The organism is Shewanella sp. N2AIL, assembly GCF_022690845.1.
GTDB lineage: Bacteria > Pseudomonadota > Gammaproteobacteria > Enterobacterales > Shewanellaceae > Shewanella > Shewanella baltica.
Window position 1 is genome coordinate 1 of record NZ_JALBYT010000002.1, and the last position, 57,671, is coordinate 57,671.

The window sequence follows — 57,671 nt, forward strand, 5'->3', positions numbered from 1 at the left end:
TACATCACTGGATATTACAGTGAGACCAGACCCCATCAATATAATGGTGGGTTAACGCCAAATGAGTCAGAACGTTTATATTGGAATGACTCTAAAACCGTGGCCAATTTTACTTGACCACTACACTGCGAAGTTGTCGAAATACGGAGATAAAAATGCCGTGGCGACATCATGGATGATGGCGCAGGCTCGGGGGCACATGGATGTGCCATCTGAGCCGTTAGGCGATTTTTGTTGGAGTATGAGACCTTGCTGTTATTAATGAATGAGCAATGCATGTAGCTTCGCTAGGGTGAGTGCTGCGTAGCAGCGTTTCGAACGAGAGCTAGGGATGGCGAACTGGCAGTTAGACATGGAGGTTGTTCGTCATGGAGCATCCAAGGAGGATAGGACGAGCAGTCCTCCTTGGTCGATTCTCTAATAAAAAATCAGGGGGTGAAGCCCCACAACGTTGATTTTGATTTCGATTCGAAAATCCAAACGAAGTTTGGAAATGGGGTATGCGTGAGCCATCAATTATAATCAATGGCTCTTTTGAGAGGTTACTCTTCTGGAACAGTAAATGCGGCTTCTACTTTCTCTAACTCTTGCTCGGTTTTAAGCTGAAACGCTTGCTGCTTTTTAAGTTTGGCTTCTTCTTCAAGTGCGGCTTCTCTTTGTTTAAATTCGTGTCTCTCTGGTTTAGTCAGAAACTTAAACGCGAGCTTGTTGCCTAGCACGTAGGCGACCACGTCTTCACCTTTTGTGCGGCGTTCATCGACGCGTTGTGAAAAACGGGCGTTATCGCGGGCTTTACGTTCTTCGGCATTTAACTTACTCATAATCTTTTCTCCTCATTTAGTTAATCACGGTAGTGTTCCACTACGCTCAGTTAAACAAATGAGTTGTGTTGCACATTCATAAAGCTGATTAGGCGGGATTCTACCATAAGCGCTCACGAAAGCTGTGGGATTAAAATCTACCATCCCATCACCTGCGTTAACTTTGCGCACATAAGAAAGATGCGGCTGGAGTCTCTTTTAAGATACACCACGAACACAGAAGCGACCGGAATTAGCCTATTCCTGCGAACTGGCCGTTAGATATGGACCTTGTCGGCAAGGGAGAGCCAAGAGGGGATTGCAGTTGAGCCCCTCTTGGTCGACTCTTGATTTAACATCAGGGGGTGAAGCCCCACGACTTTGATGTCGATTTTGATTTGATCTTGGATTTAGAAATTCAAACGAAGTTTAAAACTTAGGCTTGCTTAGCGGCGTAACGCAAATGCCGTAGCAGTATTGTTGCAAACCGTACCGTGGTAAAGAGTACCGTCGCAAACTGTACCAAGGCTTGCGTAAAAGCCGAAACAACATTGGTATTCACCGCCAACTCTCAGTAAACTTTCGCTCCCATGTTTTGATCCGGTGTTGTGATGACCTTTCCTGAGCTTTCTTCTTCCCCTGAGTTGTTAACTTTTGCTGAGCTTGGCTTAAATTCGGCGTTACTTAAGGCTTTGCCTGCAAGTCTTAAACATCCGACAAAGGTGCAGCAACTGGCGATTCCGGCCATTCTAGCGGGACGGGATTTGTTAGCCTTAGCACAAACCGGTAGCGGGAAAACCTTAGCTTTTGGTTTGCCACTTCTACAACAACTTTTATTGCAACAGCAAACAGAGTTACAGGGTGCTAAGTCTGTGCCGGCCCAAAATGCACTGGCGTTAGTGCTGGTGCCTACGCGGGAATTAGCGCTGCAAGTGACTGAGGCGCTGCAAACAGTGGCGAGTCAGTTATCGACTTCGTTGAACATTCAGCTTCTGTGTGGCGGGGTCGCATTGGAAGATCAATTAGTAGAACTCACTGCCAAGCCGCAGGTGTTAGTGGCAACCCCCGGGCGTTTACTGGATTTATGCAAACAGTCCCACATCAGCCTCTATTCGATAAAACATCTTGTGCTGGATGAAGCCGACCGCCTGCTGGAAATGGGGTTTTGGCCCGATGTGCAAAAGCTGATGGCGTTCATGCCTAAACTTAAGCAAACCTCGTTGTTTTCTGCCACTTTGCCCGAGGCGTTGGATACATTGGCGGGCAAGCTGCTGGTGAATGAGCCGCTACGGGTTGAAGCCCACAAGATGAATTCAGTGGCAGGTGAAATCGAAGAACAACTCTATTTAGTCAACAAGGGCAGTAAAGCGCAGGTATTGATTGCGCTGTTAAAACAATATCAATGGCCACAGGTGCTGGTGTTTATCAGCGCCCGTGATGATGCTGATGCCGTCGCTAAACGACTCGCTAAAGCGGGGATGAAAGTCGCCGCGCTGCACGGTGAAAAAGAGCAAACCGTTCGCAGCCAAACCTTGGCCGACTTTAAAGCCAATCGGATCCAAGTATTAGTGGCGACAGATTTGATGGCGCGCGGCATTCATGTTGATGCCTTGCCTGTCGTCATCAATTTGGATTTGCCCATGAGCGCGCCTGTGTACGTGCACCGCATTGGCCGCACCGCCCGCGCTGGCGAAAAAGGGCTGGCGATTTCCCTCGTGTGCCACGGTGAAATGGCAACTTTAACGGCGATCCGCAGTTTAACCGCGCGGGAGTTACCGCTGGCATTATTGGCTGACTTTCCAGTAACCGATAAGCCGAGTGAAAATACCCGTGATGGCGCCACAGAGAGTAAAGTTGAGCGTAAGCGACCACCGCGGGATAAACAGGCGAATCGCCGTAGCATCAATAAGCATAGCGCCAAAGAGTTTAAAGGTAAGCGCTGAGATTGATGCTATTCATAGTGAAGCTAGAGTGATGCCATCCTCAATCAAAGAGTGAAGCGATTCATAGCATCCAAGCTTGGCGCGCAGCTATCACTAAACCGATAACAGAATAAAGCGCATTGGCTGCTGTTAACGCTTTCGCTCTGGGTGTAACTTAGTGACTTATTTACATTAAGGGAGCTAAGTTATGGCATCGACATTGGCGTTAAGCAAAGCACTTCATAAAGTGGTGAATAACGGTTTAACGACTGAGCACTTTGTACTTAGGCCATTCCAGCGAGCGGATCTTGAGGCTTTTACCGCCTATCGAGCCGACCCTAAGGTCGCCCAATATCAAAGCTGGACGGATTACCTCTATAGCGATGCAGTCGCGCTGTTCGACAATATGGATTACGCACAATTTGGTGCGGCGGATACGTGGTTTCAACTTGCGATTGTCACTGCCGCGTCGGGAGCAACACCGACCGCGCTCGTTGGCGATCTGGCGCTGCACTTTATTGATGAGCTGCAGGTGGAAATCGGCTTTACGATTGCGCCTGAGCATCAAGGTAAACATGTCGCTTTTGAGGCCGTCAGCGCATTGCTGGATTACCTCTTCATTGAATTACATAAGCATCGCGTTATTGCGATCACAGACGCACAAAATCTTGCCAGCTGTCGCTTACTCGAAAAACTCCATTTTAGGCGTGAAGCCCATTATGTGAAAAACATCTTCTTTAAGGGCGCGTGGGGCGATGAGTATCTCTACGCTTTGTTAAAAGAAGAGTATTAATTCCCTTTAGGTGCAAAGTATCGCTAACGCGCGCCGCCAGTGTTTCTCTATTTGGCTTATATTGTCTATCTCAGTAAAATCTTTCCATTAGTTGAGCCAGTTTGGCTCAAGGATCTTCACGCCCGTCATGGGATTTAAGGAGTGCCACATGAAATCAATGCGTTTAGGCTTAGTGGGTTTGGCAGTCGTGCTCGGATTATCGGCCTGCGCGACCACGCAATCGCCAACGGGGCGGGGGCAGACCTTGCTCTTTTCAGCGGCGCAGATGCAGCAGATGGGTGATGCTTCTTTTGAAGAGATGAAAAAGCAGCAAAAGGTGAGTAGCGATAAGAAGCTGACGCAATACGTGAATTGTGTCGCTAATCGGGTGACTGCAGTGCTGCCGGATCAAACCCAGCGCTGGGATGTCGTCTTGTTTGACTCTGAACAAGTTAACGCCTTTGCACTGCCGGGTGGCCATATTGGTGTGTATAGCGGTTTACTTAAGGTTGCCGATGGTCCTGATCAGCTTGCTACTGTGCTCGGTCATGAAGTGGCGCATGTGTTGGCGCAACATGGTAACGAGCAGGTTTCTCGCGGACAGTTAACGGGCGTCGGGATGCAAATAGCCGATGCGGCGTTGGGGGCGAGTGGTGTGTCGAATCGCGACTTATATATGTCGGCGTTAGGACTCGGTGCTCAGGTTGGGGTGATTCTGCCCTTTGGCCGCGCTCAAGAGAGCGAGGCCGATGTGATGGGCTTAGAGCTGATGGCGAGAGCCGGTTTCGATCCGGCGCAAAGTGTGACCTTATGGCAGAACATGTCGAAGGTGGGCGGCAGTCAAGGGCCGGAATTATTATCAACCCATCCATCGAACAGTAATCGCATCGCTCAGTTGCAACAACTGCAAGGGCAGATGCAGCCACTCTATGCCAGTGCGAAAACCCAAGTGAAGAATCAATGTGTGGCGCCGAAATAAGCTGCACGCTGCATAGCGAAGTGCCACTTAGCTGAGTGTTAGCGGTTGTTTTCTGGCCGATATGCGTCCTTAGCCTATTTACGCTTTTGGATAAATACGCAATAAGTGTGTAAAAAAGCCGCCTTAGTTAAATAAGCAGTCAGTTTATCAGCATAGGTCGCGGAACTATGGTAAACTGGCGCGCAAAATTCCACTGATAAATTGAGAGTCGTTAATTATGTCTGATAAATTCAGTACTGTTGAACAGCAAGCAAGCTACGGTGTAGGCCGTCAAATGGGTGAGCAACTGGCCGCCAATTCTTTTGATGGTGTGGATATTCCAGCCGTTCAAGCGGGTTTAGCCGATGCGTTTGCCGGTTTAGAAAGTGCTGTGTCTATGCAAGATCTGCAAGTTGCGTTCACTGAAATTAGCGGTCGTATTCAAGCTGCTCAAGAGCAAGCTGCTGCAGCTGCGTCTGCTGAAGGCGATGCGTTCTTAGCTGAAAATGCTAAGCGTGATGGCGTGACTGTGACTGACTCTGGTCTGCAGTTCGAAGTATTAGTCCAAGGTGACGGTGCTACTCCAACTTACGAAGATACAGTGCGTACTCACTACCATGGTTCTTTCATCAATGGTGATGTGTTCGATAGCTCTGTAGTTCGTGGCCAACCAGCTGAGTTCCCAGTATCTGGCGTTATCGCTGGCTGGACTGAAGCACTGCAACTGATGCCAGTAGGCACTAAGTTGAAATTATTTGTTCCACATCACCTAGCTTACGGTGAGCGTGGCGCGGGGGCATCGATTCCTCCTTATTCAACTTTGGTATTCGAAGTTGAATTATTAGATATCATCTAATATTGATAAAACGCCTAAGCCTGTCTTAGGCGTTTTCTTATGGAAGACAAAGAAAGATTGAGGAGATTGAAATGAGTGGACAAGTGAGAGTGGCAATCGTCGGTGCCGGTGGTCGTATGGGACGCACTCTTATTGAAGCGGCTTACAATCACGACCATATATTGCTGGGTGCCGCTATTGAGCGCGCTGGCTCTAGTTTAGTGGGCGTGGATGCAGGTGAGCTAGCTGGTGTGGGTAAATTAAAAGTCATGATCATGGATTCGCTGGATTACGCGACCGATGATTTTGATGTCTTGATTGATTTCACTGCGCCAGACGCCAGTATTGTCCATTTAGATTGGTGTGTGCGCCATAAGAAAGCCATGGTGATCGGCACAACCGGTTTCAATCATGCTCAAAAAGAACAGATCAATGCTTTTGCCGAGCAAACGCCGGTAGTGATGGCGCCGAATATGTCTGTGGGTGTCAACCTGATGTGGAAATTGCTCGAACTGGCTGCCGAAGTTATGGGTGATTACACGGATATCGAAATTATCGAAGGTCACCACAGACACAAAAAAGATGCGCCGTCGGGTACAGCCCTGAAAATGGGTGAAGTGATTGCTAAGACCTTAGGTCGCGATCTTGAGAAATGTGCCGTGTATGGCCGCGAAGGGATCACGGGTGAACGCGATCGTGAAACCATAGGTTTTGCGACTATTCGTGCTGGTGACTTAGTCGGTGAACATACGGCCATGTTTGCCGATATCGGTGAGCGTTTAGAGATCACCCATAAAGCCTCGAGTCGTATGACCTTTGCTAACGGCGCTATGCGTGCCGCCCACTGGCTCGTGGAGCAAAAACCGGGCTTGTATGATATGCAGCAGGTTTTAGGTTTGCATTAATATTAAAAACGCCGATATGGCGTTTTTTTTTGCACCCAGATACCAATGGGTGGACGGTTTCGCGTTTTTCCTGTAAACTCGCTGGAATTTGTCAAAATTTCGTAAATTAGCGGAAATTGGTATCTTAACATAACATAAAAACATTATATTTCAGTGGCTTGGCTCTTTATGGAGGTCGCGTTGACAAAGTCTGCCTTACTCGTACTCGAAGATGGAACTGTATTCTCTGGCACAGCAATTGGTGCCGATGGTCTCTCTGTTGGTGAAGTTGTTTTTAACACTTCCATGACAGGTTACCAAGAAATTTTAACTGATCCATCCTACTCACGCCAGATTGTAACATTAACCTACCCACACATAGGCAACACTGGTACCAATGATGAAGATGTTGAATCCGATGGGGTTCACGCTTGTGGTCTTATCATTCGTGATCTTCCGCTCATCGCAAGTAGTTTCCGTAATCAACAAAGCTTAAGTGATTATCTCAAAGCGAACAATGTCGTTGGCATAGCAGATATCGATACCCGCAAGTTAACTCGTATTCTCCGTGAAAAAGGTGCACAAGCCGGTTGTATTATGGCAGGTGCAGACTTAGACGAAGCAAAAGCGCTCGCCGCTGCCAAAGCCTTCCCCGGTTTAAAAGGTATGGATCTCGCTAAAGAAGTCACAACTAAAGCTGCCTATACATGGCGCAAAGGTAGTTGGCGTTTAGTGGGCGGTTTACCTGCAGATACGCCAGAAAATGAGCTTAAATACAAAGTAGTAGCCTACGACTACGGCGTTAAGCAAAACATTCTGCGTATGTTAGTGGACCGCGGTTGCGACGTCACGGTTGTGCCAGCTAAAACCTCTGCCGCCGACGTGCTGGCGATGAATCCTGATGGTGTGTTCCTTTCGAACGGCCCTGGCGATCCAGAGCCATGCGATTACGCAATTGAAGCAATTCAACAGATCCTGAAAACCGACACACCGATTTTCGGTATCTGTTTAGGTCATCAGTTGTTAGCTCTGGCCTCAGGTGCAAAAACCTTAAAGATGAAGTTTGGTCACCACGGTGCAAACCACCCAGTGAGCAACATCGAGAAAGGTAACGTGATGATCACCAGTCAAAACCACGGTTTTGCTGCCGATGAAACCACGCTACCCGCCAACATTAAGGTGACGCATAAGTCGCTGTTTGATGGTTCACTGCAAGGTATCCATCTTACGGACAAACCTGCGTTCAGCTTCCAAGGTCACCCTGAAGCGAGCCCGGGCCCGAACGATGCCGCACCTCTGTTCGATCACTTTATCGAGCTTATTGAACAATACCGTCAGAACGCCAAGTAGTACGCTAGCTAGGAGAAGAGAGAAGCAATGCCAAAACGTACAGATATAAAGAGTATTCTTATCCTAGGCGCCGGCCCAATCGTGATTGGTCAGGCATGTGAATTTGACTATTCTGGCGCACAGGCGTGTAAAGCGCTGCGTGAAGAAGGCTACCGTGTCATTCTGGTGAACTCTAACCCTGCCACCATTATGACTGACCCAGAAATGGCCGATGCTACTTATATCGAGCCGATTCACTGGGAAGTGGTCCGTAACATTATTGCTAAAGAACGCCCAGATGCGATTCTGCCAACCATGGGTGGCCAAACCGCACTGAACTGCGCATTAGAACTCGAAGCTAAAGGCGTACTGAAAGAATTTAACGTCGAGATGATTGGCGCGACCGCCGATGCCATCGATAAAGCTGAAGACCGTAGCCGCTTTGATAAAGCGATGAAAAGTATCGGTCTTGACTGCCCACGTGCGGGCATTGCCCACAACATGGAAGAAGCTTACGGCGTACTCGAACAAGTGGGTTTCCCTTGTATTATCCGTCCATCCTTTACTATGGGTGGCTCGGGCGGCGGTATCGCCTACAACAAGGAAGAGTTCGAAGAGATCTGTTCACAGGGCTTAGAGTTATCGCCAACGAGTGAACTGCTGATCGACGAATCACTGATCGGTTGGAAAGAATACGAGATGGAAGTGGTCCGTGACCGCAACGATAACTGCATTATCGTCTGCGCCATCGAAAACTTCGATCCTATGGGTGTACATACTGGCGACTCTATTACCGTTGCGCCAGCACAAACCCTGACAGACAAAGAATACCAAATCATGCGTAACGCCTCTATGGCCGTACTGCGTGAGATTGGTGTTGAGACAGGCGGTTCGAACGTACAGTTTGGTATCAACCCGAAAGATGGCCGTATGGTTATCATCGAGATGAACCCACGTGTATCGCGCTCTTCAGCATTGGCATCAAAGGCAACGGGTTTCCCGATTGCGAAAATCGCCGCTAAGTTAGCGGTTGGTTTCACCCTTGATGAGCTGATGAACGACATCACTGGCGGTCTTACGCCAGCGTCATTCGAGCCTGCTATCGATTACGTTGTGACTAAAGTGCCACGCTTTAACTTTGAAAAGTTTGCTGGCGCCAATGATCGCTTAACCACACAGATGAAATCTGTGGGTGAAGTGATGGCGATTGGCCGTACTTTCCAAGAGTCACTGCAAAAAGCCTTACGTGGTTTAGAAGTTAACCGTAACGGTTTAGACCCTATCACTGACATGTCTAAGCCTGAGGCGATGGCGCGTATTCGCCTTGAGCTGAAAGAGCCTGGTTGCGACCGTATTTGGTACATAGCCGATGCGATGCGTGCGGGTTTGAGCTTAGATGAAATCTTTAAGCTGACCAATATCGACCCTTGGTTCCTCGTGCAAATCGAAGAGCTGGTTCAGCTTGAAGGTGTTGTTGCTGACGCGGGTCTTGCGGGTCTGGATATCGACTTACTGCGTAAACTGAAACGTAAAGGTTTTGCTGATGCGCGTCTGGCCGATGTATTAGGCGTGAACGAAGCCGAAGTGCGTAAGCTGCGTGACAAGTTTGACCTGCACCCAGTCTACAAGCGTGTGGATACCTGTGCGGCTGAGTTTGCAACAGACACAGCTTACATGTACTCAACGTACGAAGAAGAATGTGAAGCTAACCCATCGACCCGTGACAAAATCATGGTGTTAGGTGGCGGGCCAAACCGTATCGGTCAAGGTATCGAGTTCGATTATTGCTGTGTACACGCGGCGTTAGCGCTACGTGAAGACGGTTATGAAACCATCATGGTGAACTGTAACCCTGAAACCGTTTCAACCGACTACGACACTTCAGACCGTCTGTACTTCGAACCTGTCACACTGGAAGATGTACTAGAAATCGTCCGCATCGAGAAGCCAAAAGGCGTTATCGTACAGTACGGTGGTCAAACACCATTGAAATTGGCCCGTGCCTTAGAAGCCGCTGGCGTACCTGTCATTGGTACTAGCCCAGATGCAATCGACCGCGCCGAAGACCGTGAGCGTTTCCAGCAAGCGATTCAACGCTTAGAGATGAAGCAGCCTGAAAACGATACCGTGACTACGGTTGAAGGTGCTGTGATTGCCGCTGAGCGTATCGGTTATCCGTTAGTTGTGCGTCCATCCTATGTACTGGGCGGCCGCGCGATGGAAATCGTCTACGACAAGCAAGATTTGCTGCGTTACTTCAACGAAGCCGTCAGCGTATCGAATGCGTCGCCAGTACTGCTCGATCGCTTCTTAGATGATGCGATTGAAGTGGATATTGATGCAGTATGTGACGGTGAAATCGTGGTAATTGGCGCGATTATGGAGCATATCGAACAAGCGGGTGTTCACTCAGGTGACTCAGGTTGTTCGCTTCCACCGTACACGCTAAGCCAAGAAATCCAAGATCGCATGCGCGTTCAAGTCGGCAAGTTGGCGATGGAACTCGGTGTTGTCGGCCTGATGAACGTACAGTTTGCCGTGAAAGATAACGAAATCTATATGATTGAAGTTAACCCACGTGCTGCCCGTACTGTGCCATTTGTGTCTAAAGCAACAGGTGTGCCTTTAGCTAAGATTGCCGCGCGTGTGATGGCGGGTCAAAGCTTAACGTCGCAAAACTTCACTAAAGAAGTGATCCCACCTTTCTACTCAGTGAAAGAAGTGGTGTTGCCATTTAACAAGTTCCCGGGTGTTGACCCACTGTTAGGCCCAGAAATGCGCTCTACCGGTGAAGTCATGGGCGTGGGCGATACGTTCGCCGAAGCCTATGCCAAGGCGCAGTTAGGTGCCACTTCTGAAGTGCCTAAGTCGGGTCGTGCATTATTGTCTGTGCGTAACAGCGATAAGAAACGCGTTGCCGATTTAGCGGCTAAGTTAATCGAGCTCGGTTACCAAATCGATGCCACTCACGGTACTGCGATTATCCTTGGCGAAGCGGGTATCAACCCACGTCTAGTGAACAAGGTACACGAAGGTCGTCCACACATTCTCGATCGCATCAAGAATGGTGAATACACTTATATCGTGAACACTACCGAAGGTCGCCAAGCGATTGAAGATTCTCGTCAATTGCGCCGCGGTGCACTGCGTTACAAAGTTAACTACACGACGACCATGAACGCTGCATTCGCCACGTGTATGGCCCATGCCGCTGATGACCGTACTAACGTGACGTCAGTACAAGAACTGCATTTACGCGTACTGGCTAAATAAGCCACAGCGTTAATGCCGTGAATTAGAGGGCCGCATAACTTAGGTTATGCGGCCTTATTATTTAGGCCCGTGTCTGTTTTTCTAAGTTAATGAGTCTGTTTTATCGAATTATTGGGTCTATTTTATTTAGCCTGTTTTATTGAGTTGTGCAGTTTGTTTTGAGTATGACTTCACTCATTTTATTGCCCATTTAGGTTGCCTGAAAACTATGTCTGCTCCTGCCGATAGCCCTGCCAAAGTTGATACTTTTATTGCGCCGCCTTGCCTCGGGCAAATACGCGTGCTTTATCAAGATAGCGACATTCTGCTGATTGATAAGCCGAGCGGATTATTGAGTCTGTCGGGGAAGAATCCGCTCAATCTCGACTCAGTGCATTATCGTTTAGTGCAGGATTTTCCGACGGCCACTTTGTTGCACAGACTCGATTTTGGCACTTCGGGCATTATGCTGGTGGCACTGAATAAAAGCGTGAATGGCTTGCTGACCAAGCAGTTTCAGGCACGCACGATCGAGAAGTGTTATACAGCCTTGCTGCACGGACATATTGCCGCTGACAGCGGGATGATTAATCTGCCGATCGCTAAAGATAGTGACCATTTCCCACTACAAAAGATTTGCCACAGTACAGGTAAACCTGCGATCAGCGAATATCGGGTGCTCGAGCGGTTAACCGAGCCTTTCGCCACGCGGGTCGAGTTTACCCCGGTTTCTGGCCGAACCCATCAACTGCGGATCCACAGTCAGCAATTTGGTCACTCGATTCTGGGGTGCGATCTCTATGGTGGTGTGGGTGAGAGTGTGGCTGATAAGGCCGATAACGCTGATGCACCTGAACCAGACATCACTAAGATGACGAGTAACAGTAGATTAATGCTGCATGCGACCCGCTTAGCGTTTGATCATCCATTGACGGGTGAGCGTATCGACTGGATTTGCGAGTGTCCTTTCTAAGAGTTTGCTAAAGAGTGATAGAGTTTTGCACTTAGCACTTAGAAATCAAAACTTAGCACTTAAAACGTAGAACAATCGATTTAGTTGCCCAGTCCGATACGTTCGGTCTGCATTGGCGGCGCATCGTTGGGGAGCCAAGTATGGTAAATCGTTGCGAAGGTGCCATCCGCTTTTATCGCTTCTAGGGCGCTTTTCCACTGCTCGATCACTTCATTGGGGGTGCCTTGTGAGAAGGCAATGTAGAGATGATTAGCGCTAATCGTGAAGAGGGACTCTACATCATCAATACTCGCGCCCGCATCCGACAAAATACTTGGCGCAGTGAGATTGGCATTACACCAAAGGTCGATACGGTGCTTCATCAGTTGTTTTGCACTCAATAAGGGCGCGGATGAGGCGGCGACATTGGTAAATCCCAGTTCGAGCAATAGGCGCTCTTCCACTGAGGCACGATAGACACCAATTGCCTTCGCCGTTTTAGCATCTTCTATTGAGGTAATTTTTATACCGCTATTTTTTAAGGCATAAAAATTGGTTGTGCCGACAGCAACAGGTCCAATCATAGTAAACATCTGTTCTCTTTCTGCGGTGCGCGTCATAGTGAATAACACAGTATTGGGCTGCTCGGTCAACATTTTCCAGCCGCGAGCCCAAGGTACGACTTTAATTGGGTCTGGACTCTTGATGCGTTTTTGAATTTCTTCTACGACTTGTACTGCTAAACCTGCAGGTTTGCCATCAACAGAGAAACTGATCGGCGACCATTCTTCCGTATAGATGTTTAGCGGCTGTGCGCTCAGGGAGAAAGCGCTGCAGAGGATAAGTGATAGCAAAAAGTTTGTGACTAATTTCATTAATAACCCTAAAGATTAGAACGTTATAATTGAGTCTCACTGCTTGCTCTTAAAACGATTAAAGATGAACGCTGTGTTCAAATCAAGTATAGCTAGGGGTTGATTTTCTAAGATGAAATTTACTATATCGTTTTTAACGATAAAAAAGAGCGCGAATATGGCGCTCTTAGGTAGGTTTTATCAATGCGACTGCAGCCTGTTAGAAAACATCAGGCGCGATAGACGTCACGCATCAGATTATCAATACAGTGCACAACGCGCATACTGGCGTCCTCCATTGAGTGCAGTTGTTTGACCATCTCAGGTAAATTACCTTTTTGTCTGGCATTGAGTGCGGCTTTACCCGCTTCGTGCACCGCTTTATGTGGTGCATCTAAGGCTTTGAAGTTACTCAAATGCTGATAATTCTCAGCCCCAAACCCTTTGAAATACCATTGTCCGAGACGGCACTCAGTGTGCGAGTTTACACTGTGATTATGCTGTGGTTTTTCAATTAATTGATAAACACTGCTTTTCCAAACCGCGTGGTCGAGCTTAGTGGTATTTAAGAATGACGCGGTAGCAGCGTTATGGATAACCTGCTGCATTTGCTTTGAACGATTCAGTACATCCTCGACCACTTGGCCGATTTGGGTAGAAGAGCTGGCCACGTCAATGGCGCTACTTTGATTGTTATGGACAATTTCTTTAATTTCAGCAGCTTGGATAACGATTTGTTTTACGAGTTTTTCAATATGGCTACTGGCTTCGTGGGCTTTACTGGCAAGCTGGCGTACTTCATCGGCAACCACAGCAAAGCCGCGTCCCGCTTCGCCTGCGCGAGCGGCTTCAATGGCGGCATTCAATGCCAGCAAGTTTGTTTGTTCTGAGATGCCTTGAATCGCGGCGACAAATTGGTTGATTGAAGAGGTCGTCGCATCTAGTTCAGTAACGGCTTTCATACTGCTCGACGCTTGCTCATTAATATAAGTCGCCCTAGTGCCTAAACTTGCCACGGCGATGCGGGTTTGATCAAAAATCTTATCGAGCTCTGACAGTGAATCTTGTTCAGCGGTAAGTAATTCGGCGCTGTTGGCTAAGCCTTCGCGCACCGCATTGAGCATGTCTCCACCTTGGTTTTGGCAGGCAATGACCTCAGTGTAGTGATCCGCATTTTGCCGTGATTGCTGCTGTATAGTCTCATTTTCACGGATCATGCCACGCAGTTCATCTATTTCATTTTGGTGTTGGCGTTCTAGTTGGATGAGTCGCTCTTTTAGCGCCTGGTTTTCAGCTTTGAGCTGGGAATTAAACCACATATAAAACCTCTCAAGTCGCTAGGACTATCACTATTGCTTATCGACTTACTGTGACTGGGCTCAGCGGTAAATATTGCAATGTTAATAAAAAGTAAAACCATTTGGGTGTTGAAATATTAACTGATCCTTGCGCTTTATTCTTAATTTTTTTAGGGTTTTTGTCGCTTTAATGCGTTGGCGCAAATTAACCCTATTTTTTGAATGAAAAGTGAACCAAGCTAACACTGAAAACTGGGTCAAGTCAGCTGGTTCACTTTGAGGTTTTATCGCTATTGATTAGCGCTATGAAGGCTTTATTGCATGCCTATGGCATGGGTAAGTCGAGCACCATAGTCGCAATGCTGAAATAAACCAGCACGCCTATGATATCGGCGATGGAGGTGATGAGTGGCGCACTCGCCGCCGCAGGATCCATCTTCAATTTGCTCAGTAAGAAGGGCAGAGACATACCAATCAAGCTGCCAATAATCACCACGATTTGCATAGTGAGCGCGACAACCAGTGCGATTTCAGGCCCGCCACGCCAAAATCCTAATAAGGACACTGCCGCCGCCATGCTGGCACCTAATAATCCGGCGACAAATAACTCACGGCCTAACATAGATAGCCAGTCCTTGAGTACCACTTCTCCCGTGGCTAACCCGCGTACCATTAAGGTCGCCGATTGTGATCCCGCATTACCGCCGCTATCGATCAGTAGCGGCAGGAAGAAGACCAAGGAAACATAACTGGCAATCGTGTCTTCGAAGAAGGCGATACCGGCTCCTGAGAAGATATTGCCAAACACCAAAATCACCAGCCAAACCACGCGCTTGCGGTAGAGTAAGCCTATGCTGGCGGTCTTGAGGTTATGGTCAATATTGCCGATGGCCGCGGTTTTCGTGAACTCAAGATCCGCCTGTGAGCTGGCAATATCCATAGCATCATCATAGGTGACAATACCGACAAGCTGGCCTTTGCCATTGACTACAGGCAGCGCCATCAAGTCGTAATGGGCGATCATCTGCACCGCTTCTTCGCGAAACGCATTGGCATCGAGCGCGACGGGGTCGGGCTTCATAAAATCGACCACTCGCTCGTGCGGCTGCGCCAGCAATAACTGTCTTAAAGACACAGTACCAATCAAGCGACCTAACATGTCTACCACATAGGTTTGATAAATGGTTTCCTTATCGGCGGCCTCTGTGCGTAGGGTATCAATGGCTTCTGCCGCAGTATGGCGGCTATTGAGCAAGGTGTAATCCGATGTCATGACCGCGCCGACCTTCGCTTTGTCATAGGCGGCGAGGGTGCGCATATCTTCCCGTTTGGCCAATGCGAGCGCAGGTAAAATGGCCGCTTGCTGGGTTTCATCGAGCAGATTGTAAAGGTCGGCACGTTCATCGGCCGCCATGTGCACTAGCAGCGCTGAAAGCGTGGTTTTGTCTAGCTGCTGAACTAAGCTCGCCTGCAATTCGTCGGTCAGGTAGCGAAACAAATTGGCGCAAACCTTAGGTGAGGCCAGTTGCAACAATAGGACTTGTTGCTCTTGATTAAAGACGTTAAATACTGCTGCAATATCGGCAGGGTGGCGCTTTCCGGCTAATTCAGCCATAGCGCTGGCACTGCGTTGCTCGATAATCATTTGCAGGTTATGGATGATTTTTTTAGTGTTGTTTGTGCTGTTATTCATGTTCATAGTTCATTCTCTCAACGATCTAGTGACCAAAGTAAAAGGTGATGTCTGCGCCAAGTTGCAGCGCGTTGCCACGAAGGGCATTGCCTAAGCTCAATTCCAGCTGTAGCTGCCGTTGCGGAGTGTGTTGATAGGCGAACTGATAGGCCGCCTCACTCAACTCTTTTTGATAAAGCTCGGCTATCACGCGATGCTGACTAGTGAGTTCATAGGCCGCCGCGATGCCCGCAAGTAATTGGGTCGATTCATTAAACTCATGTGTAAAACCTAAGTTGGCATACAGGCTGACATCGGAATCGCCTAAGGTTTTACCAATAATGCCGAAGGCTTCGGTGGAAAATCCGTTGCCGATATCGAGGTTTTTCTGCAAGTTGATCACCACTGCGCTGTGCCAATCATTCTGTTGCCGATCTGAATCGGAGTGAGAGCTTAAGTTGAGTGGTAGCTTGATACCGACTTCAGCCTGCTCCTCACGATTATCGTCATTGGCATTGGATGCTAATCCTAAATGCCATTCCCATTGATTGCGGCTGCAAGTCGTGGTTGCGTTAAATTGTGGGCGTGCATGATCCGACCTAGGTTGTTGCCAGCCCATTTCTAATTCACAGCGATCCGCGAGGGCGGGATCATCCACTTCGAGGTGCGATGCCGCCGCACTCATGCTGTAGTACAAGCTGATACTTGCACAGGATAGAGACCGCAAAATTGCTGTGTTGTTTATGTAAGCCATATTTAGGCTCCTCAGATGTAAACCCTTAGGTGTTAATCCATAGGGAAAACGAAGTCCACTGAGGCAAAAAACGTGCTTTGAGATGCAAAAAATACCCATAACTGAACCCCAGCGAATATGCTGGAATGGCGAAAGCGCGGCCATAGGCTCAGGCTTTATGGTTTGTATTTGATATTTGGGGGAGGCGGAGTGAAGAATAGTTCACGCTACTACCCTGCTTAGCAGGTAGCAGCAAAAAAATTGCGGGCTAGTGCTAGGCGTTAAATCCTGTCTTTTGGACAGGGCGTCTACTGTCGCTTATGTGTGTGCCCACAGTGGGTCTCCGCAATGATTAAAAGTCGCCATCATTCTAATGGGCCAAAAGTGAAAGTCAACCGCACAAGTCGTTACCTATGTTTTTGTTTAAATTTAGATTTTAATCAGATGTAAATATTATGGTATTGCTTGAGTTTGTGTATGGTTATTGGGCTGGTTGATGGATTTATGTGCAGCGGCTTGTTGTTGATTTGTTTGTTTTATGGGCGTTGGCTGTGATGCTGACTCTATGAGGTGTCTAATCTTTATTATCGGTTATCGGGCATTGGGTATTGATGTCTCGGGATCGGATATTGATGCGTCGATTGAGTTTGGCTAACACCTTATCTCAAATGGATTATTTGGCATTGATGCGCATCGGGTATACCCTTGTTGTGTCTGTTCCTGTGAGTCAAACTGATCTCTCTGACAAATTAAGACAGGTCGCCGTATTCAGATTTGGAGGTATTAAGCCGTGGCATACAATATCGATGTGGATGGGTTGGACTCCATGGCTGCGGCTGTTGAACATAATGACATCGAACAGATGAGAGTCGCCAATATCAAAATCGCCAGTATCAATCTGTTTAACTTTATTGAGCCGCCTTTGGCTTACTACGACTTTGAAAATATCTATAGCCATGGTCAGTGGCAGAAAAAGTGCCAATGGCTGAGTGAGTTTCTCACCCATCGCCAGCCCGATATTGTCGGATTTCAAGAAGTGTTTAGTCCTGAACCGCTCAAACGAATCGCCAGCGAGCAAGGGCTAGTGCATTTTGCTGTCATTGATGCGCCAACTCTTATTAGTGATTACATTTATCGTAGCCCAGTGGTCGCGCTTGCCTCCCGTTATCCCATTGTGGAAATCAGCAGTGTCGAACCTGATGCGCGCTTAGTGGCGGCTATGGGATTATCGAGTGAATTTGCTTTTAGCCGTAAGGTGCTGCGCGCAACCGTTGAGGTGCCACATATCGGTAAGTGTGATTTTTATGTGGTGCACTTTAAGTCAAAACGCGCTGGATTAGCGCTCGAGCCTAAGCTAATTGAACCTAAGCGATTTGAAAATCAGCCCCTAGGATTCGATAACTCGGCGCCAGCAGCGAGCATGAAACTGCATTCAGAAACCCAATTACTCACCGAGCAAGCTTTAGGCCGCTGGGCATCAACCATGCAGCGCGGCGCGGAAGCTGCGTTATTATTCAATGGCATATTAGTACGCAGACAAGAATCTAAACATCCCGTCATCGTGATGGGAGATTTTAACGACAGCCTGACGATGGGCGCCTTAGATGCATTAACGATTCAGGGCGAGAGCCTTCACAGTAATGATATTAAAGCCGCTGGCCTTGGGCATTTATCGGATGCGGCGTTAGCGGCGGTGTTTGCTCAGTATCAACTTAAAGATGCCTATGAGTTATTTATTGAAGCGAACTTGAGGGACAGTTTGACGGGGAATACCGCTTACCATAGGGAACACAGAGCGGCGACCCATTACTACGGCCCCAAAGGTTCTGTGCTGGATTATATTTTGCTTTCGAGCGAGTTTGATGCGAGCCATGGCCGCAGTTTAGCGCAAGTAGTGGATTATCAAACCTGCGACAGGCACTTAGTCAGACCCGAATATGAGCGCGATGCCTACAGTACAGATCATGCGCCAGTGATTGTTGAGTTGGCGCTGCGGAGTTAATTACTCATTCAGTTAAGCTCGCTAAATCAAGCCAAATAAAACAACTTAAACTCACTCAAGTTAATTCACTTTAAATCTGGCTAACACTCAATCTCCAAACCGATTAGAGCATCAGGCGATGTCGCGGATAAGCCCCATTTGAAACCAAGCTTGCAGTGCCTGCAGCACTTGCATCGGCGCCTGCGCGTCGCTAAAAAATGCCAACATCATTTCGCATTGTTCGGCAAAGGTGGCACCGCTGATAAATCCCAGCAGCAGGGCGAGTTGATATTCTGACAGGGAAATAAACTCAGTTAATCGGCTTTCGCCACGCCAAAGTAACCAAGCTCGTTTGCCTTGATCATCGGGACTAGGCGGTGATTCTTGCTGTTTTAATGCTTGCCAAGTTTCAACTGCATTACTGTTGCATTGGAATAGCTGCACGCTGGGGTGAAAACGCAGTTGGCAACCAGGCCATTGCTCGGCAGGCAGTGCTTGCAGGCGCGCAAAAGTGGCGCGATCGGTATCAAAAGCATCGAAGGCATTCAATAAACGCCGCTCGAAGCGAGCAATATCGGCAATAATCGGATACTGACTGAAAAACGCATCTTGGGTTAAGTAGTCGGGCAGGGCATCGGCAAAACTGCGCAGTGAAGTAAACGCCGATGGCTGACTGGCAATATAACCTTTGGCCATACGTTCAAAGAGTTCAGCACCCAGATAGATGCCCAGCATTTCGTGGTCGGTTTCGAGGGTTTCGGTTAAACGAATGCGATAGGCATTGGCATAAATCTGCATCCGAATATCGGCATTAATGCCGCCTTGCTCAGCAATCTTATCTTTGAAGGTTTGCGTGGTTTGCTCAAGTGTGGGCGGTGTATCAACCGCAGCACTCGCCAGCAGATAATTCATAAATGCGTGTTGTAGCTGCTGAAGTTGGCTCATGCGATAACCTTTCCTTCATGCATGTTCTTCCTACTTTTGGCGGCGTTGAGTGGATGTACCTCACCTAAGGTATCGCGGGCGATATTTCTGGCAATTGTGAGTTCGGCTTCGAGGGCGGAAAACTCGGGGATATTGGCGTCGCGCTCTATCATAGTGCTGATGCCGCCAAAACGTTTCAGTGCCGCGCGGTAGAGGTCCCACACGCTGCTTGGTACATCATGGTCGTGCGTGTCTATCACATAGTCGCCATAGTCGCTGTGTCCGGCGAGGTGGAATTGCTGCACTCGCTTGGGATTAATTTTATTCAAGTAGTCCAACGGGTTGAAATTGTGATTGCGGGCACTGACGTAAATATTATTGATGTCTAACAAGATTAAACAGTCTGTGGTCTCGGCAACGGCATTAACGAATTCCCATTCGTCCATGCTGGAATCTTGATAGGACAAATAGCTAGAAACGTTCTCCATCAGAATGCGGCGGCCTAAAAAATCTTGGACGATTTTAATCCGCTGCGCCACATGCTTAACGGTTTCTTCGGTATAGGGCAGTGGCAGGAGATCATGGCTGTTCACCCCGTGAATTGAGGTCCAGCAGATATGATCGGAAATCCATTGGGGTTGCACATCGTTGGCGAGCTGCTTTAAGGCTTTAAGGTAATCCATATTGAGCGGATCGGTACTGCCAATCGACAGAGAAACACCGTGCATCACCAGGGGATAGCGCTCGCCAATTTCCTTGAGGTAATAGCGGGGTTTGCCGCCAGCGACCATGTAGTTTTCCGAGAGCACTTCAAACCAATCGATATCGGGTTCGGTATTGAGCACGGCATCAAAATGCTGCGTCCTAAGACCTAAGCCAAAACCTAACGGTGCTTGCGTGATGACATCTTGCGCCACATTGACTCCTTATCCTTAAGTCTTCTGCTGAATGCGTGGTAAACAGGGGGATAAACGTGACCAGCACAAACTGGTCACGATTTTTAATCAGTATATTGGCGTTTAGGCGCCTGCTTTGCCGCCGATATCACCGCAGGATTTTGCAGGTGCTGCGACAAAACCACTGCCTTTACAGCTGGCGTGGCCCGCACAGGCATTGTCGGCAGTTTTACAATCGTTATGGCCTTTACAGGTGTTAACGCCATAGCAGTGAACGAGTTCGGCGTTGGCAATTTTGCCTACCCAATCATCAGCGACTTTACCGCCGACATCACCACAGCTTTTTGATGGCATAGCTACAAAACCACTGCCTTTGCAGCTGGCGTGTCCAGCACAGGCGTTATCAGCGGTTTTGCAATCGTTATGACCTTTACAGGCATTCACGCCATAACAATGTACGAGATCGGTACTGTCAGCGCCAGCCATAGGTTCGGCGGCATTGGCGTAACCCGCCATGCTTGCCATTGCCATTGCCATCGCTAATGCGGCGCCCGTCAGTGCAGTTTGTGTTTTCTTATTCATGGTTCTAATCCTTTTGAGTGTGACTGCTAATGAGTAATCTTAATTTGGTTGCTTTGATAACGACTGCTGTAAATCGACGACTTATAAAGCATTGACTAATAAACACAGGAGTAAGCCTAGTTGTTATCGAGCGATTCGTTTGAATATCTTGTGCGCGGGCTAAACGAGCCTTTCGAATGCTCAGAGCTTTTTCCTGTTGCGTTAATGAGACCCGCACTCAGACCAATATCTTTCAACTTAAGTTAAAATGATGTTGTGAAAATCGAGATCAGCGCGATCGAGAGAGCAGAGAAATTGCCCAATTTATGGAAAAAATGGCGTTTCTTGCGCAGGTTTAGTGGCGCAAAATAAGGTATGATCGGCAACCCGTGGATGATGGCAAATAAGCGCTGCGGCGCGTTCGGTACTCGCACTCAGGTGACATTGGGTATATCATCCGTTTCCCATTTTTTAGACAGCAGCCCTTTTTTAGTGGCGGCACTATTTATAAGGCAACTATGGCTATCAGAATCAAACTTAAACCCGGCCGCGAGAAGTCGCTCGAGCGTCGCCATCCTTGGGTATTTTCCAATGCTATTCATAACATTAAGGGAAAACCTGAAGCGGGTGAGACAGTCGATGTGGTCGCTCATGATGGTCATTGGTTAGGTCGTGGTGCTTGGTCGCCTGAGTCGCAAATCCAAGTGCGGATTTGGACTTTTGATCGCGAAGAAGAAATTGATCGCGAGTTTTTTGCCAGACGTTTACAGCGGGCACAAATTGGCCGTAACGATTTAATTCGTGAGCAAGGCTTAACGGGTTATCGTTTAGTGGCCGCCGAGTCCGATGGTTTACCTGGGATCACCATCGATAGATATGCCAATGTGTTGGTGTGCCAGTTACTGAGCACAGGTGCTGATTTATGGCGCGATACCTTAGTTGAGTTATTGGCCGAGCAATATCCTGATTGCGCTATCTATGAGCGCTCCGATGTGGATTCCCGTAAGAAAGAAGGCCTGCTGCCAGTTACCGGTTTACTGCACGGTACGCTGCCAGAAATGCCGGTGATTATCGAAGAAAACGGTATCAAGATTGCCGTTGATGTGATTAAAGGTCATAAGACAGGTTTCTATCTCGATCAACGTGATAACCGCGCCATTGCCGCCCGTTTTGTGAAAGATAAATCAGTATTGAACTGTTTCTGCTACACAGGCACCTTTGGTTTGTACGCCGCGAAAGCAGGCGCTGCCAGCATAGAAAACGTCGATGTGTCTTCTTTAGCATTAGCGACGGCGCGCCTCAATATGCAAGTGAACGGTTTGAGTGATGACAAAGTACATTACAACGAAGCCGATGTGTTTAAGTTGCTGCGCCAATACCGTGATGAAGGCAAGACCTTCGATGTTATCGTACTCGACCCACCTAAGTTTGCCGATAATAAGGCGCAGTTAAATGGCGCCTGCCGTGGTTATAAAGATATCAATATGATTGCATTGCAGTTGTTGAATCCGGGCGGGGTGTTATTGACCTTCTCTTGCTCAGGATTAATGCCTGCGGATCTGTTCCAAAAAATCGTGGCCGATGCGGCGTTGGACGCAAAACGCGAAATCCAGTTTATCGAACGCTTAAGCCAAGCGAGCGATCACCCTATCGGTAGCGCCTTCCCAGAGGGATTCTACTTAAAAGGCTTAGTCGCCAGAGCTTGGTAAGAGCGGCAAGAGCCGCCAGAGCTTAAGCCAAGCGCTTGATATAAGCTGCCTGCGATGTGGGTTTAGTTAGAGAATAGGCATTAGTTAGAGAATAGGCGGCCTAACCAGAGAGTAGATGGCTTAGTCAGATAGCATTTAACCCTAAAAAGAACCATAAAAAATGCCAGCCCTTGAATAAAGTGGCTGGCATTTTTATCGCGTATTTTTACCGTGTTGTTTACATCTGCAGCCGTGTGACTGGGATGTAAGTGTTAACGCTTAACTTATTCGGCGGTAAAGGTTTTTACGCCATCAGGGGTGCCGACTAACAACACATCTGCGCCGCGTTTAGCGAACAGACCGTTAGTGACTACACCGACTATCTCATTGATCTGACTTTCCAATTCTTTTGGATTAAGGATCTTAAGATTGTACACATCGAGGATCACGTTGCCGTTATCGGTCACAACGCCTTCACGGTACACTGGATCGCCGCCTAGCTTAACTAACTGACGTGCCACATAAGAGCGCGCCATAGGAATGACTTCAACTGGTAGTGGGAATTCACCTAGGATGTCGACTTGCTTAGTGTTATCCACGATACAGATAAACTTTTCAGCCACAGCCGCAACAATTTTCTCGCGAGTTAACGCCGCGCCGCCGCCTTTGATCATATCCATACGGTCGTTGATTTCATCGGCACCGTCCACATAGACAGATAAACGATCAACGCTGTTTAAGTCATAAACGGGAATACCCAGCGCTTTCATTTTCTGAGTTGATGCCTCAGAACTAGAGACTGCGCCTTCGATATCAGCTTTCATGGTTGCCAGTGCATCAATAAAGTGATTCACAGTCGAACCAGTACCAACACCAACAATACTGTCTCTTTCAACGTACTTGAGTGCGGCCCAACCGGCAGCTTTTTTCATTTCATCTTGAGTCATGTTGACATCCTGTAACGGCAAATGAGTAAAAAATTCTGCGCTTAGTATACTCTTTTCCGATAAATAATGTGGCGCAATTCAGCCTTAGGTGTGATCTAGATTGCAGGCTTGTCGACATGAGTCAGTGATCCCAATAACCTAAGTAACTGAAGCAGTTAAGTTAGAAAGCATTTCGCTATACGCCACTAATCTAACTAAGCTACTATGGCAAAAGCAGAATGGTTTATAGATGATTGGTAGAGGGATTTAGCATGGCTGGCGCAAGTTTATTAACCTTACTTGACGATATCGCATCGATTTTGGATGACGTAGCGGTAATGAGTAAAGTGGCGGCAAAGAAAACCGCGGGTGTACTGGGGGATGATTTAGCCCTCAATGCCCAGCAAGTGACTGGCGTAAGCGCCGATCGTGAATTGCCCGTTGTTTGGGCGGTAGCTAAGGGATCGTTTCGTAATAAATGCATTTTAGTGCCTGCGGCTCTGTTAATCAGCGCCTTTATTCCTTGGGCGGTAACGCCGTTATTGATGTTTGGTGGTCTGTTTTTATGTTACGAAGGATTTGAAAAACTGCATCACAGCTATAGCCACAGAAAAGGCCAGCCACACAGCGAAACGCAAGAGGAACGTGAGCTACCAGACATCAAAGATTTAGCCGCTTACGAGGCCGAAAAAGTCAAAGGTGCGATTCGCACCGACTTTGTGTTATCGGCGGAGATTATCGCGATTACCTTAGGCATAGTGGCGGACAAATCCCTGTCGACGCAGTTTTTCACCTTATCCGTTATCGGGATCATCATGACCATAGGTGTGTATGGTTTAGTGGCCGCGATTGTGAAAATGGACGATGCGGGTTTGTACTTGAGTCAGCGTGAAGGCGAGTCGGCCTTAACGCAAATGAACCGTAAACTGGGTTTTGGTTTATTGAGCGCCGCCCCTGTGCTGATGAAAAGTTTAACCATTATCGGCACTGCGGCCATGTTTATGGTGGGCGGCGGGATTTTAACCCATGGCTTACACATGATTGGCGAGCAAATCCAGCATGCTGAGCAAGCCGTCGCAGCGATGAGTTTTGTCGGACCTGTGCTTGCCGTGCTGACGCCAAGTGTGCTCAATGGCCTATTTGGCGTCGTTGCTGGCGCAGTCGCACTCGCTGTGATGACAGGGATACAGAAACTGCGTGGCGAGTGAGGTGCGCGCATCGACAATCGAGGATTAACTCAACAAGGAAGGGCGAAGATGAAGTTAATGAAATACTGTATCTCCCCGAGTAAGTTGGCTTGGTTACGCAAAGAATTTGGTAAAGATGCCAACGGCTTGATTGCGGCAATGGATGCTGCGGGCACTGCTTATCTCGATAAGCTCAATGCATCGACCGAGGTGTTAGAGGGAGAGCAGTTAGAAGGTGAGGTGGCGGCCGAGACTGACACGCCCACCAATTCTAAGACTCAGACTCAGCGGCAAGCGCAGCGTCATTTGGCGTATTTGTGGTTGCAGCAGCGTATTGCCTTAGCGACTCGTATCGATGATGCTGATATGGCGGCACTAGCTGCCTTTGAATTTCAACAGATCCACATTGAAGTGGTTCAACCATCGGAGTTCGATGCGGTTGTCACGCGATTACAGGCTGAGCAAGTCTTAGGTTTTGATACTGAAACCCGTGCGAGTTTTGAGCGCGGCGTACAACATCCCCTGAGCCTTATCCAAATCGCGACAGCGGACGCTTGTTATCTATTTCAACATGCCATTTTAGGTGAGCAATTCACCCAGTTAAAAACCGTATTAGAAGATGAAAATATACTCAAAGTCGGCGTCGGTTTACGCAGCGATGCGCAGGCCCTCAAGCGGCAATGGGGCATCAATGTCACTTCAAAGTTAGATTTAAACTGGGCACTGGCGCAACTTGGGGCGGAGAAAGAAATGGGGACGCGCCAGTTGGTGGCGACTCTGCTGGGCACTCGTATCGATAAACCGAAAAAAATCACCCTATCAAATTGGCAGCATGTGCCATTATCTGGCGCGCAAATCAATTATGCCGCCGCCGATGCCTTGGCGGCACTCATGTGTTTCAATGCGTTAATCACTCAGCTGACGCCTTTTTATCATGCATCGAGTGCCACAAAAGCCGCGCCGTTAATCCCCTTGAGTCTAGCGGCGCCATTGGCGAAATATTTTAAGGATGTTGAATGAAGCGCAAAACCCAAGATGCCGCAAAGGAAAACATCAGGCCATCACACTCGGATATGAGCTCGCAGGGCACCAGTACCTTAGGTTTGATTTACCGCGTGCTGGGCATGTTGATCCTGTTAGCGATGATTACCCTTGGGGTAAATGCCTAGGCTTAGTGATTTTGTGATCATCAGTGCCAACAGATAAAAATAAAGGAGAACGCTATGTTAGATGCCATTTGTGAACTCGAAACAGAGGATCATTTAACAGCGAGAACCACTTACAGTGTTTTTAAGTTTCAACAATTATCCGATGACGATATTGAGCGTTTGCGGCAATGGTTAATCTGCCCCGCGTGCGGCGGTAAAGCGTATTTTCGTAAAGCTTCAAAGGATGGCAAAGCCGCCTGTTTCGGCTCGCGTTATCACCAAGCCGATTGCATTGAATTTAAACCCTCAGCGCAAAAATCCCGCGAGGAGCAAGATGCCATCGAAGTGCATCAGCAGCTGGTGGACGCCGATGCGTTAATGATCGATTTCAGTCGCAAGCCCCGCCGCCATTCTCCCGCAAACAAAGCGCCAACCGTGCCATCCGAAAGTAAAACAGCGCCAACGGCTAAGTCGTCTTCTATATCTGAGTCATCTGCTATATCTGAGTCGCCACCAGTACCTGTTGCATCGTTAATGGATGCTCAAGTGCAAGAGTCGAAAACAGACTACCAAGTTAACACTGCGGCGTGCACAACCGAGAAGCGGGTACCAAGCCAAGGGCTCGAAAAGTTACTGCACAGTTTATTGCGCGGTACTGATCTGGCGAAGTCTGATCTCTGGGTATACACAGACAGTGAGCGTAAATACCGTTGGCGGGCGAAGAACCTGTTCGTCAACTTTGCCGATGCCGACCCGCTCGACAACAAACCCCACATGTATTGGGGCACGATATCCCACACTGACCCGACGATGAGCTGGCTTAATCCGGCCGACAGTAAAGATATCGGCATTCCTATCGATGGGATAAAACAGCCATTATTAGCGCAATTTGAGATAGAAGATAAACGCTGCTTTGAAGGTGCGGGTTTGATTATATTTGGCAAATGTTTTTGGAATAAAGAAAAGACCCGCAAAATTATTCAGCTGTGGAATAACGATTTGCAGCGGATTTTTATCTCAAAGCTAGAGGATTAGCTGTGGGGGAAGAAACTAAAATGGAGCAGAAAAGGGGCTATTCCCGACGCACAAAAACGTCTTAGTAAAAGTCCCTATCTATTTTTCGCTGATTAAGGCGTTTACTTGCCGCAGCACTTCTTGAATTTTTGACCGCTACCACAAGCACAAGGCTCGTTACGATTTGGTTTCTTCTCGAACGTTGTGGTCTTAGGTTTATTCAATAAACCTTCTAATTCAAGGATATCTTCAGCAACATCAGCATTGACTTCGATATTGGCGAACAGCTGGTGTTCGGCAACAATCGCGGCAACTTCGAGTTTACGCGCTTCATCGGCAACAATTAATTGCAGAGGGAAAGCTTCTGTACCCGGTTTAGCAATACGCTTAGTGTTGTAGCCAAAGCTCTCATGCTTAGGTTTAGGCGTTCTACGGCCTTTAAAGAAAAATTTGTCTGACATTTTGGTTCCGTCGAGCTGTGTATGAAATTGACGATGCTTATACTATAAAACGCCGATTTTATAAATCGAACTCAGATCTTTTTTCGATAAATGCGTGGCTTTTACCCTTAAGCGGCCCAAAACTTGCCGAAACAGCCATATCCGTCGACTTTATCGCAGTGATTTGCCTTGGAGCATTTGGGCGCTAACTCTCTTGCTAATGTATCCATTAAAACATTAAGCCCAATATACGGCGGCTTTTTAATCTCTGTGGCACTTAATTCAACAGTAACTGGCTAACTTGTTTGAAAAACCTTCAGTTAATGAGTTTTGTCATAAAAAGTACTTTACCTTTGGAAGTGCTTTTAGCATAATGCCCCACGTCAACAGGGGTGTAGTTCCAATTGGTAGAACAGCGGTCTCCAAAACCGATGGTTGCGGGTTCGAGTCCTGCCACCCCTGCCAAATAAAACAACGGCTTGCATAGAAATATGCGAGCCGTTTTATTTTGTCTGCCATTTAGCCTCAATATATTCAGCGCCCTCTCTATTCATTCGCGGTTATCGCCATTTCTCACAAATACTGTTTCTCACAAAACTGTCGTATACCTCTTGTAACATTTAAGCCCTGCGGCTTAGGTAAATCGGTTTGCAACTTTAGTTGTGCTTAACATACAATCGCCTGCCAAATTATTTGAGGAAGTATGGTTTGAATAGTGTGATGCAAACAAGACGCACCCTAGCGATATGGCTTGCTGCCATGTTGGTGCTATTGTCTGTGGCCATTGCTGTTCACAGTATTTCCCATGCTAATGAAGACCCTAAGTCCCATTGTTCGCTGTGCTTACATCAGCACCAGTTGCAACATGCGATAACCAGTACGCCCTTTCATTTTCAATTGGCTCAGCAGAGTTATATTTCGGTTGAGTTCCAAGCCATTTCCTTTAAGCGACCTTTTAGTCGTTTCTTCAATAGTCGTGCTCCGCCGTTAACAGCATAAGTTACTGTTTATTCAATTTATCTTAATTAACTTTGAGCGCCTTGGCTTAGCTAAGGCGCCGATGCTGTTTATTTTCGGAGTGAAAATGACCTCTTTTTATATTCCCAAGCGCGCTGCGCTGTTGCTGGGCGCCTTGTTTGTACTCAATCCTATTTCAATGTTGTTGGCTGCGGAGGATGCTCAATCTGGTAATGCTATTTTAGAGACTGACATTGAGCGTTTAAGTATCCACTATCGCCAAGCTTACCGTGGCAATGTGTCTGCAACTGAACTTCCGCAAGCGATCAGTGTGTTAGACGAGCAATTGATAAAAGATGCGGGACTGACGCGGTTTCAAGATGTACTGGATTATTCCGCCAGTGTGGCGCGGCAAAACAATGGCGGCGGTTTGTGGGATAGCTTTTCCCTGCGCGGCTTTCCGGGCAACGAAAACATGCCATCGGGCTATTTAATCAATGGCTTTAATGGTGGTCGAGGTTTTAGTGGTCATCGAGATTTATCGAATGTGGCCTATGTTGAGATTTTAAAAGGCCCAGGTTCGGCGCTTTATGGCCGCTCTGAGCCCGGCGGTACAGTCAATATTGTGACTAAGAAACCTCAGTATCAAACCAGTGGTTATTTAAAGGCATCGGCAGGGAGTTTCGACCAATATCGATTAGAGGGAGATGTGACTTCCGGCTTGACCGACAATGTGGCATTTCGAATTAACGGCGCGTGGCAGGAACACGATAGTTTTCGCGATTATGTGTTCAGCGATAAAAAAATCGTCACGCCGTCAGTGCGTTGGCAGATTTCCGATAAAGCCTCGCTACTCTATGAAATGGAATACCTCAAGCAGGAACAGTTATTCGATCGCGGCATTATTGTGCTCAACAACGATATCAATACTGTGCCACGCTCGCGTTATTTAGGTGAGCCTAATGATGGCGCAACTGTGGTCAATGCCACTGGGCACCAGCTGACCTATGACTATGAATTAAATGATGATTGGTCACTCACTGCGGGCTATAACTATCGTGATTCGAGTTTGAAGGGCTATTCGTCCGATGCCGAGTTGGCAAAGGGTCGACAATCGCTATTTGATGATGGTCGCACGCTTACCAGACAGCACAGATACCGCGATTATGCCTCCGAGGATAATTCACTGCGTCTAGAGTTAAGTGGCCATGTGGATACGGGTTTTATTCGCCACAATTTGCTGCTCGGCGCCGATGCCTATCACTACAGTTTAAAGACAGGATTGTATCGCTATCGCGGCAAAAAGGGCGAATATGCCATTGATATTTATGAGCCTCAATATGGTGGACCTCAGCCAGAGGTGAGCTTGTTGTATGAGAATAATGAAACCCAAAAGGCGTGGGGGACTTACCTGCAAGATCAAATGGATCTCACTGAAAAGTGGAAGCTGCATCTTGGGTTAAGGTTCGATAGCTATCAGCAAGATATCAGTGAAGTTGCTAAAAATACGTTATCAGAGCAAAACGATAGCAGGGTTAGCCCTAAAGTCGGTCTGGTGTATTTATGGTCCGATGCCTTAAGTTTCTATAGTTCTTATTCTGAAGGCTTTTTACCGCTTTCTGGAACCGACTTTGCAGGTCAGCCCTTCGAAGCCGAAGAGAGCAAGTCAGTTGAACTAGGGATGAAGTTTAATGGCAATTGGTTTAATGGCTTAGCTGAGAACGGCATAGCAGTCAGTGGCAGCTTGGCGGTGTTTGATGCGCAAAAGAGCAATATTCTGACCTCAGATCCAGTCAATGTCGGATTTTCCGCCACCTTAGGTAAAGCAAAAAGTAGCGGCGTTGAACTCGATTTAGTTGCCGAGCTGACGGAGGATTTGCAGGCCAAATTATCCTACGCCTATTTGAATACCCGCACAGCCAACGACAGCTTGAATCCCGACTGGGGCGTGCTTATTCCTGCGGGAAGTCCTCTGGTTAATGTGCCAAAACATACTGCGAGCGTGATGCTGAAGCGGGATTTGAATGCATTTTCTATCGATGGACATTTAGGCATGAGTTGGCGTTATGTGGATTCTCGTCTGGGTGATTCTGCCGATCCGAGTTTCCAATTACCGTCGTATCAGTTGCTTGGAGTGTTTATGAATACGCACTTGAGCGACAACTTTATCCTTGGCGTCAATCTGGACAACTTATTGGATGAGCACTATATCGCCAGCAGTTATTCGGCACTTTGGGCGGTACCCGGTGAGCCACGTAGCATTAAAGTGAGTGTCAGCTATGAGTTCTAACATTAGCCGTTCTAATATCAGTTCTAATATCTGCTCGAATATAAACACAAGTCCTGAATTACCGTCAGGTTTTGCCGAGCAAGAATCGACTCCAGCTATCGTCCGAACTGGTATCAAGAGTCGTATCAATAGTATCGATATGATGCGCGGCCTGGTGATGCTCATCATGCTGCTCGACCATGTGCGGGAACGGTTTTTCCTGCATATGCAGGTGAGCGACCCCATGGATTTGAGTTCGACCTCTTGGGGACTTTTTCTAAGCCGCTTTGCCGCGCATTTTTGTGCGCCAGTGTTTGTGTTTCTAACGGGCATTTCAGCTTGGCTTTATGCCAATCGCAGTCATGGACAGCCGCGTTCAGCGCGGGCGTTTTTGATTAAACGTGGCTTATTTTTAATCGCGCTCGAAATCTTAGTGATCAACATCTCTTGGATGGGCAACTACCATACGCTTTGGTTGCAGGTCATTTGGGTGATCGGCCTGAGCATGTTAACGCTGGCTGCGCTGATAAATCTGCCTAGACCTTGGATGGCTGTTTTAGGTTTCGCGATTGTCTTTGGTCATAATCTGTTGACGCCCATTCATTTTCAGCCGAGTGAATGGGCTTACGGTCTGTGGACCATATTGCACGATCGTGGATATCTGATTAGCGAAGGTGCGCTTAAGATCAAAGTGAGTTATCCCGCGCTGCCTTGGATGGGCGTGATTTTACTGGGTTATGTCGCTGGGCCTATTTTCATTCAGAAATCGAATGGTAACTCGCTTGAAGCCTCGCAGCGCCAGCAAACACTGCTGAAGTTAGGGATAAGCTGTTGGGTACTTTTTGCATTGCTACGCGGGTTTAACATCTATGGCGAAACCTTGCCTTGGCAGGCGGGGGCACATTTGGGTGAAACCTTAATGTCGGTACTCAACTTAACTAAATACCCACCATCATTAAGCTTTTTACTGGTGACGTTAGGCGGCATGTTTTTCTGCTTGGTGGTGTTTGAGCGACACTTTTCATCAGCAGGAAAAGCGGGCGAGAGTGGTAGTGAGAGATTAGCGCGAGTCGGCCATGGGTTGTCTGTGTTTGGCTCAGTCCCTATGTTCTTCTATATCTTACATTTGTACGTGCTGTTACTGCTCTATACTTTGGCGAAATTCATCTTTGGCGCAAACCATGGTGAGTACTTTGGCGTGAGCAACATGGGATGGGTTTGGTTTATCGCGGGCGTGTTAGTCATCGCGCTGTATTATCCCGTTAAGCGGTTTAGCGAGTATAAAAAACACAGCACTCAGGCTTGGATTAAGTACCTCTAAATTTAAGTACCTCTAAATTTAAGTACCTCTAAATTTAAGTGCTTCTAAATCTAAGCGCCTCTAAACCTATGTATTTTTAAATCTAAGTGCCTCTAAATCTAAGCACTTCTAAACTTGAGTCATGTCGCTTTAAAGAAAAAGTCGCCAAGCGTAACCGCTTTGCGACTTTTTTGTTTTGACTAGCGCAATAATACGGTTAGCGAATTATTCCGTTAATAAGCTGCGTAGCATCCAGGCATTTTTCTCATGCAGCTGAATACGTTGGGTAAGCAGATCCGCAGTCGCTTCGTCATTGGCTTGATTCACCAGTGGATACAGGGCTCTGGCATTACGGATCACTAACTCTTGATCGTTTAACAGTTCGCGGATCATGGTTTCGGCTTTGATGACGCCCAGGTCTTCTTTAATCTCGGTCAGCGCGGCATAGGCCGAATAGGACCCTAGCGCTCTGGCACCTAATGCACGTACCCGCTCTGCGATAAGGTCAACCGCAAGGGCAAGTTCGGTATACTGCTGTTCAAATAGCAAATGCAGGCTAGTGAACATGGGGCCGGTAACATTCCAGTGAAAGCTGTGGGTTTTAAGATACAGGCTGTAGCTGTCGGCCAAGAGTTGGTTGAGGCCAGCGGCGATTTCTTCTCTGTTGGCTTGATTGATACCTATGTTTATCATGGCGTTCTCCTGCTATTGTCTTACTGAGTGTGTTCAGTCTAATCTTCTGATATTAAATGTAAAATGAGTAAATTAGATTTTATACATCTATAAATCCGATTGAACATTCCTGCGTTAAACGCCGTAATGGTGCTGCCATTAATCGGCTTGATATCAGCTCCATTAGCCGCGTGGCAGTAACAATGCCTAGGCAGAACTGCTATCCTAGCGGCATATTGTGAGTCGATACTTTAATTGAATAAAACTGACCCTAATGAATAAATCAGCCTATTTAACCGCCATGAATGTGACAACTTGGCGAGTGCGCGACACTAAGGTGAAACCTTATTTAGTGATTTGGGATGAACACGGTGAGTTACCCGAGGCTGAACCGCTTATCGACGCTGTGCTCAAGCTTATCGACGTCAAACGCGAAGAATGTGATTTTGATTGTGAGCCCCATACGGGTAAACAGATTGTCTGGGATTTGCGCCGCCATAAAGTCAGGCCACGCACCGCATGGTTAGTGTCTGAACCCTTAGCCGATTTATTAGTGGGTTGGCAGGCTAAAAGCGCGCTCTGGCAGCAGATTTACCAATGGCGCGAGCAAGTTAGCGGCCAAGCTGTGGTTAAGTCATAGCTCATATCTGATAAAGCATATTGAAGTCAGTCTTAAATAAGTCTCCCGAACACAGAACAGTTTAATAACGAATATTTTGGAATAGATGCTTTGAACACCCCTTCAGTCGATAGCTCATTCGCAGCGCTGCTTGCCACACAACTCAACTTAGGTTTGCCTGTGGAACTGGTCGCGCTGACACCAACCTATGTTCCGCAAATGGCGCAGCTTGAATCTATGGCCCATAGCCACCCCATGAGTGAGGGGAACCTTGCCGATTGTTTCGGGCATTTGTACCGTGTTTTAGGTTTAAAGCTGAGTGCAGGATCAGATGCTAATACTAACGCGGCTTCAGATCCGGATTCTGTCGATGGACTTTTAGGCTTTGCAATAGTGCAGCAAATTGTCGATGAAGTGACTTTATTGGATATTTGCCTATTACCAAGCCAGCAGGGTAAAGGCTACGGCAAGTTATTACTGAATGCTGTGGTGGCTTCGGCCAAGGCATCAGCCGCCGTGGTGCTTATGCTAGAAGTGCGAGAATCCAATCTTGCCGCTCGCGCTTTATATCAAAAGGCCGGCTTTATTGAATCAGGACGCCGCAAAGGTTACTACCCAATAGCAGGCGGTAAAGAAGACGCTATCTTGATGGATTTAGCGATAACCCAAGAATAAGCTGAGCATTAGCATTCATGTCGTAAAACGATAGCAACGCGAACGATTGTGATAAGTCGCTATCACAAAACACAGCCATAAAAAACAGCGCTTAAGCGCTGTTTTTTATTTGGATAACCCTGAACTCTATCTCACTTAAACTCAGCATCACCTGAAGTTTGCATCAAGGTTATCCGCATCTGAGCAAGAAGATTATTTCACTTCTTTACCTTGGGCCTGCAAGTCTGCATGGTAGCTTGAGCGCACTAATGGGCCACAGGCTGCATGGGTAAAACCTAGCTCATCGGCTAAGGCTTTAAGCTCGTCAAACTCTGCTGGTGGCACATAACGTTCAACCGGCAAGTGGAACTTAGACGGCTGTAGGTATTGGCCTAAGGTCAGCATTTCAACGTTGTGGGCGCGCAAGTCACGTAATACTTGAGCGATTTCTTCGTTGGTCTCACCCAGTCCCATCATCAGGCCTGACTTAGTTGGCACATTTGGATGACGCTCTTTAAAGCGTTTGAGCAGATCGAGCGACCATTGGTAATTCGCACCCGGGCGCGCTTTACGATAATGCATTGGCGCCGTTTCTAAGTTGTGGTTGAACACATCAGGCGGCTCAGTTGACAAAATATCTAAGGCGGCATCGATACGACCACGGAAATCAGGCACTAAGGTTTCGATCTTGATATCTGGATTCAGTTTGCGAATTTCGCGGATACAATCGGCAAAATGCTGGGCGCCACCATCACGTAAATCGTCACGATCTACCGAAGTGATAACCACGTATTTAAGCTTCATATCGCGGATTGTTTGCGCCAATTTAACCGGCTCTTCGGCGTCAGGCTTAAGCGGACGACCATGGGCCACGTCGCAGAATGGGCAACGACGGGTACAAATCGCACCCAAAATCATAAAGGTAGCAGTACCGTGGTTAAAGCATTCTGCGAGGTTAGGGCAAGATGCCTCTTCACACACCGAGTGCAGGCCATTTTTACGCAGCGCTTGCTTGATCTCTAAAATGCGTTGATTCGATGCCGGCAGTTTAACCCGTAACCAATCGGGTTTACGCAACATAGTGTCGCGCTCTGAGGGGACGATTTTGACCGGAATACGAGACACTTTATCGGCATCTCTTAATTTTACTCCGGGTTGTAAACGTTCAGGCCTATTCATGACGCTGCTAATCCTTGATGATGAACTAGGTGTTGATAGCCCAGTAATTGGCTAAAAGTAATGGTGAGTTGCTCGCCCGCTTCAATCACGGTTTGTGGTCCGCCAAGCGCTTTGCATTGCACCATTTCAAGTCCGGCATAACCGCAAGGGTTGATGCGGCGAAATGGCGCCAGATCCATGTCGACATTGAGGGCTAATCCATGGAATGAACAGCCTTTACGAATGCGTAATCCTAGGGAGGCGATTTTGCGTTCATCCACATATACGCCTGGCGCATCGGCCTTGGCATAAGCGTTAATGTCGTACTTGGCGAGCATATCGACAATGCTTTGCTCTATATGGGTGACGAGTTGACGTACGCCGACTTTACTACGTTTTATATCGAGAAGAGGATATACCACTAGTTGGCCTGGGCCGTGGTAAGTGACTTGACCGCCGCGGTCCACTTGGATAACCGGAATATCGCCAGCATTTAAAATATGCTCGCTTTTGCCGGCTTGGCCTTGGGTAAACACGGGCGGATGCTCGACAATCCACAGTTCATCATGGCTTTCGCTGTCGCGCGTATCAGTGTAATGCTGCATCGCATGCCACACTGATTCGTAATCTTGTTTTCCAAGATGTCGAATGTGCAAAGTCGTGTCTTGCAAGGGCAACCTCTCCCCTTAGAAATGAGTGGGCTATTATACGCTTATTGGCCATAAATGTAAGACAGATCACATTTCATGGCCTTGAGGAATATTTATAGTACGCGGCGTACACCTTCAATGGCGGCAAGTTCAGTGTACAAAATCTCGATATGATCTTTGCTGGTGACTGTCACGCGAATCGTGATGGAGTGATAGCTGCCTTTGCTCGACGTTTTGGTCGACGGTGAGTAATCACCTGGTGCATGTTTCTGTACCACAGCCACAACTTTGTCAGTTAACGTTTCATGGGCTTCACCGACGACCTTAAAAGGAAATGCGCAGGGGAAATCCATCAGTTCATCAAATTTAGTGTCTAACATACTCAGTACTCTTAGCGGCTATATTGGGATATATATGGTGACGATTATACCCGATTCAAGGGCGATGCACTCCCCAAAAAAATAAAGCCACCCGAAGGTGGCTTTATTTATGTGACTTAGCTTAGCTAAACCATCCAGAAAACATCTGTTTAAAGTAATCTACTAATTTACTAAACCAGCTGCCTTCGTTGACTTCTTGCAACGTCACCAGTGGGAACTGGGCGATGTCTTTACCATCAAGTTGGAAGAATAGACGGCCAACAGTTTCACCTTTCTTTAAAGGTGCATCTAATGGTTTAGTCAGCTCGAAGTTTGCTTTCAAGTCTTTACCACGGCCACGGCTGATGGTGATAGGTGTGTCAGTTGCCACGCCTAAATCAACCGTGCTCTTGTCACCGTACCAAATTTGCTGAGTGATAAAGCTATCACCCGCCTTGTATGGTGTTACTGTTTCGAAGAAACGGAAGCCATAGGTCAGTAATTTCTTACTTTCAGCTTTACGGGCTGATTCACTTTGAGTGCCCATCACCACTGAAATTAAACGCATGCCGTCTTTGGTTGCCGATGCCACTAAGTTGTAGCCCGCACCTGAGGTGTGACCGGTTTTTATACCGTCCACGTTCATGCTGTTATCCCACAATAAACCATTACGGTTGTATTGTTTGATACCATTGAATGTATAGAATTTTTCGCTATAGATGTGGTATTCATCTGGCACGTCGCGGATTAACGCTGCGCCCAGTAATGCCATATCATAGGCGGTGGATTTGTGGTTTTCTGCATCTAAACCGTGGGCGTTTTCGAAGTAGCTATCACGCATCCCCAGTTGCTTCGCCCATGAGTTCATCATGTCAACGAAGGCGCCTTCAGTACCTGCAATGTGTTCAGCCATCGCCACACACGCATCGTTACCCGATTGAATGATGATACCGCGGTTTAGATCGCCCACTTTAACCGTAGTGCCCACTTCAATGAACATCTTAGAAGAGTCAGAGAAGTTTTTAGACCAAGCATTTTTACTGATAGTCACATCATCATCAACGGAGACATTGCCCGCTTTGATTTCTTGACCGATCACGTAACTGGTCATCATCTTAGTTAAACTGGCTGGGTTAAGGCTTTCATAAGCGTTACTTTCAGCGATAATCTGACCCGAATTATAATCCATCAATACGAACGCCTTGGCGGCTACTGAAGGTGCATCAGGTGTAATAATAGGCTGCGCAGCATAAACGGGGAGAGAGGCACTGGAAATTAGCAGCAATGTTTTAATGGGACTTTTTACAAAATTCATCATTAACTTGGCACGTCTTTTAGTTGTATGAAATGGAAAGGATTCGAGAAGATCTTCAACAGTGTACCACTTTCCGACAGTGGGTTTTAGTGAAGGTTCCTTCATCTCTATTTTTAAATCAATTCTGATCAGAGCAAACGGTCATTATTCATGGACGATATAGCCCTCAGGAAAACCATTTTGCTTGACGTTATTGAGTAGCTTGTCGGCTAACTCTGGCTGACCTATGGGGCCGAGCTGTAGTCTAAACATATTGTTTGCCGCTTGTACACGGGTCTTGACCTGATATTTCTGTTCAAGCTCTTTCGCCATGGCATTGAGTTTGGCCCTATCTTTGGAGGCCACTAACTGAATGTAATGGTTGCCCGTATCTTGCGCGCTGACTACGCCAGAATTAGTGGCTGCAACACTGCCAACATAAACCACATCCAGTTTGATCCGCGCTGTGCCTTTGCCGAGCATACCGAGTTTATAGGCGGCGGCATAGGAGACATCGAGAATACGATCTGAGTGGAATGGTCCACGGTCGTTGATGCGAATGATCACTTGCTTATTGTTATCTAAGTTAGTGATCCGAGCGTAACTTGGCAGTGGCAGTGTCTTATGGGCACCCGACATGGAATACATGTCATAGGGCTCGCCATTAGAAGTCTCGTAGCCATGGAATTTCTCTCCATACCAAGAGGCGCGGCCAGTTTCACTAAAGCCTTGGCCCGTGTTCATCACAGTATAAGACTCACCGTAAACCGTATAGGGTTTGTTACCACGGCGGCTATAGGGTTCGTACTTAGGCGTCGCGTTCGGCACATTATCCACATTCGGTGGATTCAGCGGCAGCTTGTCATTCTTCAGCGAATAACGGCCCTTGTTCGGGTCCATGTTTTTCTTGCTGGCGTTGTTTGGGCTTGAAGAACACGCCGCAAGGGCGAAGCACATAACCAAGGCGGCAAGCTGTAAAAGATTATTTTTTAGAGGCATGCTGTTCTTTTAATTGTTGGCTAAATTGATAAACGGCCATTGAATACAAAGGGCTACGATTATAGCGAGTGATCACATAAAAGTTATTTAAGCCAAGCCAGTAGTCACTGTGATCCGCTTGTTCAAGCTCAATCAGTAAGGCTTTTTGCGAAACATCTAAGTCCCGCGCATCGGCTAAGGCTAAGGTCGGCGTTAAAATATCTGCAACTTTATAGTTCAGCTTTTCACCTGCCCACACTTTCGCTTTAGGTGCAGTTTTGCTGTTGTTCACTAACGGTAAAGCGACCGGCGCATTGGCTTGCCAACCGTGTTCGTGGAAATAATTGGCCACACTGCCGATGGCATCCTCAGGACTTTGTAATAAATCGCGGTTGCCGCTGCCATCGAAATCAACCGCGTAATGGCGGTAACTTGAGGGGATAAACTGGCCATAACCCATAGCACCCGCGTAGGAGCCCTTGAGGGTATCGATATCTAAATGTTCTTCTTTTACTAACTTCATTAACTCGCCAAATTCCTTACGGAAAAAGGTGGCGCGCGGCGGATAGTGAAACCCTAAGGTATAGAGGGCATCAATCACAGGATAATTGCCCGTGTATTGGCCGTAGAAGGTTTCAATGCCGATAATGGCGACAATAATCTGTGGGTCAACTTTGTACTTGGCCGCCGCTTTTGCGATGGTTTTCTCGTGTTTTTTCCAAAAGGCGAGACCAGCGTCGAGGCGTTTCTCGGTTAAGAAGATGGGATAATACACATGCCAAGGTTTTGCTTCCCATGGACGGGTCATCGCATCAATAACCCCTTGGTTGTATTTTGCCTTGTCGAGAAAAGCGAGCACTTCTGCACGAGTAAAACCTTGTTTTACTTGAGCTTGGATAAACTCTTCTTTGAGTTCAGCGGGAATTGTGGGCGCGATTTCAGTGGCCGGAGTCACTGGCGTGCTTGGAACGGGTGCCTGCGCGGGTGTCGGTTCGTTCGCCGTGGTACAGGCGACTAACAATGAGCTAAAACACAGTAAACCGAGTGGAGCTAAAAAAGCTCGGAGAGTAGGCATGAAAAGTCCCTAAAAATTATCTATCTACGAAACGTCTATGGGTATGAATGCTCATAAGAATGCCAAACCCTGTCATCAATGTCAGCATGGAGGTTCCACCATAACTGACAAGGGGCAGTGGTACACCTACCACGGGCAGGATACCTGAAACCATGCCAATATTCACAAAAACATAAACGAAAAAAGTCAGCGTGATACTACCGGCCAGTAGTCGAGCGAAACTGGTTTGGGCGCGTGAAGCGATGACTAAGCCGCGGCCAATAATATAAAGGTACATAATTAACAGTAAGATACTGCCAATTAAACCAAATTCTTCACCGATCACCGCAAAGATAAAATCGGTATGACGTTCAGGGATAAATTCAAGCTGCGACTGAGTGCCGTCGAGCCAACCTTTGCCCCAGAGTCCGCCGGAGCCGATCGCGATTTTCGACTGAATAATGTGATAACCCGCGCCGAGGGGATCTTGCTCAGGATCGAGCAGGGTCAATACCCGTGTTCTTTGGTAATCGTGCATCAAGAAATACCAAAGGATAGGCAGGAAGGCGAGCACTGCGGCGATAAAGCCACCAACAATGAGCCAGCTCATGCCCGATAAAAACAGCACGAAAATGCCCGATGCGGCCACCAAAATCGATGTGCCAAGGTCGGGTTGTTTAGCGATAAGTAGAGTCGGCACCAGCAAGATCACCGCCGCACCCGCAAGATAGCGTTTCTTCGGCGGCAGAGGGAACTTACTGATATACCAAGCCATAGTGATAGGGAAGGCGAGTTTAATCAGCTCTGAGGGTTGAAACTCCATAAAGCCTAAGTTCAACCAGCGCTGTGCGCCTTTGTTGATTTCACCGAAAAAGTGCACCCCAAGCAGCAAGACAATCCCCGCCAGATAAATGGGTAAGGCCCAGCGTTTAAGCGCCTCAGGATTGATTTGCGCCATAGTGAACATGATGCCGAGCGACAACACCATACGGAACAGCTGCCGCTCCATCATCTCTAAATCTTCGCCGCTGGCAGAATAGATGACGAACAGGCCAAAGCCCATCACAGCCAATAGGCCGAGCAATAATGGCAAGTCTATGTGCAAGCGTTGCCAGATGTTTTGATATTGGCTATGGGTACTCATGGTTGCGGTTTCCAAGTATCTCTAAGCATATATTCATCGAGCATGGCGCGAGCGACAGGGCCAGCATTTGCGCCACCCCAACCCGCGTTTTCCATCACGACGGCGAGGACGATTTTAGGATCTTCGAAGGGCGCATAGGCCACAACTAAGGCATTATCGCGGAAATGTTCGGCAATTTTACTCGCATCGTATTTGGTATTTTCTGCTACGCCAATAACCTGCGCCGTACCGGTTTTCATCGCGGCGGTGTAAGTGGCATCGGTGAAGCGTGATTTATTCGCCGTCTGGCGCATCGCTTCGTTGATGATATTCCAGTTACGGGGACTATTAAGCTCAATCGGCGGTAACTCATTAATCGGTGAGTCAATCTTGGCCGTATTGTCTTTAATGGACTTCAGCAGATGCGGCGGAAAACGACGGCCTTTGTTAGCCATGATCCCAACGGCATTCGCCAGTTGTAATGGGGTTGCAGTCCAATAACCTTGGCCAATGCCGACGGAAATGGTATCGCCTATGTACCAAGCTTGATTGTACTTTAAGCGTTTCCATTCTTTGGATGGCATGTTGCCAGAAGATTCTTCAAAGATATCGATTCCGGTATTTTGACCAAAGCCAAATTGCTCCATAAAGCGGGCAATATGGTCTACTCCAACTTTGTAGGCGAGTTCGTAGAAGAAGGTATCGCAGGATTCGGTAATGGCACTGTAAACGTTAACCCAGCCGTGTCCCCAGCGTCTCCAGTCACGGTACTTACGTTCAACACCGGGAATCTGCCAAAAACCTGGGTCCCACACACGGGTGCTCTCGGTAATGACTTTTTCATCTAAACCTAAGAGTGCGAGATGGGGCTTGATGGTTGATGCGGGCGCATATTGGCCTTGGGTCGCGCGGTTGATCAAGGGGCGTGATTTATCGTTGAGTAAGGCGCTGTAATCTTTGTTATTAATCCCTTGCACAAATTGGTTTGGATCGTAGCTTGGGCTCGACACCATAGCTAAAACGCCACCGTCACGGGGATCGATTGCAACAATAGAACCGCGCAGACCTGTGAGTAGCTCAACTGCTTTTTGCTGCAGCTTGAGATCTAATGTCAGGTAAATATCTTGCCCCGGCTCTGGTGGCACAATTTTTAAGGTGCGAATCGCGCGGCCGCGGTTGTTCACTTCTTCTTCTAAGTGACCCGGTTTGCCATGCAGTAGGGATTCATAAAATTTTTCAATGCCTTGCTTACCAATGTCTTTGGTAGCCGCATAGTTTTTCCACAGATCGCTGCGCTCTAACTGGGCGCGATCTCGGGTATTAATCTTGCCAACATAACCCAGCACATGGGTGATTTGCGCGCCGTAGGGATAATTACGCTTCAGGCCCGCTTCTACGGAAATGCCTGGAAATTTATGTTGGTTAACACTGAAAATCGCCACTTGCTCTTCGGTCAGTTGGTTTTTCAGCGTCAGTGGTTTGAAGCGGCGATGAAATTTCAGCGCTTCGGTAAAGGTTTCACGCTCATCCTCACTGATCTCAATTAACTTGCCGAGCTCATCTAGGGTCTCTGACATGTTACTGATTTTTTCGGGAACCAGATCGAGTGAATAGAAGGGTAAGTTTTCAGCTAATAGTACGCCGTTACGATCGTAAATGAGACCACGGCTAGGAGCAATTGGGACAACGCGGATACGGTTATCATTCGAGCGAGTTTCATAATCCTTATAGGATTCAACCTGTAAATGATAAAGGTTGGTGACTAACACGCTTAATAGGGCGAAAACGCAAAAAAAGGTGAATAGCGCTCGGCGCTTAAAAAGAGACGCCTCGGCGGCGTGATCATGCATTGTTATCCGCTTTTTTGGCGACACTTATGCTATCTCCGGCTGATCCCATGACGGGTGGTTGACACTCGTTAACATCAAGATCCCGCTATTCTCTATGGTAGGGGTGATTCGTGTTCACGCTCCACGCGCGGTACAAACTTTCGGCGACCACAACCCGTACTAGGGGATGAGGTAAGGTTAATGCCGACAGGCACCAACTTTGGTTTGCCGCTTCTTTGCAAGCTGGCGCTAATCCTTCCGGTCCACCAATCAGTAAACTGACATCGCGACCATCCAGTTGCCATTTAGTCAACGCGGTTGCTAGCTCGGGGGTCGTCCAGTTTTTTCCGGGGAGATCTAAGCTAACAATATGATTGCCTTTGGGAATAGCCGCCAACATTTGTTCGCCTTCCTTTTGAAGGATCCGGACAATGTCGGCATTTTTCCCCCGCTTTCCAGCGGGTATTTCGATGAGCTCCAGCGCCATATCACGGGGAAAACGGCGCTGGTATTCTTCGAAACCACGGGTAACCCAATCGGGCATCCGTGTTCCTACTGCGATGAGCTGTAACTTCATCAGTCTTGCTTTTCTGACCAGAGCTTTTCAAGCTGGTAGAAATCACGGGTTTGATCTTGCATAACGTGCAGGATCACATCGCCCATGTCCACAAGAACCCATTCGCTGCTTTCGCGGCCTTCAACACCTAAAGGTGGAATACCGGCTTTTTTCGCTTCAACCACAAGGTTTTCGGCGATAGCTTTAACGTGAGTCTTTGATGTACCTGAACATATGACCATGTAGTCAGTGATGTTAGATTGCTTGCTGACATCCAGAACAACAACGTCTCTGGCTTTCAAGTCGTCGATCTTGTCGACAACAAACTGTTTTAATTCCGCGCTCTGCACGCTGGCGTACCTCATTAATTTTAAATAGCGCGGTAGTATACCAGTGTTGCTGCTGGGAATACATTGCCATTGGCAGTTGAGTTGGCGATATCTGCTTACGGTTCGAGCTAAGGTAAGTAAAGTCGTTGATTTTGGATGTAATCTAGCGTGACGGGCATGAGTAAATCGGCGGGAATTTCGCCTTTTGCCAGTTGTTCGCGGATTTGAGTCGAGGAAATATCCTGTGGCGTAATTGTCACAGGGAAAATCTGCCCACTGTTTTTATGGGTACTTTTAGCATGCCCTTCGTGTGTTTTTTGGGGCGCTTGACTGCGGGCCGTCAATATCTGCTGCATAGGATGCGCAGCATCGAGCTGCCAGCCCGGGCGTTGGCAGACAACGAGATTGGCAAAGTTGAATAGGCGTTGCCACTCATACCAGCTTTTTAATTGGAGGAAAGAGTCCATCCCCATGATAAAAAACAGCTCGTCTTCAGGATGTAAGCTTTTCAGTTGCTCAAGGGTGATAACTGTGTAGGAAGGCGTGTCGCGTTTAGCTTCGATGTCGCACAGCTCAAAGCCATCAAGCTGCGAGCAGACATCGGCAACCATATTAAGCCGCTGAGCTGTGGTTAAATTAGGCTGCTGTTTATGGGGCGGAATATGGTTAGGCATCAGCAGGATTTTATCCAAGGCTAATGCGTGTTTCACTTCAATCGCCGGACGGATATGACCATAGTGTATCGGGTCGAAGGTGCCGCCTAAAATACCAATGCGCATATCAACTCTTTGGTTAACCTATGATTAGTCTATGGCTATATGTGCCAGATGCCGATGGGCTCGAGGATCAAATAATAGACACAGGTGGCTCAACCCAGTCCAATCCTCTTTACCCTGCTGCTTTAAGTTGAGCTCAAGTTTTGAGGCAAGGGCGAGCATGTGTTCGAGCTGTTCGAGGCTGAGTCGTTGCAGCGCCGCTTGATACAGAGGCTTACGTTTATCCCAAATTCGATGTTTACTCCAGAGCGCACTCAGCGCGACGCCTTGGGCTTGCTCGCATTTCAAATTGAATAACAAGCCGAGCTCTTTAAACAAGGCCCACAGCAGGATAGGTAAGGCTGTGCCTTCGCCATTGAGCTGGGCCAGCATGTGCTGCGCGCTATCTTGTTTATTATTCAGTAATGCATCCGTGAGTTGGAATACAGTGAAACGTGACTGATCCTCAAAATAGTGGCTCAGTTCATCGGCACTGACGGGATTTGTTGGGCTCAGGAGTTGCAGCAACTGCATGGCTTGATCGGCGGCCAGTAAATTGCCTTCATACAGCGAATGCAACATAGCGCGGGCATCAGGCTGCAGATTGAGCTTAAAGTGCTTGATGCGGCCATCGAGCCAGCGCATAAACTGATCGCCCTCTGGCGTGGCGCAGGGCAGATACATGCCATGGGCATCTAAGGTCTTAAACCATTTGCTGTTGGTTTGCTCGTTGGCGAGCTTTGGCCCTTCGATAATCAACAGCATATCGGGATTGGGCGTCTGCAATAGGGCTTGCAGTGTGCTTGAGCCTTCGGCACCGGGCTTAGATTGTGGAAGGGTTAACTCAATCAGACGCTTACTGGAAAACAGGCTCATGGCCTGCCATTCCTGAGTCAAGTCGTTCCAATTAAAGCCCGTCTCTTGAATGAGTTGGACTTTTTCATCGAAACCCTGACGTTTGGCAAATTGGCGGATCTGATCTTTGGTGGTTTCAATCAACCAAGGATCATCACCAAAAATCAGATAACAAGGAAATAACTGGTTAAGGTGGCGGGATAGTTGATCGGGATAGACTCTCATTTAGTAGATTATCCGCATTTAATTGATGACCCGCATTAATTCACCTCAGTACTGGCCATCGCTTGCAGAATACGATCCGCAGCTTGGATACGCATTTCCTTCGTCAGCAATTCCATTTCACGACTCTTTGCCAATGCGGTACGGGGATCGTCTAAGTAATCGCGGCGAATTTCAACCTTGAAAGGCTGCGCTTCTTTGCCCGGCAGTGCCACAGCAAATTCGACTAAATAAATCAGCTCATACTCGGCGACGTTACCTGTGGGGTACAAAGATAAGGTCGAGCGTTCTAGGGAGTCGGTGATTAACCTTAATACTGGAACGTCATCGGCGGCGTCGACAACTTGGATATTGTTCAAGCGCAGACGCTCTCGTACTAAACGGGTGAGTTCGCTGTATTCATCCGCGCTGCTCAAACTCAAATGATTGAGGACATCGGGGATTTGATAACTGCGTTGAAGCTTAAAACCGCAACCGGCGCTAGTCATAATCACTAGTGCCATGATTGCGAAGCATATGCGTTTGATTAGCATAGATTTCGCGGTTTCCTATTCGTTGTATACCTGCTGGCTTGAAGCGATAGCTTTGTTGGCGACTTTCAAGCAACCCAATCACTTAAAAAACTTAAGCTCATGGGCATATCTCAATTGCCGCCTTGCAGCCACTTCAATAACTTAGGGGATAGCTAGTTATTAGCAGCCGTTAGTTAGCCACTATGCTAAGCAGTTTGCCCGGCACATAGATCACTTTACGCACAGTCAGGCCGTCTAGGTATTTGATCACATGCTCATCACTCATGCCTAAGGCTTCTACTGATTCTTTATCAGCATCGGCTGCCACTGTGATTTTTGCGCGAACTTTACCGTTAACTTGCACAACGATGAGCTTGCTGTCTTCAACTAGCGCCGCTTCGTCAACGACTGGCCATTGGCTGTCTTCGATGTTGCTTGCATTGCCTAACTCGTTCCACAGGTTAAAGCTCACATGCGGAATGATAGGGTACAGCAAACGCACTATGGCCGATAAGGCTTCGCCGATAATGGCGTTGTCTTGACCTGTGGTTTGTGGCGCTTTTTGCAGATGGTTCATCAGTTCCATCACGGCGGCAACCGCAGTGTTAAACATCTGACGGCGGCCGATATCGTCGGTCACTTTAGCGATAGTCTTGTGGACTTCACGGCGCAGCGCTTTTTGGTCACTTGTTAACGTGCTGACATCTAAGGCTTCGCTGTTATCTTGGTTCACATGCTCGTTTGCCAATTTCCACAGACGTTTAATGAAGCGGTGTGCGCCTTCAACGCCAGACTCTTGCCATTCCAGAGTTAATTCTGGTGGTGAGGCGAACATCATAAATAGGCGAACGGTATCGGCGCCGTATTTTTCAACCATGACTTGAGGATCGATACCGTTGTTTTTCGACTTAGACATCTTGCTCATGCCGGTATAAACCAGCTCATTGCCGTCTTTGTCGATAGCCTTAGTAATGCGGCCCTTGTCGTCTTTTTCTGTGGTCGCTACATCTAAAGGAGAAACCCATACACGGGCGCCTTTTTCGTTGATGTAGTAGAAAGCATCGGCCAACACCATGCCTTGGGTCAGCAGTTGTTTGGCTGGCTCGTTAGAGTTAACCAGACCTGCATCACGTAGCAACTTGTGGAAGAAGCGGAAATATAACAAATGCATACACGCGTGTTCGATACCGCCAATGTATTGATCCACAGGTAGCCAGTAGTTGGCTTTAGCAGGATCTAACATTTCGTCTGCATGCGGGCTGCAGTAACGGGCGTAATACCAAGACGATTCCATAAAGGTATCGAAGGTATCGGTTTCGCGCAGCGCATCTTGACCGTTGACTTGGGTTTTTGCCCATTCTTTATCGGCCTTGATTGGGCTTTGAATACCGTCCATCACCACATCTTCTGGCAGCAATACTGGCAGTTGATCTGCTGGTGTTGGGATCACAGTGCCGTCGGCTAAGGTCACCATAGGGATGGGTGCGCCCCAATAACGCTGACGTGAAACACCCCAATCGCGTAGGCGATAGTTGACTTGGCGCTTGCCTTTACCTTCGGCGACTAACTTATTAGCGATGGCATTAAAGCCCGCTTCAAAGTCTAAACCGTCAAACTCACCCGAGTTAAACAGTACGCCTTTTTCGGTATAAGCGGCTTCGCTAATGTCGACGTCGCCATCAACAGGCTTGATCACAGCCTCAATTGCTAGACCATATTTTTTTGCAAATTCAAAGTCACGTTGGTCGTGGCCTGGAACTGACATCACAGCGCCTGTGCCATAGTTCATCAACACAAAGTTAGCTGCCCAAATCGGGACTTGCTTACCAGTGATAGGATGAATGGCGAAAAGCCCTGTAGCGACACCGCGTTTTTCCATTGTCGCGAGTTCGGCTTCTGATGTTGTGCTGTTTTTGCACTCATCGATAAAGGCGGCAAGCTCAGGATTCGTTTGCGCGGCGATTTCAGCTAATGGATGACCTGCGGCAATCGCCACATAGGTCACGCCCATTAAGGTATCTGGACGCGTGGTATAGATATCGAAGGTTTTATCGTGACCTGCGACGCCGAAGGTCATTTCCACACCTTCGCTGCGACCAATCCAGTTGCGCTGCATGGTCTTAACCTGTTCAGGCCAGCCATCTAAGGTATCGATATCGTTTAACAATTCTTCTGCATAGGCAGTGATCTTAATAAACCACTGTGGAATTTCTTTTTGTTCCACAGGGGTATCACAGCGCCAGCAGCAACCGTCTTGAACTTGCTCGTTCGCCAGTACGGTTTCATCGTTTGGACACCAGTTGACTGAAGCTGTCTTTTTGTAGACTAGGCCTTTCTCGTACAACTTAGTGAAGAACCATTGTTCCCAGCGATAATATTCAGGGGTACAAGTGGCGATTTCACGGCTCCAATCGTAACCAAAACCCAGCAATTTCAGCTGGTTCTTCATGTATTCTATGTTTTCATAGGTCCATGGCGCAGGCGCAGTCTTGTTGTTAATCGCGGCATTTTCTGCGGGCAAACCAAAGGAGTCCCAACCAATAGGCTGGAGCACGTTTTTGCCTTGAAGACGTTGAAAGCGTGCAACTACGTCACCTATGGTATAGTTGCGTACGTGTCCCATGTGGAGTCTGCCAGAAGGGTACGGAAACATCGAAAGGCAATAAAACTTTTCTTTGTTTGCGTCTTCAGTGACTTCGAAGGTTTTGTTGTCATGCCAGTGCTTTTGCACTAAGGCTTCAATTTCTGAGGGATTATATTGCTCTTGCATCACTCTATTTCCGGCAGTGCCGCCTATTATTTGATCTAACGCCATATCAGCGCGAGTAAGATCTGCATAGAATAAACTAGAAGCGATGCATTAAAAAGGTTCGTATGAAGGAGTATTGGTTATGAATGATAGAAGTAACGTGTTACTAGGACTGTATCAAGCCTTAATTACCGAAGTGAAAGCTCAATTTGCAGAAGATAACACGCTGACTGTAAAGAACTTATTTAACTCTGTCACTCAAGGTAAGGAGTTTTTACGTCTTAAACAACAGGCTGGAGAAGATGAGCTCGCTTTAGTAGAACAATTCTTAAAACGTGATATTACCAGTTTTCTTCGCGAGCAGAACGCCGATAGTCTGAGCCACAGCCAAACTGTGATTACTTTGGAGAATACGCTTTGGCATTGGTTGGGTGAAATAACCGATCGCAGCCAAGTGGAATGGCATGAATTAACGCAAGATTTTAAGCAAAATGGTTATTACAAAAGTGGCGACATAGTAAGTCAGGGCATCATGGTATGCACTAACTGTGGCAATGAAATGAGTATTGAATTTCCGAGTCCCATCCCAGATTGCCCAGAGTGTGATCACGAAGAATTTACCCGCGAGCCGCTAACGCCTTAGTCGCGTTACCGATCTTATTTCGTTAAAACGACGCATCTGCGTCGTTTTTTTTTGATCAATTAAACCGAAATCACCGCTATCTTAGTTAATCAGACAATATCAGCTGTTCGTACGACAGTAACTGAGGATTTGGCCACCGAAAGGCGCCAATAAGAATTCAGTGTGAATGGGTTTATGTTGTGTGTGTTCGTAACCTAAGGTGACCATACGTTTACTGAATTTGGCATGATTACCACGACCGGGATCGACCAAGACCACATCGCAAACCGGTTTAGCATGCTGCTCAATAAATTGTGACAACAGATCGGCATGTTCTTGTTCGTACAAGAGATCGCTACCAATGATCAGATCAAATAAGCCTAAATTCGTTTCTGCATCAGCCCAGCCAGTGCGCACAAACGGGATCGCCCGACCATGATTTAAATCGACATTCTGCTTAAGGAAATTTCCTGATTCTGGGTGATAGTCGGTTGCCGTGATATCGGCGTGCCTATGATTAAGCACTAGACTCGCGAGCCCAATGCCACAGCCCACTTCAAGAATACGTTTATTGCCAATCTTGTAGTCTGCCATGTGGTGCGAGAGCACTTGGCTCGATGGCCAGACTATGCCAAATAACGGCCAAGTTGCGGAGGAAATACCGAGCTTCTCGGCTTCGCCATCGATGTCGTCAAATTCCTGATTGTCTCTTAGGGTTCTGACATGAATATCGAGATCGCCAAACTCGTGGGTTTGGTAGCGCACGCGAAGCAGTGCCATAGAGTTGCCTTGATGTGTACCTTAGTTAAGGAACGAGGTAATGGTACCAATCATATTGGCTATGCAGACACAGTAACAGCAACAGTAACTATGATTGGTATAAGGCCACGTCTAATCGTTCACCTTAACGTGGAACGCGCAATCAGCCTAATCTATTCGCAGACAATTGCGGGATAACACAGGTTAACTGAGTGTCAGCCTAACAACCTTGGGCGTTGATATCATATAGCGGCGGGGTGTTGGCATCGCTGGCTTGGGTGTAGCGGAAATAGCATTGATCGTCATCTACTAAGGTATTGTTGTTAAGATCGTAACCTATGTAAGTGATATCAACGCCTTGATATTGAATGATGAGCTTATCATCTGAGGTGATCCAATTTTCCACATCGGTATTATCGAGGTAACCCCATTTCAATCTGGTATCGGGCGTGCCATCACCATTGAGGTCGATATCAATAATATCGTCGCGGCCTGCAACGGCTTGAATTCGCAGGCTGGGCATTTGGGTTTTTGAGTAGGCCAGTGTGTTGGCGGTTTTTACGCTGGCCTGTAATTGGCTCAGGGTTTGTACTCGAGCCTCTTTACTCAAACCGATAAATTTAGGCGCGGCAATCACTGCCAAGATCCCAAGTACAATAATCACCACGACCAGTTCAATCAAGGTAAAGCCAGCCGCATCTTGTTTATTGATTGGGTAATGCATGGTCTCGATCCTATTGCGCTTTTACACGTCGGCCAAAGCCGAGTAATACCAGTAAGCCACAGAGCAGCAGCAGGGGTGTTTGACCTAATTTTGCGAACCAAGTTTGGCCTGTCACCAAGGGAATGGTTGCGCTTAGCACACCTGTTTCAAACTGGGGTAAGGATGCTGTGATATTGCCATGTTCATCGACTACCGCAGTCACGCCATTGTTGGTTGCCCGCAACAAAGGGCGCCCCAATTCAACTGCGCGCATTTGGGCGATTTCCATATGTTGTAATGGGCCGTTTGAACTACCAAACCAAGCGTCATTTGAGACAGTTAACAGTATATCTGTCCCTTGATTAACGCTGTCGCGTAATTGCTCTGGGAAGGCAATTTCATAACAAATCGCGGGCGCGATTTTATGGCCTAGGGCACTTAGATTTGGCTGTTGATATTCGCCTCTGGCAAAGGAGGACATAGGCAAATTAAAGAAAGGCGCAATCGGGCGAAGTAGCGCTTCAAACGGCACAAACTCGCCAATCGGCAACAGATGATGTTTCTTAAATTGATTGCTACCATCGCCCTCATAGTCAGGGCCAGCTTGTTGTTTCTGATTATGATTACCAAGCACAATTAATGAATTATAAAACTCATTGTTTTGATGGCTGATAATGCCAGTGATGATTGACGTATGGTTTAGATTGGCGACTTTATTGGCGTTATCTAAAAAGTCCTGCACCATAGATTCTGGCGCGGGAACTGCCGCTTCTGGCCAAATAATGATATCGGCATCAAAATGTTCGCGGGATAAATCCATGTATTTTAATAGGGTCGGCCACAGGGCGTCGGGTTCCCACTTCATGCTTTGGGGAATATTGCCTTGCACCAGTGCCACTTTAACATTTTCACCCGTAGGATGAATGTCGGAAACCTTAGGTGCAGCCCAAACGGCCAGAATACTGAGCGGCAGTAAAAGCAGTAAACTCTTATAACGCTTAGTAAAACAAAGGGCTAATGCACCAGCGAGCATGGCCAGCACAAAGCTTAACCCTAGTGCGCCTATAATACTGGCAAGGGGTTTTAGCGGCCCTTGGGTTTGCGAGTAACCGGCCCATAACCAGGGGAAACCTGTCATCACCCAGCCACGAGCCCATTCGGTCAAGGTCCACAGGGCGGGGAAGAGGGCGAGATTACGCCAAAGGCTAAACGTGGTTTTGCCATTTTTACAGAGTGTTTTAGTTAACCAAGCCAGCGCTAAACCTGTTAGTGCCGGATATAAGGCTAAGTACAAAGCCAACAAGGCCATTAAGCCAACGGAGGCGATGAGCGGCATACCACCAAAGGTATCCATACTCACATGTACCCAGCTGATCCCTACGGCAAAACAGCCAAACCCAAAGCTTAACCAATAGTAAAAGCTCGCCTTAGCGTCAAGCGCTCGGCTATGCCAGAGGGCAATCGCCATGGCAAACGGATAGATTATCCAAATGGAATAGGGCGCAAATGAAAGCGCCGTACTGGCGCCAAGGGCAAATGCCAGTACGAGTCTCAAAGCACTAGGTCGGGACTTTTGTTGGGCAAAAGCCCGGATTTGTTTTAGCACGAGTGATTATTCTACGTCTTCGCCAGTATTAGGATCGGGGAGTTTAACTCTGAGTTGGATTAAACGCCTTGTGTCAGCATTGATAACTTTAAATTCGATGCCTTCAATGATGATGCTCTCGTTGCGTTCTGGCAGATGACCAAAGGCGTGTGAGACTAAGCCACCGACGGTATCAAACTCTTCATCGCTGAATTCAGTGTTGAATTCTTCGTTGAAATCTTCAATTGGCGTCAAGGCCTTAACCATATAAACCGTGTTGCCGACTTTGCGGATCTCGGTTTCTTCCGTGCTATCGTGGTCGAATTCGTCTTCAATCTCACCGACAATTTCTTCCAAAATATCTTCGATAGTCACCAGACCTGACACGCCGCCGTATTCATCGACCACAATCGCCATATGGTAGCGTTGTGAGCGAAATTCTTTTAGCAATACATCGACGCGTTTGCTTTCGGGTACAACCACAGCAGGACGGATCACCCGGTCCAGTGAGAAGGGCTCATCACTGTTGGAGAAACCGTAAGGGATCAAATCTTTAGCAAGCAAAATGCCTTCGATATGGTCTTTATCTTCGTTAACGACGGGGAAGCGCGAGTGACCTGAACCAATCACAGTGGCGAGTAATTCTTCGACCGAGTTGTCTATCTGGAGGGCGACAATTTGAGCTCTTGGGATCATGATATCCCGAACACGCATATCAGAAACGTCTAATACACCTTTTATCATCTCGCGGGTGTCTTGAGTGATCAGATCGCGCTGTTCTGCACCATCAATCACATCGACTAAATCTTCGCGATTTTGAGGTTCGCCCTGAAATAGCTGACTTACTCTATCAAACCAACCTTTCTTGTGGGCGTTCGTACTCGGGGGGATATCGTCACTCATAGTTTTCTCATTAGCTTTTGATAGGGATTATCTTAGCTAACTATTGTTCCTTATATGGGTCAGTAAAGCCTAAGCCTTCAATGAGTTGGGTCTCTAACGACTCCATCTCTTCAGCTTCTTCATCTTCGATGTGATCATACCCTAGCAGATGCAAGCAACCATGTACAACCATGTGTGCCCAGTGCGCTTCTAAGGTTTTTTGTTGCTCACGGGCTTCATTTTCAACGACTGCCGCGCAAATGACAAGATCTCCTAGTAAAGGAAGTTCAATTTCTGGCGGTGCCTCAAAGGGAAATGACAACACATTGGTCGGTTTGTCTTTGCCGCGGTAGGTGCTATTGAGCATCTGACTCTCGCGGCTGTCGACTATACGTATGGTTAATTCAGCTTCATCCATGCTATTGCCAATCGCGGTTGTGACCCAAAGGGCGAATTGCTCGTCCGTTGGCAACCAGTCGCAGGTGGTGGCATGTTGAATATCTAAAGCTAAATCAAGACTCATGTGCTGCTTCCTGTTGTTTCTGGTATTGGCTTTCTTTTTTGGCTTTTAAGGTTTGCTCTTTTAAATCAAAAGCCTCATAGGCTTCTACGATGCGAGCAACCACAGGGTGGCGCACGACGTCTTGGGAGACGAAAAAGTTAAAGCTGATTTCTTCTACTTGGCTTAACACTTCAATCGCGTGGCGTAGGCCGGACTTTTGATGTTTTGGCAAGTCGGTTTGCGTGATGTCGCCTGTGATCACCGCACGGGAATTAAAGCCGATACGGGTGAGGAACATCTTCATTTGCTCGATTGTGGTGTTTTGGCTTTCATCGAGAATAATAAAGGCATCGTTCAATGTGCGACCGCGCATATAGGCAAGCGGCGCCACTTCGATGACGTTTTTCTCAATTAAGCGTTCCACTTTTTCAAAGCCGAGCATTTCGAATAGTGCGTCATAGAGTGGACGTAAATAAGGGTCGACCTTTTGACTCAAATCACCGGGTAAGAAACCAAGTTTTTCACCCGCTTCTACCGCTGGGCGAGTCAGCAAAATACGGCGCACTTCTTGGCGTTCTAACGCATCCACTGCCGCTGCCACCGCAAGGTAGGTTTTGCCGGTTCCCGCTGGACCAATACCAAAGGTAATGTCGTGGCGCACAATATTGGCCACATATAGGCTTTGGTTTGGATTGCGTGGCTTAATGACGCCGCGGCGGGTTTTGATATTAATGCTGCTGTCGTCGCTCGCGTCTTCTTGCTCTAGGGCGATGGCTTCTTGAATGGCGATATGGACTTGTTCAGGCTCAAGATCGGGCGTGCTGCCTTTGACCGTTTGGGTCTCGATATAGAGTTCTTTGAGTAAGTTGTTGGCGCTTAAACAATTGCGTGGCAGTCCGGTGATCTGGAAATGATTGTTCTTGCGGACGATTTCAACGCCAACGCGACGTTCTATCTGCTTGATATTGTCATCGAATGGACCGCAAAGTGAAGCCAAACGGCGGGTTTCTGCGGGTTCGAGATACAGATTCATGGTAGTTAATTTACTGGACAAATAGCACTCCCAATAGCGAATAAGAAAGCAAGGTTGATGTCGCTAAACCCTTGCAAGATAATTTCAGTTTACGAGCCATGGCCGATAATTGCTAACGGAAAATAACAATTGCCTCGGTAGACTTAAACAAAAGTGCGTGAAAGCAAAAGGGCGACTAAGTCGCCCTTCTCTATATAGGTACTGTTTAAGCCGATTTAAAGCTTATGGCTTAAATTGCGTCACACCCAGTTCGTCATCTTGTTTGTGCTTAGCCAAAATATCCGATGGACGTAGGCTACGGCGTAGATCCATTTCATCTTCACCGCGGATAAACTTACCGCGCAGCGAGTTAGTGTAAACGTCGACGATTTCGACATCCACAAAGGTGCCAATGTGTTTTGGCTGACCTTCGAAGTTCACCACACGGTTGTTCTCGGTACGGCCACGCAGTTCCATTGGATTTTTAACCGATGGACCTTCAACCAGAATACGCTGCACTGTGCCCATCATATGGCGGCTGTAGCGCATGGCTTGCTGGGTGATGCGGTCTTGCAGAATCGCGAGACGTTGCTTTTTCTCTTCCATATCAACATCATCAGGTAAATCCGCCGCTGGCGTGCCCGGACGTGCGCTATAAATAAAGCTAAAGCTGTGGTCGAAACCTATGTCTTCAATCAACTTCATGGTGTCGGCAAAATCTTCTTTGGTTTCGCCTGGGAAGCCAATGATAAAGTCTGAGCTGATTTGAATGCCTTCACGGGCTTTACGCAGGCGGCGGATGATTGACTTATATTCAATCGCCATGTGACCGCGTTTCATCGCCGTGAGAATCCGATCAGAACCCGATTGTACTGGCAAGTGTAAGAAGCTCACTAGTTCAGGGGTATCTTCATAAACGTCGATAATATCCTGTGTAAATTCAATCGGGTGACTGGTCGTAAAGCGGATACGATCGATACCGTCGATAGCTGCCACAAAACGCAGTAATTCAGCAAAGGTACAGATGCCGTCATCGTGGGTTGCGCCGCGATAGGCATTGACGTTTTGGCCAAGCAGGTTCACTTCACGTACGCCTTGCTCAGCCAATTGGGCGATTTCAAGGATGATGTCGTCCGATGGACGGCTGACTTCTTCGCCGCGCGTATAAGGAACCACACAGAATGAACAGTATTTGCTGCAACCTTCCATGATAGACACGAACGCCGTTGGGCCTTCGGCGCGTGGCTCTGGCAGACGGTCGAATTTTTCGATTTCAGGGAAGCTGATATCGATAACCGCTTTGTCACCACGGCGCACTTGCTCGATCATCTCGGGCAGACGGTGCAACGTTTGTGGGCCAAAAATAATGTCGACACATTGGGCTCTGTCTTTAATGGCTTTGCCTTCTTGCGAAGCAACACAGCCGCCCACGCCAATAATCAAATTGGGATTTTTATCTTTAAGCGTCTTCCAGCGTCCTAGCTGATGGAACACTTTTTCCTGCGCTTTTTCACGGATTGAACAAGTGTTCAGCAGGAGAATGTCTGCCTCAGACGCTTCTTCAGTCAAGGTGTAGCCTTGGTATTCGCCTAACAGATCAGCCATCTTGGATGAGTCATACTCATTCATTTGACAGCCCCAAGTCTTGATATGGAGTTTCTTACTCATCAGTTGTGTCGCCCTAAGATGACCAATAAAAATAGCGCGGCATTTTACCTGCTGTTATGGCTGCTGACCAGCTTTGTCCACACTTTTACCTGTTGGCTTTTGCCGAGGGCGATACCCGTACAAATGCTAGGTTTTTATTACTGGCTTGTACTTGGGCGAGGTTAAGACGGTTAACATGCTGAGCTTTGGCCATTTCCATCAAGCTATTACGTGCTTGAATGCCGATGTCTTCACGAATTTCGAGTCGAAATGCGCTCAACATTTCCGTGGTATGTTGATATAAGGCATAATCGAGCGGGTCGCGATAGGTCACTGTGATGGTTTCAATGTTTGGGCTCGCGGCAGAGTTAGTTGCTGAGCTAGCCGCGATGGCTTGGCCTAGCGGTGCAATGCCTAATATGAGTGCAGTGCCCAATGTAAATGCTGTGCCTTGTGTAAGTGCGCTGCAAATTAATAAGCGACTGGCTATGGGTAAAAGAGTCAGTGTTTTCATGACATCCTCGCTAATTTATACGGTGGATTCACTTGTTAACTCGTCCAATACGGCTTAGGGCTAGGCGCTAGTTAAGTGAGAGTGTTCAGCACGGATAACGCCAGCCAAATTACAAAATCTCGATTAAGTGATTTTGGCTATGATGCCCGTGCCACTTGAGTTTAGTCAGTGTTGAAACGGGTAAATTTTGTCTTTGTAAGCAACTGTGAGCAGACGGGCTGATAGCAACATTTGCTCACGTTTGAGTGCTAAGAGACATACTTTTGATACAAAGTTCGTGGCTTTATCCTGCATCAGGTTTGGTCAATGCTGTCTGGGTAAAATAGCTGGCGCATAGACTTGCGCATAGATAGTGTAAAGACGTCGCTTGGGCAGCAATAAACATGGCAATAAAGGTGGTAACTAAGGTGGTAAGTAAGATGAGCCAAATTGATGAAGCAAGTGCACCGATGACATCTGATACAACTCATTCTGACGTGACCCATGTTGATGTGATTCATTCAGACGTCACTCATGTTAAAGGCACTCATGTTAAAGGCACTGAGTTCGATGTCATTCTCGTCGGCGGCGGTATGGTCGGTGCGGCGACAGCAATTGGATTAGCCCTGCAGGGCTTGCAAGTGGCGGTGATTGAATCATTTGCGCCAGAGGCTTATCAAGCCGAGCAGCCGTTAGATGTGCGAGTCTCGGCCATCAGTGTGGCCTCTGAAACGCTGCTTGAACGTCTTGGCGCCTTGGACTCACTGCTGAAAATGCGCAATGTGCCTTATCTTGGCTTAGAAACTTGGGAGCTTGATGGCTGCATCACCCAATTCCACAGCTCGCAAATTGGCGCTAGTCATTTAGGTCATATAGTTGAAAACCGTTTAATCCAACTTGCCCTGTGGCAACAGATGGCGCAATTGGCCGGCATCACTTTATATTGTCCCGATAAAGTGGCGGCATTTGCCCGTGAGAACGACAGTGTAAGTGTGCACTTACAATCGAATCATAAACTTAACGCTAAGTTATTGGTCGGTGCCGACGGTGCGCACTCGCAGGTGCGCCAATGGGCGGGGATTGGTATATCGGGTTGGGATTATGCTCAATCGGCAATGCTGATCAATATCCGCACCGCACAGGGCCAGCAAGATGTCACATGGCAGCAGTTTACGCCCAAAGGACCGCGTTCCTTATTACCTCTGCCCGGCAACAATGCTTCGCTGGTGTGGTACGACGACGCCAACCGAATAAAACAGTTAATGCAGCTTAACAACAAACAGTTGGCCGAACAGATACGTTTGCATTTCCCTGCACGCTTAGATGCCGATTTCACCGTTGAGAATAAAGGCAGTTTTGGCCTCACTCGTCGCCATGCACAGCGTTATTATAGTCAGAACGTGGTGATTTTAGGGGATGCCGCCCACACCATTAACCCGCTCGCAGGCCAAGGGGTGAATCTTGGGTTTAAGGATGTTGAAGCGTTTTTGGCGGTTATCAAGGATGCATTAGCCCAAGATAATATCTGGTGGTCGAATGAAGTGCT

At 47.6% G+C, this 57,671-nt stretch carries 55 protein-coding genes and 1 tRNA gene (1 of these 56 running past the window's edge); 22 read left to right on the forward strand and 34 right to left on the reverse strand.

Translation table 11 applies throughout. The annotated features are described in order from the left end of the window. Positions 1 to 542 precede the first annotated feature (542 nt). A complete protein-coding gene (locus MO387_RS01665; protein WP_028759454.1) occupies positions 543 to 821 on the reverse strand; it encodes a hypothetical protein in 279 nt (92 codons plus the stop codon). Between the two features lie 415 nt (positions 822 to 1,236). Then, a complete protein-coding gene (locus MO387_RS21160; protein ID WP_267897849.1) occupies positions 1,237 to 1,362 on the reverse strand; it encodes a hypothetical protein in 126 nt (41 codons plus the stop codon). 49 nt (positions 1,363 to 1,411) lie between these two features. Here MO387_RS21160 and MO387_RS01670 point away from each other — a divergent pair, with 49 nt between their 5' ends. The 8 genes from MO387_RS01670 (at position 1,412) to MO387_RS01705 (ending at position 11,725) form a co-directional block, all read left to right on the forward strand. Next, entirely contained in the window at positions 1,412 to 2,743 is a 1,332-nt protein-coding gene (locus MO387_RS01670; RefSeq protein ID WP_107948810.1) for a DEAD/DEAH box helicase, read from the forward strand. Positions 2,744 to 2,930: 187 nt separating this feature from the next. After that, complete coding sequence (locus MO387_RS01675; RefSeq protein ID WP_107948808.1) at positions 2,931 to 3,515, forward strand: GNAT family protein; 585 nt, start codon at positions 2,931 to 2,933, stop codon at positions 3,513 to 3,515. Positions 3,516 to 3,663: 148 nt separating this feature from the next. After that, a complete protein-coding gene (locus MO387_RS01680) occupies positions 3,664 to 4,473 on the forward strand; it encodes a M48 family metallopeptidase (RefSeq protein ID WP_006083908.1) in 810 nt (269 codons plus the stop codon). 217 nt (positions 4,474 to 4,690) lie between these two features. Next, positions 4,691 to 5,308, forward strand: a complete 618-nt coding sequence (locus tag MO387_RS01685; RefSeq protein ID WP_006083907.1) for an FKBP-type peptidyl-prolyl cis-trans isomerase — start codon at positions 4,691 to 4,693, stop codon at positions 5,306 to 5,308. A 71-nt stretch (positions 5,309 to 5,379) separates the two neighbouring features. Further along, entirely contained in the window at positions 5,380 to 6,192 is an 813-nt protein-coding gene (gene dapB / locus MO387_RS01690) for a 4-hydroxy-tetrahydrodipicolinate reductase (protein ID WP_006082785.1), read from the forward strand. Positions 6,193 to 6,360: 168 nt separating this feature from the next. Beyond that, the gene (carA, locus tag MO387_RS01695) at positions 6,361 to 7,521 is read left to right on the forward strand and encodes a glutamine-hydrolyzing carbamoyl-phosphate synthase small subunit (protein ID WP_107948806.1); all 1,161 of its coding nucleotides are present in this window, start codon (positions 6,361 to 6,363) and stop codon (positions 7,519 to 7,521) included. A gap of 27 nt (positions 7,522 to 7,548) precedes the next feature. Then, the gene (gene carB / locus MO387_RS01700; RefSeq protein ID WP_006083905.1) at positions 7,549 to 10,773 is read left to right on the forward strand and encodes a carbamoyl-phosphate synthase large subunit; all 3,225 of its coding nucleotides are present in this window, start codon (positions 7,549 to 7,551) and stop codon (positions 10,771 to 10,773) included. A 208-nt stretch (positions 10,774 to 10,981) separates the two neighbouring features. Beyond that, positions 10,982 to 11,725 (forward strand): RluA family pseudouridine synthase, encoded by a 744-nt coding sequence (locus MO387_RS01705; protein ID WP_107948804.1) that lies wholly within the window; start codon positions 10,982 to 10,984, stop codon positions 11,723 to 11,725. An 80-nt stretch (positions 11,726 to 11,805) separates the two neighbouring features. On the opposite strand, the gene MO387_RS01710 is transcribed toward MO387_RS01705, so the two are convergent. The 4 genes from MO387_RS01710 to MO387_RS01725 form a co-directional block, all read right to left on the reverse strand. Continuing rightward, a complete protein-coding gene (locus tag MO387_RS01710) occupies positions 11,806 to 12,579 on the reverse strand; it encodes an ABC transporter substrate-binding protein (RefSeq protein ID WP_107948802.1) in 774 nt (257 codons plus the stop codon). Between the two features lie 209 nt (positions 12,580 to 12,788). Then, a complete protein-coding gene (locus tag MO387_RS01715; protein WP_107948800.1) occupies positions 12,789 to 13,877 on the reverse strand; it encodes a methyl-accepting chemotaxis protein in 1,089 nt (362 codons plus the stop codon). Between the two features lie 304 nt (positions 13,878 to 14,181). Beyond that, positions 14,182 to 15,555, reverse strand: coding sequence for a magnesium transporter (gene mgtE / locus MO387_RS01720; protein WP_107948798.1), 1,374 nt, complete (start codon positions 15,553 to 15,555; stop codon positions 14,182 to 14,184). Between the two features lie 19 nt (positions 15,556 to 15,574). Further along, positions 15,575 to 16,282 (reverse strand): hypothetical protein, encoded by a 708-nt coding sequence (locus MO387_RS01725; RefSeq protein WP_107948796.1) that lies wholly within the window; start codon positions 16,280 to 16,282, stop codon positions 15,575 to 15,577. 769 nt (positions 16,283 to 17,051) lie between these two features. Between MO387_RS01725 and MO387_RS01730 the strand changes: the two genes are divergently transcribed. Then, positions 17,052 to 18,263, forward strand: coding sequence for an endonuclease/exonuclease/phosphatase family protein (locus tag MO387_RS01730; RefSeq protein WP_199908749.1), 1,212 nt, complete (start codon positions 17,052 to 17,054; stop codon positions 18,261 to 18,263). A 111-nt stretch (positions 18,264 to 18,374) separates the two neighbouring features. Here the strand turns inward: MO387_RS01730 and MO387_RS01735 are convergent, their stop codons facing one another. The 3 genes from MO387_RS01735 to MO387_RS01745 all read right to left on the reverse strand — a co-directional run bounded on the left by MO387_RS01735 (position 18,375) and on the right by MO387_RS01745 (position 20,644). Next, a complete protein-coding gene (locus MO387_RS01735; RefSeq protein WP_107948790.1) occupies positions 18,375 to 19,187 on the reverse strand; it encodes a DNA-binding domain-containing protein in 813 nt (270 codons plus the stop codon). After that, positions 19,184 to 20,083, reverse strand: coding sequence for a DUF692 domain-containing protein (locus tag MO387_RS01740; protein ID WP_107948788.1), 900 nt, complete (start codon positions 20,081 to 20,083; stop codon positions 19,184 to 19,186). The genes MO387_RS01735 and MO387_RS01740 overlap by 4 nt, the downstream gene beginning before the upstream one ends. Before the next feature lie 102 nt (positions 20,084 to 20,185). Then, on the reverse strand, positions 20,186 to 20,644 hold the full coding sequence (locus MO387_RS01745; RefSeq protein WP_107948786.1) for a hypothetical protein: 459 nt from the start codon (positions 20,642 to 20,644) through the stop codon (positions 20,186 to 20,188). 497 nt (positions 20,645 to 21,141) lie between these two features. On the opposite strand from MO387_RS01745, the gene MO387_RS01750 reads away from it, so the two are divergent. Beyond that, complete coding sequence (locus tag MO387_RS01750) at positions 21,142 to 22,332, forward strand: class I SAM-dependent methyltransferase (RefSeq protein ID WP_107948784.1); 1,191 nt, start codon at positions 21,142 to 21,144, stop codon at positions 22,330 to 22,332. A 263-nt stretch (positions 22,333 to 22,595) separates the two neighbouring features. Here the strand turns inward: MO387_RS01750 and rpiA are convergent, their stop codons facing one another. After that, positions 22,596 to 23,258, reverse strand: coding sequence for a ribose-5-phosphate isomerase RpiA (rpiA, locus tag MO387_RS01755; protein ID WP_006082772.1), 663 nt, complete (start codon positions 23,256 to 23,258; stop codon positions 22,596 to 22,598). Between the two features lie 251 nt (positions 23,259 to 23,509). On the opposite strand from rpiA, the gene MO387_RS01760 reads away from it, so the two are divergent. Genes MO387_RS01760 through MO387_RS01775 form a run of 4 tightly spaced genes read left to right on the forward strand, consistent with a single transcriptional unit; the run spans position 23,510 to position 26,607 of the window. Continuing rightward, positions 23,510 to 24,445: a DUF808 domain-containing protein gene (locus tag MO387_RS01760; RefSeq protein ID WP_107948782.1), complete on the forward strand. Its 936-nt coding sequence runs from the start codon at positions 23,510 to 23,512 to the stop codon at positions 24,443 to 24,445. A 48-nt stretch (positions 24,446 to 24,493) separates the two neighbouring features. Next, positions 24,494 to 25,444 (forward strand): 3'-5' exonuclease, encoded by a 951-nt coding sequence (locus MO387_RS01765; RefSeq protein ID WP_107948780.1) that lies wholly within the window; start codon positions 24,494 to 24,496, stop codon positions 25,442 to 25,444. Then, a complete protein-coding gene (locus MO387_RS01770) occupies positions 25,441 to 25,593 on the forward strand; it encodes a hypothetical protein (RefSeq protein ID WP_199908748.1) in 153 nt (50 codons plus the stop codon). The genes MO387_RS01765 and MO387_RS01770 overlap by 4 nt, the downstream gene beginning before the upstream one ends. A gap of 54 nt (positions 25,594 to 25,647) precedes the next feature. Beyond that, the gene (locus MO387_RS01775; protein ID WP_107948778.1) at positions 25,648 to 26,607 is read left to right on the forward strand and encodes a hypothetical protein; all 960 of its coding nucleotides are present in this window, start codon (positions 25,648 to 25,650) and stop codon (positions 26,605 to 26,607) included. 101 nt (positions 26,608 to 26,708) lie between these two features. Here MO387_RS01775 and MO387_RS01780 read toward each other — a convergent pair whose 3' ends face one another. Next, positions 26,709 to 27,047, reverse strand: coding sequence for a PBPRA1643 family SWIM/SEC-C metal-binding motif protein (locus tag MO387_RS01780; protein ID WP_107948776.1), 339 nt, complete (start codon positions 27,045 to 27,047; stop codon positions 26,709 to 26,711). A 367-nt stretch (positions 27,048 to 27,414) separates the two neighbouring features. On the opposite strand from MO387_RS01780, the gene MO387_RS01785 reads away from it, so the two are divergent. The 4 genes from MO387_RS01785 (at position 27,415) to MO387_RS01800 (ending at position 31,573) form a co-directional block, all read left to right on the forward strand. Continuing rightward, positions 27,415 to 27,491 (forward strand) — tRNA-Trp (locus tag MO387_RS01785). Positions 27,492 to 27,734: 243 nt separating this feature from the next. Beyond that, complete coding sequence (locus tag MO387_RS01790; RefSeq protein WP_071938423.1) at positions 27,735 to 28,025, forward strand: DUF2607 family protein; 291 nt, start codon at positions 27,735 to 27,737, stop codon at positions 28,023 to 28,025. 85 nt (positions 28,026 to 28,110) lie between these two features. Next, on the forward strand, positions 28,111 to 30,273 hold the full coding sequence (locus tag MO387_RS01795) for a TonB-dependent siderophore receptor (RefSeq protein WP_107950293.1): 2,163 nt from the start codon (positions 28,111 to 28,113) through the stop codon (positions 30,271 to 30,273). After that, positions 30,263 to 31,573 carry a heparan-alpha-glucosaminide N-acetyltransferase domain-containing protein gene (locus MO387_RS01800; RefSeq protein ID WP_107948774.1) on the forward strand — a complete coding sequence of 437 codons (1,311 nt, stop codon included), beginning with the start codon at positions 30,263 to 30,265 and terminating at the stop codon, positions 31,571 to 31,573. Before MO387_RS01795 ends, MO387_RS01800 begins: the two co-directional genes overlap by 11 nt. Positions 31,574 to 31,777: 204 nt before the next feature. On the opposite strand, the gene dpsA is transcribed toward MO387_RS01800, so the two are convergent. Further along, positions 31,778 to 32,245 (reverse strand): DNA starvation/stationary phase protection protein DpsA, encoded by a 468-nt coding sequence (dpsA, locus tag MO387_RS01805; protein ID WP_107948772.1) that lies wholly within the window; start codon positions 32,243 to 32,245, stop codon positions 31,778 to 31,780. Positions 32,246 to 32,498: 253 nt separating this feature from the next. Here dpsA and MO387_RS01810 point away from each other — a divergent pair, with 253 nt between their 5' ends. Both MO387_RS01810 and MO387_RS01815 read left to right on the forward strand, forming a co-directional pair. Further along, entirely contained in the window at positions 32,499 to 32,864 is a 366-nt protein-coding gene (locus tag MO387_RS01810) for a hypothetical protein (RefSeq protein ID WP_107948770.1), read from the forward strand. Positions 32,865 to 32,954: 90 nt separating this feature from the next. Continuing rightward, on the forward strand, positions 32,955 to 33,518 hold the full coding sequence (locus MO387_RS01815; RefSeq protein ID WP_107948768.1) for a GNAT family N-acetyltransferase: 564 nt from the start codon (positions 32,955 to 32,957) through the stop codon (positions 33,516 to 33,518). Positions 33,519 to 33,710: 192 nt separating this feature from the next. Here MO387_RS01815 and lipA read toward each other — a convergent pair whose 3' ends face one another. The 14 genes from lipA to leuS form a co-directional block, all read right to left on the reverse strand. Further along, positions 33,711 to 34,676, reverse strand: a complete 966-nt coding sequence (lipA, locus tag MO387_RS01820) for a lipoyl synthase (RefSeq protein WP_006082760.1) — start codon at positions 34,674 to 34,676, stop codon at positions 33,711 to 33,713. After that, on the reverse strand, positions 34,673 to 35,326 hold the full coding sequence (gene lipB, locus MO387_RS01825) for a lipoyl(octanoyl) transferase LipB (RefSeq protein WP_006082759.1): 654 nt from the start codon (positions 35,324 to 35,326) through the stop codon (positions 34,673 to 34,675). The genes lipA and lipB overlap by 4 nt, the downstream gene beginning before the upstream one ends. A gap of 92 nt (positions 35,327 to 35,418) precedes the next feature. Then, a complete protein-coding gene (ybeD, locus tag MO387_RS01830; protein ID WP_006082758.1) occupies positions 35,419 to 35,685 on the reverse strand; it encodes a DUF493 family protein YbeD in 267 nt (88 codons plus the stop codon). A gap of 121 nt (positions 35,686 to 35,806) precedes the next feature. Next, positions 35,807 to 36,982, reverse strand: coding sequence for a serine hydrolase (locus tag MO387_RS01835; protein WP_012089944.1), 1,176 nt, complete (start codon positions 36,980 to 36,982; stop codon positions 35,807 to 35,809). A gap of 141 nt (positions 36,983 to 37,123) precedes the next feature. Next, on the reverse strand, positions 37,124 to 37,957 hold the full coding sequence (locus MO387_RS01840; RefSeq protein ID WP_012089943.1) for a septal ring lytic transglycosylase RlpA family protein: 834 nt from the start codon (positions 37,955 to 37,957) through the stop codon (positions 37,124 to 37,126). Continuing rightward, positions 37,941 to 39,011, reverse strand: coding sequence for a lytic murein transglycosylase B (mltB, locus tag MO387_RS01845; RefSeq protein ID WP_107948766.1), 1,071 nt, complete (start codon positions 39,009 to 39,011; stop codon positions 37,941 to 37,943). The genes MO387_RS01840 and mltB overlap by 17 nt, the downstream gene beginning before the upstream one ends. A gap of 16 nt (positions 39,012 to 39,027) precedes the next feature. Beyond that, a complete protein-coding gene (gene rodA / locus MO387_RS01850; protein WP_006082754.1) occupies positions 39,028 to 40,134 on the reverse strand; it encodes a rod shape-determining protein RodA in 1,107 nt (368 codons plus the stop codon). After that, the gene (gene mrdA / locus MO387_RS01855) at positions 40,131 to 41,987 is read right to left on the reverse strand and encodes a penicillin-binding protein 2 (RefSeq protein ID WP_006082753.1); all 1,857 of its coding nucleotides are present in this window, start codon (positions 41,985 to 41,987) and stop codon (positions 40,131 to 40,133) included. The genes rodA and mrdA overlap by 4 nt, the downstream gene beginning before the upstream one ends. Positions 41,988 to 42,048: 61 nt before the next feature. Continuing rightward, complete coding sequence (gene rlmH / locus MO387_RS01860) at positions 42,049 to 42,519, reverse strand: 23S rRNA (pseudouridine(1915)-N(3))-methyltransferase RlmH (protein ID WP_006082752.1); 471 nt, start codon at positions 42,517 to 42,519, stop codon at positions 42,049 to 42,051. Further along, positions 42,519 to 42,848: a ribosome silencing factor gene (gene rsfS / locus MO387_RS01865; protein ID WP_006082751.1), complete on the reverse strand. Its 330-nt coding sequence runs from the start codon at positions 42,846 to 42,848 to the stop codon at positions 42,519 to 42,521. The genes rlmH and rsfS overlap by 1 nt, the downstream gene beginning before the upstream one ends. A gap of 107 nt (positions 42,849 to 42,955) precedes the next feature. Beyond that, a complete protein-coding gene (nadD, locus tag MO387_RS01870; protein WP_242325951.1) occupies positions 42,956 to 43,606 on the reverse strand; it encodes a nicotinate-nucleotide adenylyltransferase in 651 nt (216 codons plus the stop codon). Between the two features lie 24 nt (positions 43,607 to 43,630). Then, the gene (holA, locus tag MO387_RS01875; protein WP_012587018.1) at positions 43,631 to 44,662 is read right to left on the reverse strand and encodes a DNA polymerase III subunit delta; all 1,032 of its coding nucleotides are present in this window, start codon (positions 44,660 to 44,662) and stop codon (positions 43,631 to 43,633) included. A 35-nt stretch (positions 44,663 to 44,697) separates the two neighbouring features. Continuing rightward, positions 44,698 to 45,192 (reverse strand): LPS assembly lipoprotein LptE, encoded by a 495-nt coding sequence (gene lptE / locus MO387_RS01880; RefSeq protein ID WP_006086960.1) that lies wholly within the window; start codon positions 45,190 to 45,192, stop codon positions 44,698 to 44,700. 169 nt (positions 45,193 to 45,361) lie between these two features. Then, positions 45,362 to 47,941 carry a leucine--tRNA ligase gene (gene leuS, locus MO387_RS01885; protein WP_107948762.1) on the reverse strand — a complete coding sequence of 860 codons (2,580 nt, stop codon included), beginning with the start codon at positions 47,939 to 47,941 and terminating at the stop codon, positions 45,362 to 45,364. A 121-nt stretch (positions 47,942 to 48,062) separates the two neighbouring features. Between leuS and MO387_RS01890 the strand changes: the two genes are divergently transcribed. Continuing rightward, on the forward strand, positions 48,063 to 48,563 hold the full coding sequence (locus MO387_RS01890) for a zinc ribbon-containing protein (protein ID WP_006082746.1): 501 nt from the start codon (positions 48,063 to 48,065) through the stop codon (positions 48,561 to 48,563). Between the two features lie 99 nt (positions 48,564 to 48,662). Here the strand turns inward: MO387_RS01890 and MO387_RS01895 are convergent, their stop codons facing one another. From MO387_RS01895 to MO387_RS01930, 8 genes are all read right to left on the reverse strand, one after another. Continuing rightward, positions 48,663 to 49,322, reverse strand: a complete 660-nt coding sequence (locus MO387_RS01895) for a methyltransferase domain-containing protein (RefSeq protein ID WP_006082745.1) — start codon at positions 49,320 to 49,322, stop codon at positions 48,663 to 48,665. 199 nt (positions 49,323 to 49,521) lie between these two features. After that, positions 49,522 to 50,025: a prepilin-type N-terminal cleavage/methylation domain-containing protein gene (locus tag MO387_RS01900; RefSeq protein WP_107948759.1), complete on the reverse strand. Its 504-nt coding sequence runs from the start codon at positions 50,023 to 50,025 to the stop codon at positions 49,522 to 49,524. Between the two features lie 10 nt (positions 50,026 to 50,035). Then, positions 50,036 to 51,610, reverse strand: coding sequence for an apolipoprotein N-acyltransferase (lnt, locus tag MO387_RS01905; RefSeq protein ID WP_242325952.1), 1,575 nt, complete (start codon positions 51,608 to 51,610; stop codon positions 50,036 to 50,038). A 6-nt stretch (positions 51,611 to 51,616) separates the two neighbouring features. Beyond that, on the reverse strand, positions 51,617 to 52,492 hold the full coding sequence (gene corC / locus MO387_RS01910) for a CNNM family magnesium/cobalt transport protein CorC (RefSeq protein ID WP_006082742.1): 876 nt from the start codon (positions 52,490 to 52,492) through the stop codon (positions 51,617 to 51,619). Between the two features lie 40 nt (positions 52,493 to 52,532). Further along, complete coding sequence (ybeY, locus tag MO387_RS01915; protein WP_107948754.1) at positions 52,533 to 52,994, reverse strand: rRNA maturation RNase YbeY; 462 nt, start codon at positions 52,992 to 52,994, stop codon at positions 52,533 to 52,535. Beyond that, complete coding sequence (locus MO387_RS01920) at positions 52,984 to 54,027, reverse strand: PhoH family protein (protein WP_107948752.1); 1,044 nt, start codon at positions 54,025 to 54,027, stop codon at positions 52,984 to 52,986. The genes ybeY and MO387_RS01920 overlap by 11 nt, the downstream gene beginning before the upstream one ends. Before the next feature lie 201 nt (positions 54,028 to 54,228). Beyond that, positions 54,229 to 55,653, reverse strand: a complete 1,425-nt coding sequence (gene miaB, locus MO387_RS01925) for a tRNA (N6-isopentenyl adenosine(37)-C2)-methylthiotransferase MiaB (RefSeq protein WP_107948750.1) — start codon at positions 55,651 to 55,653, stop codon at positions 54,229 to 54,231. 85 nt (positions 55,654 to 55,738) lie between these two features. Continuing rightward, positions 55,739 to 56,146: a hypothetical protein gene (locus MO387_RS01930; RefSeq protein ID WP_242325953.1), complete on the reverse strand. Its 408-nt coding sequence runs from the start codon at positions 56,144 to 56,146 to the stop codon at positions 55,739 to 55,741. A 419-nt stretch (positions 56,147 to 56,565) separates the two neighbouring features. Here MO387_RS01930 and MO387_RS01935 point away from each other — a divergent pair, with 419 nt between their 5' ends. Then, positions 56,566 to 57,671: the 5' portion of an FAD-dependent monooxygenase gene (locus tag MO387_RS01935; RefSeq protein ID WP_199908747.1), read on the forward strand. Its footprint extends 187 nt past the window's final position; 1,106 of the gene's 1,293 nt are visible here — the first part of the coding sequence; it begins with the start codon at positions 56,566 to 56,568; its stop codon lies off the right edge, out of view.

Excerpts from the sequence above, each read along its gene's own strand:
- MO387_RS01840 (WP_012089943.1), bottom strand. The coding sequence starts at position 37,957 with ATGCCTCTAAAAAATAATCTTTTACAGCTTGCCGCCTTGGTTATGTGC.
- MO387_RS01685 (WP_006083907.1), top strand. The coding sequence starts at position 4,691 with ATGTCTGATAAATTCAGTACTGTTGAACAGCAAGCAAGCTACGGTGTA.
- mgtE (WP_107948798.1), bottom strand. The coding sequence starts at position 15,555 with ATGAACATGAATAACAGCACAAACAACACTAAAAAAATCATCCATAAC.
- MO387_RS01930 (WP_242325953.1), bottom strand. The coding sequence starts at position 56,146 with ATGAAAACACTGACTCTTTTACCCATAGCCAGTCGCTTATTAATTTGC.
- MO387_RS01675 (WP_107948808.1), top strand. The coding sequence starts at position 2,931 with ATGGCATCGACATTGGCGTTAAGCAAAGCACTTCATAAAGTGGTGAAT.
- nadD (WP_242325951.1), bottom strand. The coding sequence starts at position 43,606 with ATGCGCATTGGTATTTTAGGCGGCACCTTCGACCCGATACACTATGGT.
- MO387_RS01725 (WP_107948796.1), bottom strand. The coding sequence starts at position 16,282 with ATGGCTTACATAAACAACACAGCAATTTTGCGGTCTCTATCCTGTGCA.
- holA (WP_012587018.1), bottom strand. The coding sequence starts at position 44,662 with ATGAGAGTCTATCCCGATCAACTATCCCGCCACCTTAACCAGTTATTT.
- MO387_RS01735 (WP_107948790.1), bottom strand. The coding sequence starts at position 19,187 with ATGAGCCAACTTCAGCAGCTACAACACGCATTTATGAATTATCTGCTG.
- rodA (WP_006082754.1), bottom strand. The coding sequence starts at position 40,134 with ATGAGTACCCATAGCCAATATCAAAACATCTGGCAACGCTTGCACATA.
- MO387_RS01795 (WP_107950293.1), top strand. The coding sequence starts at position 28,111 with ATGACCTCTTTTTATATTCCCAAGCGCGCTGCGCTGTTGCTGGGCGCC.
- MO387_RS01800 (WP_107948774.1), top strand. The coding sequence starts at position 30,263 with ATGAGTTCTAACATTAGCCGTTCTAATATCAGTTCTAATATCTGCTCG.
- MO387_RS01775 (WP_107948778.1), top strand. The coding sequence starts at position 25,648 with ATGTTAGATGCCATTTGTGAACTCGAAACAGAGGATCATTTAACAGCG.
- MO387_RS01810 (WP_107948770.1), top strand. The coding sequence starts at position 32,499 with ATGAATAAATCAGCCTATTTAACCGCCATGAATGTGACAACTTGGCGA.
- ybeD (WP_006082758.1), bottom strand. The coding sequence starts at position 35,685 with ATGTTAGACACTAAATTTGATGAACTGATGGATTTCCCCTGCGCATTT.
- rpiA (WP_006082772.1), bottom strand. The coding sequence starts at position 23,258 with ATGACTCAAGATGAAATGAAAAAAGCTGCCGGTTGGGCCGCACTCAAG.
- MO387_RS01890 (WP_006082746.1), top strand. The coding sequence starts at position 48,063 with ATGAATGATAGAAGTAACGTGTTACTAGGACTGTATCAAGCCTTAATT.
- MO387_RS01745 (WP_107948786.1), bottom strand. The coding sequence starts at position 20,644 with ATGAATAAGAAAACACAAACTGCACTGACGGGCGCCGCATTAGCGATG.
- MO387_RS01665 (WP_028759454.1), bottom strand. The coding sequence starts at position 821 with ATGAGTAAGTTAAATGCCGAAGAACGTAAAGCCCGCGATAACGCCCGT.
- MO387_RS01750 (WP_107948784.1), top strand. The coding sequence starts at position 21,142 with ATGGCTATCAGAATCAAACTTAAACCCGGCCGCGAGAAGTCGCTCGAG.
- ybeY (WP_107948754.1), bottom strand. The coding sequence starts at position 52,994 with ATGAGTCTTGATTTAGCTTTAGATATTCAACATGCCACCACCTGCGAC.
- rlmH (WP_006082752.1), bottom strand. The coding sequence starts at position 42,519 with ATGAAGTTACAGCTCATCGCAGTAGGAACACGGATGCCCGATTGGGTT.
- MO387_RS01765 (WP_107948780.1), top strand. The coding sequence starts at position 24,494 with ATGAAGTTAATGAAATACTGTATCTCCCCGAGTAAGTTGGCTTGGTTA.
- leuS (WP_107948762.1), bottom strand. The coding sequence starts at position 47,941 with ATGCAAGAGCAATATAATCCCTCAGAAATTGAAGCCTTAGTGCAAAAG.
- miaB (WP_107948750.1), bottom strand. The coding sequence starts at position 55,653 with ATGAGTAAGAAACTCCATATCAAGACTTGGGGCTGTCAAATGAATGAG.
- MO387_RS01715 (WP_107948800.1), bottom strand. The coding sequence starts at position 13,877 with ATGTGGTTTAATTCCCAGCTCAAAGCTGAAAACCAGGCGCTAAAAGAG.
- MO387_RS01760 (WP_107948782.1), top strand. The coding sequence starts at position 23,510 with ATGGCTGGCGCAAGTTTATTAACCTTACTTGACGATATCGCATCGATT.
- lipA (WP_006082760.1), bottom strand. The coding sequence starts at position 34,676 with ATGAATAGGCCTGAACGTTTACAACCCGGAGTAAAATTAAGAGATGCC.
- carA (WP_107948806.1), top strand. The coding sequence starts at position 6,361 with ATGGAGGTCGCGTTGACAAAGTCTGCCTTACTCGTACTCGAAGATGGA.
- MO387_RS01895 (WP_006082745.1), bottom strand. The coding sequence starts at position 49,322 with ATGGCACTGCTTCGCGTGCGCTACCAAACCCACGAGTTTGGCGATCTC.
- MO387_RS01780 (WP_107948776.1), bottom strand. The coding sequence starts at position 27,047 with ATGTCAGACAAATTTTTCTTTAAAGGCCGTAGAACGCCTAAACCTAAG.
- dpsA (WP_107948772.1), bottom strand. The coding sequence starts at position 32,245 with ATGATAAACATAGGTATCAATCAAGCCAACAGAGAAGAAATCGCCGCT.
- lptE (WP_006086960.1), bottom strand. The coding sequence starts at position 45,192 with ATGCTAATCAAACGCATATGCTTCGCAATCATGGCACTAGTGATTATG.
- corC (WP_006082742.1), bottom strand. The coding sequence starts at position 52,492 with ATGAGTGACGATATCCCCCCGAGTACGAACGCCCACAAGAAAGGTTGG.
- MO387_RS01835 (WP_012089944.1), bottom strand. The coding sequence starts at position 36,982 with ATGATGAATTTTGTAAAAAGTCCCATTAAAACATTGCTGCTAATTTCC.
- MO387_RS01705 (WP_107948804.1), top strand. The coding sequence starts at position 10,982 with ATGTCTGCTCCTGCCGATAGCCCTGCCAAAGTTGATACTTTTATTGCG.
- mltB (WP_107948766.1), bottom strand. The coding sequence starts at position 39,011 with ATGCCTACTCTCCGAGCTTTTTTAGCTCCACTCGGTTTACTGTGTTTT.
- MO387_RS01670 (WP_107948810.1), top strand. The coding sequence starts at position 1,412 with ATGACCTTTCCTGAGCTTTCTTCTTCCCCTGAGTTGTTAACTTTTGCT.
- MO387_RS01680 (WP_006083908.1), top strand. The coding sequence starts at position 3,664 with ATGAAATCAATGCGTTTAGGCTTAGTGGGTTTGGCAGTCGTGCTCGGA.
- carB (WP_006083905.1), top strand. The coding sequence starts at position 7,549 with ATGCCAAAACGTACAGATATAAAGAGTATTCTTATCCTAGGCGCCGGC.
- MO387_RS01900 (WP_107948759.1), bottom strand. The coding sequence starts at position 50,025 with ATGCATTACCCAATCAATAAACAAGATGCGGCTGGCTTTACCTTGATT.
- MO387_RS01710 (WP_107948802.1), bottom strand. The coding sequence starts at position 12,579 with ATGAAATTAGTCACAAACTTTTTGCTATCACTTATCCTCTGCAGCGCT.
- MO387_RS01770 (WP_199908748.1), top strand. The coding sequence starts at position 25,441 with ATGAAGCGCAAAACCCAAGATGCCGCAAAGGAAAACATCAGGCCATCA.
- dapB (WP_006082785.1), top strand. The coding sequence starts at position 5,380 with ATGAGTGGACAAGTGAGAGTGGCAATCGTCGGTGCCGGTGGTCGTATG.